Annotated in this window: 55 protein-coding genes (2 of these 55 cut by a window edge); 39 read left to right on the top strand and 16 right to left on the bottom strand. The window is 72.0% G+C overall.

Going from position 1 to position 56,502, the window contains the following annotated elements; translation table 11 throughout:
- The 3 genes from IE242_RS32655 to IE242_RS32665 all read left to right on the top strand — a co-directional run.
- Positions 1-286, top strand: partial view of a DUF5998 family protein gene (locus tag IE242_RS32655; protein ID WP_189865864.1) — the 3' portion only. 302 nt of this gene lie to the left of the window's left edge; the window shows 286 of its 588 coding nt (coding positions 303-588); the start codon falls outside the window, past its left edge; it ends in the stop codon at positions 284-286.
- Positions 286-1,473: an alkaline phosphatase family protein gene (locus IE242_RS32660; protein WP_189865866.1), complete on the top strand. Its 1,188-nt coding sequence runs from the start codon at positions 286-288 to the stop codon at positions 1,471-1,473. The genes IE242_RS32655 and IE242_RS32660 overlap by 1 nt, the downstream gene beginning before the upstream one ends.
- Before the next feature lie 133 nt (positions 1,474-1,606).
- On the top strand, positions 1,607-2,290 hold the full coding sequence (locus tag IE242_RS32665; RefSeq protein ID WP_189865868.1) for a thymidine kinase: 684 nt from the start codon (positions 1,607-1,609) through the stop codon (positions 2,288-2,290).
- Here the strand turns inward: IE242_RS32665 and IE242_RS32670 are convergent.
- On the bottom strand, positions 2,267-3,061 hold the full coding sequence (locus tag IE242_RS32670) for a VOC family protein (protein WP_189865870.1): 795 nt from the start codon (positions 3,059-3,061) through the stop codon (positions 2,267-2,269). The two genes, IE242_RS32665 and IE242_RS32670, sit on opposite strands and share 24 nt — an antisense overlap.
- Before the next feature lie 354 nt (positions 3,062-3,415).
- Between IE242_RS32670 and IE242_RS32675 the strand changes: the two genes are divergently transcribed.
- Positions 3,416-4,243, top strand: coding sequence for a sulfurtransferase (locus tag IE242_RS32675; RefSeq protein WP_189865872.1), 828 nt, complete (start codon positions 3,416-3,418; stop codon positions 4,241-4,243).
- A 145-nt stretch (positions 4,244-4,388) separates the two neighbouring features.
- Here IE242_RS32675 and sepH read toward each other — a convergent pair whose 3' ends face one another.
- Positions 4,389-5,420, bottom strand: a complete 1,032-nt coding sequence (gene sepH, locus IE242_RS32680; RefSeq protein WP_189865874.1) for a septation protein SepH — start codon at positions 5,418-5,420, stop codon at positions 4,389-4,391.
- A gap of 472 nt (positions 5,421-5,892) precedes the next feature.
- On the opposite strand from sepH, the gene IE242_RS32685 reads away from it, so the two are divergent.
- Entirely contained in the window at positions 5,893-6,756 is an 864-nt protein-coding gene (locus IE242_RS32685) for a hypothetical protein (protein ID WP_229859741.1), read from the top strand.
- On the opposite strand, the gene IE242_RS32690 is transcribed toward IE242_RS32685, so the two are convergent.
- Positions 6,680-8,008 (bottom strand): D-arabinono-1,4-lactone oxidase, encoded by a 1,329-nt coding sequence (locus tag IE242_RS32690; protein WP_189865875.1) that lies wholly within the window; start codon positions 8,006-8,008, stop codon positions 6,680-6,682. The two genes, IE242_RS32685 and IE242_RS32690, sit on opposite strands and share 77 nt — an antisense overlap.
- Entirely contained in the window at positions 7,959-9,209 is a 1,251-nt protein-coding gene (locus tag IE242_RS32695) for an MFS transporter (protein WP_189865877.1), read from the bottom strand. The genes IE242_RS32690 and IE242_RS32695 overlap by 50 nt, the downstream gene beginning before the upstream one ends.
- 158 nt (positions 9,210-9,367) lie before the next feature.
- On the opposite strand from IE242_RS32695, the gene IE242_RS32700 reads away from it, so the two are divergent.
- Entirely contained in the window at positions 9,368-10,495 is a 1,128-nt protein-coding gene (locus IE242_RS32700) for a ferrochelatase (protein ID WP_189865879.1), read from the top strand.
- Between the two features lie 8 nt (positions 10,496-10,503).
- Positions 10,504-11,331 (top strand): inositol monophosphatase family protein, encoded by an 828-nt coding sequence (locus tag IE242_RS32705; protein ID WP_189865881.1) that lies wholly within the window; start codon positions 10,504-10,506, stop codon positions 11,329-11,331.
- Between the two features lie 141 nt (positions 11,332-11,472).
- Here IE242_RS32705 and IE242_RS32710 read toward each other — a convergent pair whose 3' ends face one another.
- Positions 11,473-11,646 carry a hypothetical protein gene (locus tag IE242_RS32710; protein WP_189865883.1) on the bottom strand — a complete coding sequence of 58 codons (174 nt, stop codon included), beginning with the start codon at positions 11,644-11,646 and terminating at the stop codon, positions 11,473-11,475.
- 414 nt (positions 11,647-12,060) lie between these two features.
- Between IE242_RS32710 and IE242_RS32715 the strand changes: the two genes are divergently transcribed.
- The 4 genes from IE242_RS32715 (at position 12,061) to IE242_RS32730 (ending at position 15,767) form a co-directional block, all read left to right on the top strand.
- Complete coding sequence (locus IE242_RS32715) at positions 12,061-12,714, top strand: response regulator transcription factor (RefSeq protein ID WP_007387794.1); 654 nt, start codon at positions 12,061-12,063, stop codon at positions 12,712-12,714.
- 5 nt (positions 12,715-12,719) lie between these two features.
- On the top strand, positions 12,720-14,036 hold the full coding sequence (locus IE242_RS32720; protein ID WP_189865885.1) for a sensor histidine kinase: 1,317 nt from the start codon (positions 12,720-12,722) through the stop codon (positions 14,034-14,036).
- A gap of 419 nt (positions 14,037-14,455) precedes the next feature.
- Positions 14,456-14,752 carry a DUF4193 domain-containing protein gene (locus IE242_RS32725; protein ID WP_005481602.1) on the top strand — a complete coding sequence of 99 codons (297 nt, stop codon included), beginning with the start codon at positions 14,456-14,458 and terminating at the stop codon, positions 14,750-14,752.
- A gap of 13 nt (positions 14,753-14,765) precedes the next feature.
- Positions 14,766-15,767 (top strand): hypothetical protein, encoded by a 1,002-nt coding sequence (locus IE242_RS32730; RefSeq protein WP_189865887.1) that lies wholly within the window; start codon positions 14,766-14,768, stop codon positions 15,765-15,767.
- A 282-nt stretch (positions 15,768-16,049) separates the two neighbouring features.
- On the opposite strand, the gene IE242_RS32735 is transcribed toward IE242_RS32730, so the two are convergent.
- A complete protein-coding gene (locus tag IE242_RS32735; protein ID WP_189865889.1) occupies positions 16,050-16,511 on the bottom strand; it encodes a DUF3093 domain-containing protein in 462 nt (153 codons plus the stop codon).
- A 58-nt stretch (positions 16,512-16,569) separates the two neighbouring features.
- Here IE242_RS32735 and IE242_RS32740 point away from each other — a divergent pair, with 58 nt between their 5' ends.
- From IE242_RS32740 to IE242_RS32775, 8 genes are all read left to right on the top strand, one after another.
- Positions 16,570-17,154, top strand: a complete 585-nt coding sequence (locus tag IE242_RS32740) for a PaaI family thioesterase (protein ID WP_189865891.1) — start codon at positions 16,570-16,572, stop codon at positions 17,152-17,154.
- Positions 17,151-17,666 (top strand): dUTP diphosphatase, encoded by a 516-nt coding sequence (gene dut, locus IE242_RS32745; protein WP_189865893.1) that lies wholly within the window; start codon positions 17,151-17,153, stop codon positions 17,664-17,666. Before IE242_RS32740 ends, dut begins: the two co-directional genes overlap by 4 nt.
- A gap of 1 nt (position 17,667) precedes the next feature.
- Positions 17,668-18,435, top strand: coding sequence for a DUF3710 domain-containing protein (locus tag IE242_RS32750; RefSeq protein ID WP_189865896.1), 768 nt, complete (start codon positions 17,668-17,670; stop codon positions 18,433-18,435).
- A gap of 248 nt (positions 18,436-18,683) precedes the next feature.
- Entirely contained in the window at positions 18,684-19,895 is a 1,212-nt protein-coding gene (locus IE242_RS32755) for an alginate lyase family protein (RefSeq protein ID WP_189865898.1), read from the top strand.
- A gap of 140 nt (positions 19,896-20,035) precedes the next feature.
- On the top strand, positions 20,036-22,597 hold the full coding sequence (locus IE242_RS32760; protein WP_189865899.1) for a sensor histidine kinase: 2,562 nt from the start codon (positions 20,036-20,038) through the stop codon (positions 22,595-22,597).
- Positions 22,594-23,274 (top strand): response regulator, encoded by a 681-nt coding sequence (locus IE242_RS32765; RefSeq protein WP_189865900.1) that lies wholly within the window; start codon positions 22,594-22,596, stop codon positions 23,272-23,274. Before IE242_RS32760 ends, IE242_RS32765 begins: the two co-directional genes overlap by 4 nt.
- A 101-nt stretch (positions 23,275-23,375) precedes the next feature.
- Positions 23,376-23,774, top strand: a complete 399-nt coding sequence (locus IE242_RS32770) for an OB-fold nucleic acid binding domain-containing protein (protein WP_189865902.1) — start codon at positions 23,376-23,378, stop codon at positions 23,772-23,774.
- Positions 23,775-23,777: 3 nt separating this feature from the next.
- Positions 23,778-24,530, top strand: coding sequence for a DUF3159 domain-containing protein (locus tag IE242_RS32775; RefSeq protein ID WP_189865904.1), 753 nt, complete (start codon positions 23,778-23,780; stop codon positions 24,528-24,530).
- 75 nt (positions 24,531-24,605) lie between these two features.
- Here the strand turns inward: IE242_RS32775 and IE242_RS32780 are convergent, their stop codons facing one another.
- Both IE242_RS32780 and IE242_RS32785 read right to left on the bottom strand, forming a co-directional pair.
- A complete protein-coding gene (locus IE242_RS32780) occupies positions 24,606-25,283 on the bottom strand; it encodes a potassium channel family protein (RefSeq protein WP_189865906.1) in 678 nt (225 codons plus the stop codon).
- A complete protein-coding gene (locus tag IE242_RS32785) occupies positions 25,283-25,954 on the bottom strand; it encodes a potassium channel family protein (RefSeq protein WP_189865963.1) in 672 nt (223 codons plus the stop codon). The genes IE242_RS32780 and IE242_RS32785 overlap by 1 nt, the downstream gene beginning before the upstream one ends.
- Before the next feature lie 469 nt (positions 25,955-26,423).
- Here IE242_RS32785 and IE242_RS32790 point away from each other — a divergent pair, with 469 nt between their 5' ends.
- From IE242_RS32790 to IE242_RS32830, 9 genes are all read left to right on the top strand, one after another.
- Positions 26,424-28,472 (top strand): APC family permease, encoded by a 2,049-nt coding sequence (locus tag IE242_RS32790; RefSeq protein ID WP_189865907.1) that lies wholly within the window; start codon positions 26,424-26,426, stop codon positions 28,470-28,472.
- Between the two features lie 67 nt (positions 28,473-28,539).
- Complete coding sequence (locus IE242_RS32795) at positions 28,540-29,868, top strand: class I SAM-dependent RNA methyltransferase (RefSeq protein ID WP_189865909.1); 1,329 nt, start codon at positions 28,540-28,542, stop codon at positions 29,866-29,868.
- A gap of 157 nt (positions 29,869-30,025) precedes the next feature.
- On the top strand, positions 30,026-30,856 hold the full coding sequence (locus IE242_RS32800) for a helix-turn-helix domain-containing protein (RefSeq protein WP_229859742.1): 831 nt from the start codon (positions 30,026-30,028) through the stop codon (positions 30,854-30,856).
- Between the two features lie 244 nt (positions 30,857-31,100).
- On the top strand, positions 31,101-31,964 hold the full coding sequence (locus IE242_RS32805) for an ABC transporter ATP-binding protein (protein ID WP_189865910.1): 864 nt from the start codon (positions 31,101-31,103) through the stop codon (positions 31,962-31,964).
- A gap of 143 nt (positions 31,965-32,107) precedes the next feature.
- The gene (locus IE242_RS32810; RefSeq protein WP_189865912.1) at positions 32,108-33,175 is read left to right on the top strand and encodes an ABC transporter substrate-binding protein; all 1,068 of its coding nucleotides are present in this window, start codon (positions 32,108-32,110) and stop codon (positions 33,173-33,175) included.
- Between the two features lie 50 nt (positions 33,176-33,225).
- Entirely contained in the window at positions 33,226-35,328 is a 2,103-nt protein-coding gene (locus IE242_RS32815; RefSeq protein WP_189865968.1) for an iron ABC transporter permease, read from the top strand.
- A gap of 42 nt (positions 35,329-35,370) precedes the next feature.
- Entirely contained in the window at positions 35,371-36,498 is a 1,128-nt protein-coding gene (locus tag IE242_RS32820; protein ID WP_189865914.1) for a peptidase C39 family protein, read from the top strand.
- Between the two features lie 377 nt (positions 36,499-36,875).
- Complete coding sequence (locus tag IE242_RS32825) at positions 36,876-37,997, top strand: acetate/propionate family kinase (protein ID WP_189865915.1); 1,122 nt, start codon at positions 36,876-36,878, stop codon at positions 37,995-37,997.
- 13 nt (positions 37,998-38,010) lie between these two features.
- A complete protein-coding gene (locus tag IE242_RS32830; protein WP_189865917.1) occupies positions 38,011-38,937 on the top strand; it encodes an NAD(P)-dependent oxidoreductase in 927 nt (308 codons plus the stop codon).
- A gap of 3 nt (positions 38,938-38,940) precedes the next feature.
- On the opposite strand, the gene IE242_RS38715 is transcribed toward IE242_RS32830, so the two are convergent.
- Positions 38,941-39,063 (bottom strand): hypothetical protein, encoded by a 123-nt coding sequence (locus IE242_RS38715; RefSeq protein ID WP_268249519.1) that lies wholly within the window; start codon positions 39,061-39,063, stop codon positions 38,941-38,943.
- 376 nt (positions 39,064-39,439) lie between these two features.
- On the opposite strand from IE242_RS38715, the gene IE242_RS32840 reads away from it, so the two are divergent.
- A complete protein-coding gene (locus IE242_RS32840; protein ID WP_189865919.1) occupies positions 39,440-39,802 on the top strand; it encodes an STAS domain-containing protein in 363 nt (120 codons plus the stop codon).
- Between the two features lie 22 nt (positions 39,803-39,824).
- On the opposite strand, the gene IE242_RS32845 is transcribed toward IE242_RS32840, so the two are convergent.
- From IE242_RS32845 to IE242_RS32860, 4 genes are all read right to left on the bottom strand, one after another.
- Positions 39,825-40,019, bottom strand: a complete 195-nt coding sequence (locus tag IE242_RS32845) for a hypothetical protein (RefSeq protein WP_189865921.1) — start codon at positions 40,017-40,019, stop codon at positions 39,825-39,827.
- A gap of 171 nt (positions 40,020-40,190) precedes the next feature.
- On the bottom strand, positions 40,191-40,505 hold the full coding sequence (locus tag IE242_RS32850) for a hypothetical protein (protein WP_229859743.1): 315 nt from the start codon (positions 40,503-40,505) through the stop codon (positions 40,191-40,193).
- 385 nt (positions 40,506-40,890) lie between these two features.
- Positions 40,891-41,496, bottom strand: coding sequence for an NAD(P)H:quinone oxidoreductase (gene wrbA, locus IE242_RS32855; RefSeq protein ID WP_189865923.1), 606 nt, complete (start codon positions 41,494-41,496; stop codon positions 40,891-40,893).
- A gap of 525 nt (positions 41,497-42,021) precedes the next feature.
- Positions 42,022-42,471 (bottom strand): TetR/AcrR family transcriptional regulator, encoded by a 450-nt coding sequence (locus tag IE242_RS32860; RefSeq protein WP_229859744.1) that lies wholly within the window; start codon positions 42,469-42,471, stop codon positions 42,022-42,024.
- 299 nt (positions 42,472-42,770) lie between these two features.
- Here IE242_RS32860 and IE242_RS32865 point away from each other — a divergent pair, with 299 nt between their 5' ends.
- From IE242_RS32865 to IE242_RS32880, 4 genes are all read left to right on the top strand, one after another.
- Positions 42,771-43,160: a cell division protein SepF gene (locus IE242_RS32865; protein WP_189865925.1), complete on the top strand. Its 390-nt coding sequence runs from the start codon at positions 42,771-42,773 to the stop codon at positions 43,158-43,160.
- 311 nt (positions 43,161-43,471) lie between these two features.
- Positions 43,472-44,764 carry an AAA family ATPase gene (locus IE242_RS32870; protein ID WP_189865927.1) on the top strand — a complete coding sequence of 431 codons (1,293 nt, stop codon included), beginning with the start codon at positions 43,472-43,474 and terminating at the stop codon, positions 44,762-44,764.
- Positions 44,765-44,827: 63 nt separating this feature from the next.
- On the top strand, positions 44,828-45,157 hold the full coding sequence (locus tag IE242_RS32875; RefSeq protein ID WP_189865929.1) for a nucleotide pyrophosphohydrolase: 330 nt from the start codon (positions 44,828-44,830) through the stop codon (positions 45,155-45,157).
- A 247-nt stretch (positions 45,158-45,404) separates the two neighbouring features.
- Positions 45,405-45,875, top strand: coding sequence for a DUF6099 family protein (locus IE242_RS32880; protein ID WP_189865931.1), 471 nt, complete (start codon positions 45,405-45,407; stop codon positions 45,873-45,875).
- A 75-nt stretch (positions 45,876-45,950) separates the two neighbouring features.
- Here IE242_RS32880 and IE242_RS32885 read toward each other — a convergent pair whose 3' ends face one another.
- A complete protein-coding gene (locus IE242_RS32885) occupies positions 45,951-46,211 on the bottom strand; it encodes a hypothetical protein (RefSeq protein ID WP_189865972.1) in 261 nt (86 codons plus the stop codon).
- A gap of 245 nt (positions 46,212-46,456) precedes the next feature.
- Here IE242_RS32885 and IE242_RS32890 point away from each other — a divergent pair, with 245 nt between their 5' ends.
- The 5 genes from IE242_RS32890 to argF all read left to right on the top strand — a co-directional run bounded on the left by IE242_RS32890 (position 46,457) and on the right by argF (position 54,170).
- Positions 46,457-47,380: an LLM class F420-dependent oxidoreductase gene (locus IE242_RS32890; protein ID WP_189865933.1), complete on the top strand. Its 924-nt coding sequence runs from the start codon at positions 46,457-46,459 to the stop codon at positions 47,378-47,380.
- Positions 47,381-47,544: 164 nt separating this feature from the next.
- Positions 47,545-49,035: a 3' terminal RNA ribose 2'-O-methyltransferase Hen1 gene (locus tag IE242_RS32895; RefSeq protein ID WP_189865935.1), complete on the top strand. Its 1,491-nt coding sequence runs from the start codon at positions 47,545-47,547 to the stop codon at positions 49,033-49,035.
- Positions 49,032-51,608: a polynucleotide kinase-phosphatase gene (locus IE242_RS32900; protein ID WP_189865937.1), complete on the top strand. Its 2,577-nt coding sequence runs from the start codon at positions 49,032-49,034 to the stop codon at positions 51,606-51,608. The genes IE242_RS32895 and IE242_RS32900 overlap by 4 nt, the downstream gene beginning before the upstream one ends.
- A gap of 199 nt (positions 51,609-51,807) precedes the next feature.
- On the top strand, positions 51,808-53,034 hold the full coding sequence (locus IE242_RS32905) for an arginine deiminase (protein ID WP_189865939.1): 1,227 nt from the start codon (positions 51,808-51,810) through the stop codon (positions 53,032-53,034).
- Positions 53,035-53,159: 125 nt separating this feature from the next.
- The gene (gene argF / locus IE242_RS32910) at positions 53,160-54,170 is read left to right on the top strand and encodes an ornithine carbamoyltransferase (protein WP_189865941.1); all 1,011 of its coding nucleotides are present in this window, start codon (positions 53,160-53,162) and stop codon (positions 54,168-54,170) included.
- On the opposite strand, the gene IE242_RS32915 is transcribed toward argF, so the two are convergent.
- Positions 54,167-55,120 carry a C45 family autoproteolytic acyltransferase/hydrolase gene (locus tag IE242_RS32915; RefSeq protein WP_189865943.1) on the bottom strand — a complete coding sequence of 318 codons (954 nt, stop codon included), beginning with the start codon at positions 55,118-55,120 and terminating at the stop codon, positions 54,167-54,169. The two genes, argF and IE242_RS32915, sit on opposite strands and share 4 nt — an antisense overlap.
- Before the next feature lie 113 nt (positions 55,121-55,233).
- Complete coding sequence (locus IE242_RS32920) at positions 55,234-55,698, bottom strand: ATP-binding protein (RefSeq protein WP_189865945.1); 465 nt, start codon at positions 55,696-55,698, stop codon at positions 55,234-55,236.
- 273 nt (positions 55,699-55,971) lie between these two features.
- Here IE242_RS32920 and IE242_RS32925 point away from each other — a divergent pair, with 273 nt between their 5' ends.
- Positions 55,972-56,502: the 5' portion of an enoyl-CoA hydratase family protein gene (locus IE242_RS32925; RefSeq protein ID WP_189865946.1), read on the top strand. 297 nt of this gene lie beyond the right edge of the window; 531 of the gene's 828 nt are visible here — the first part of the coding sequence; its start codon is at positions 55,972-55,974; its stop codon lies beyond the right edge, outside the window.

Raw genomic sequence — 56,502 nt, forward strand, 5'->3', positions numbered from 1 at the left:
GGTCGTCGTCAGCCGCGTGGTCGCCAACCCGGAGTCGTACACGCCTGGCAACCTGCCCCGCGAGGTCGTCCTGACCATCGGCTGGGGCGCCGTCTCCCGCATCGACCTGGAGCCCGCCGCCTGCGGCGACCCCAACTGTGACGCGGACCACGGCTACACGGGCAACTCGACGGCGGACGACCTCAGCCTGCGCGTCAGCGAGGCCGGCGACGGCCCCGAGACGGTGCGCCAGGCCCTCGCCTTCGCCCAGGCCCTCTCCGAGGCGACCGCGGACGTCACCCGCTGATGGCGCTTCCTGCCTGGGACGACCCGGAACCCCTCGCCATCGGCTCCGCCCCCCTGCCCGAGTACGGCACCGGCTCGCTCGCCGATCTGCTGCCCACGCTCGCGGCGGGCCTGGGCGTCCCCGGCATGACCGCCGCGATACCGGAGCTGACCCCGGCCGACCGGAACTGCGTCTTCCTGATCGACGGGCTGGGCTGGGAGCAGCTGAAGGCCCACCCGGACGAGGCCCCGTACCTGACCTCGCTGCTCGCCACCTCGCGCGGCGGCACCGGACGCCCGATCACCGCGGGTTACCCGGCGACCACCGCCACCTCGCTGGCCTCCGTGGGCACCGGCCTGCCGCCGGGCGCACACGGCCTGCCCGGCTACACGGTCCGCAACCCGGACACCGGCGAGCTGATGAACCAGCTCCGCTGGAAGCCGTGGACCCCGCCGGCCGTCTGGCAGCCGTACCCCACCGTCTTCCAGCTGGCCGACCGCGCGGGCGTGCACACCGCGCAGGTCTCCTCGCCCACCTTCGAGCACACCCCGCTGACCCAGATCGCGCTCAGCGGCGGAACGTTTCACGGCCGTCTCTCCGGCGAGGAACGCATGGACCTCGCGGCCCGGCAACTGGCCGAGGGAGACCGCTCGCTGGTCTACACGTACTACGCCGAGGTCGACGGCAAGGGCCACCGCTTCGGCGTCGACTCGGACGCCTGGCGCGGCCAGCTCGGACATGTGGACCGCCTGGTCCAGCGCCTCGCGGAGCAGCTCCCGCCGCGTACGGCCCTGTACGTCACCGCCGACCACGGCATGATCGACATCCCCTTCGACGAACAGCACCGCATCGACTTCGACGAGGACTGGGAGCTGCGCGCCGGGGTCGCCCTGCTGGGCGGCGAGGGGCGCGCCCGCCATGTCTACGCGCTGCCCGGCGCCGCGAGGGACGTGCTGGCCGTCTGGCGCGAGGTGCTCGGCGAGCAGTTCTGGGTGGCTTCGCGCGACGAGGCGGTCGCGGCGGGCTGGTTCGGTCCGGCCGTCGAGGACCGGGTGTACGACCGGATCGGCGACGTGGTCGCGGCGGCCCATGACGACGTCCTGCTCATCGCCTCCGAGCGGGAACCGAACGAGTCCTCGATGACCGGTAACCACGGCTCGATGACCCCGGCGGAACAACTGGTCCCGCTTCTGGAAGTGCGCACCTGACCGTCATGCCCCGAGCGAGCCGAGCCCTCCGCGCACGCCCTTCGGCACCGCGCGCTCCGGAGCGCCGACGACGCCGACGCCCGCCCCACCGAATCCACCGAGCCCATTCCGCCCGAAAGGTCCCCGACGTCCCATGCCCGAGCTGGTGTTCTTCTCCGGAACGATGGACTGCGGGAAGTCGACCCTGGCCCTCCAGATCGAGCACAACCGCTCGGCACGCGGCCTCCAGGGCATGATCTTCAGCCGTGACGACCGCGCGGGCGAGGGCAAGCTGTCGTCGCGGCTCGGCCTGGTCACGGACGCCGTGGAGGTCGCGGACGGCCAGGATCTGTACGCCCACCTCGTGGACCACCTCTCCCAGGGCAACCGCGCGGACTACGTGATCGCGGACGAGGCGCAGTTCCTCGCCCCCGAGCAGATCGACCAGCTGGCCCGGGTGGTGGACGACCTGGGCATCGACGTCTACGCGTTCGGCATCACCACCGACTTCCGCTCCAAGCTGTTCCCCGGCTCCCAGCGCCTCGTGGAGCTCGCCGACCGGGTGGAGGTCCTCCAGGTCGAGGCCCTGTGCTGGTGCGGCGCCCGCGCCACCCACAACGCCCGCACGATCGGCGGGCGCATGGTCGTCGAGGGGGCCCAGGTGGTCGTCGGCGACGTCAACCAGTCCGGTGCCATCGGCTACGAGGTCCTCTGCCGCCGCCACCACCGGCGCCGTATGACGGCGGCCACGGCACGGGCGGGCGCCCTGTCGCCGGACGTGCTGCCGGTGGACGCGGAGCCGGCGGCGCAGCCGTCAGCCCACCCCGTCCACCAGTGAGAACACCGCCCCCTCCGGATCGGCCACCGTCGCGACCCGCCCGTGGGCGGTGTCGTGGGCCGGTTCGAGGAGCCGGCCGCCGAGATCGCACGCACGGGTGAGCGCCTCGTCGGTGTCGGTGACCTGGAAATAGGTGAGCCAGTGCGGGCCGCGGTCATGGCTCAGGGCGCTCCCGACGCCGCGGATGCCGGCCACGGGGTGTCCCTTGAGATGGAGGGCGACGTGGTCGGGGCCGGCGGGAGCGGCCGGCTCGTCCTCGTAGCCGAAGACGGTCCGGTAGAACTTCGCGACGACGGACGTGTCGCGGACGAGGAGTTCGTGCCAGGCGGGGGCGCCGGGTTCGCACGTCACGGTGGTGCCGAGGTGCACCGACGCCTGCCAGATGCCGAAGACGGCGCCCGAGGGGTCCGAGGCGATGGCCAGCCGGCCCGCCTCGGCGGCGTCCAGGGGACCCACCCCGACCGTGCCCCCGCAGTGCCGCACCAGCTCGGCCGTCGCATCCGCGTCCTCCGAGGCCAGATAGGGCGTCCACGCGACGGGCAGATGGCGGTCGGGCGGCAGCTGACCGATCCCGGCCACCTCGCGGCCGTCCAGCAGGGCCCGTACGTACGGCCCCAGTTGCCGCGGCCCCGGCCGGAACTCCCAGCCGAACAGCGCACCGTAGAACTCCTGGGTCGCGGCCACCCGGTGCACCATCAGGCTCACCCAGCAGGGTGTGCCGGGCGGGTGCGCCGCATCGTCCGGGACGGCCGGTCCCCGTGCCTCGGTCATCGTCACTCTCTTCCCGGCCCCTCGCGGCGGCCGTGTCACATCCGCTCGGATACGCGCGTGCCGCGGTGGTGCGCGTTCACGTCCCGTTCGTGCTGTGCCCTGCCCCGTGCGCACCACGTGTTGCTCGCGCGACGTCCGGTACAGCGGGTTCCAGCCGCGCTGCTGCCGTACGGCGGCAGCAGCGGAAGGATGCCTGGATTATCGCTTCTCTTCCCGTTCCGCACGCCAGGCGCGCGGCGTCGCTCAGAGGTGCGACATGTACTTCGCCCCGCAGGGGTCGTGATCGGACCGGTCCGGCGGGCAGAGTAATCGGACCCGCAGAAGGCGGCCACCCTGTGCGCGAGGATGAGGGCCATGAATCCCATCATCTCCGCGTCCGAACTGGCCGGGGCCCTCGCGGGCCCGAAGGCGCCGGTCCTGCTCGACGTCCGCTGGCAGCTGGGCGGCCCGAATCTGCGGCCCGAGTACGAGAAGGCGCACATCCCGGGAGCCGTCTTCGTCGATCTGGACACCGAACTCGCCGGTCCCGCGGGATCCGGCGGCCGGCATCCGCTGCCCGGCCTGGACGTCTTCGGTGCCGCGATGCGGGCGGCCGGTGTCTCGCCGGGCCGGGAGGTCGTCGTGTACGACGGCGGGCTCGGCTGGGCCGCCGCGCGCGCGTGGTGGCTGCTGCGCTGGACGGGGCACCCTTCGGTACGGGTCCTGGACGGCGGTCTGGCCGCCTGGGACGGCCCGTTGACCTCGGAGGTTCCCCGGCCGGACCCGGGGACCTTCACACCCGAGCCGGGCGCCCTGCCGCTCCTGGACGCCGACGGGGCGGCCGCGGTGGCGCGCACCGGGCTGCTGCTGGACGCGCGGGCGGCCGAGCGTTACCGCGGCGACGTCGAGCCCATCGACCCGGTCGGCGGCCACATCCCGGGCGCGGTCTCCGCGCCCACCAGCGAGAACGTGGACGACGCGGGCCGCTTCCTGCCCGCCGGCCGACTCGCCGACCGCTTCGGGGCGCTGGGCGCGGCCGGGGCGTCCGAGGTGGGCGTCTACTGCGGGTCGGGCGTGTCCGCCGCCCACCAGGTCCTCGCCCTGGCCGCCGCGGGCATCCCGGCCGCCCTGTACGTGGGCTCGTGGTCGGAGTGGAGCCGGGACGGCGACCGCCCGGTGGCGAAGGGCCCGGACCCCCGGTGACCGGACCGGTGACCGGACCGGTGACCGGACTTCCGGTGACCGGTCCCCGGTGACGCCGACGGCCGCGTGAGGCCTGCCGGAGAAGGCGCTCGCAGGGAAAGGGGCCCGCATCTGAACGATGCGGGCCCCTGGCGCGTACGAGTGACTAGTCCTGCTTCTTCCGCCGCGTACCGAACACGATCTCGTCCCAGCTCGGCACCGCCGCACGGCGCCCGGGACGGACGCCGTCCGCCTCGGCCTGGCGGTCGGTGGCCCCGATGAGCCGGTCCCGGTGGCTGGTGACCGAGCGCGGCATGAGGACGTCCGCGTAGGCCGAACCGGCCGAGGCCGCGGGCGCCGGGGGCTCCTCGGCCTCCGGCTCGGGCGCGCCCTCCTCCGGTGTCTCGGCGGGCAGTTCGGGCACGACCAGGTCGCCCCGGTAGCTGGGGACGGCCTCCAGGATGCTCGTGAGCGAGTCGCGGTCGCCGGCGCTCTCCTCGATCGGCTCGGGCGACGACGGGGCCTGCGGGACGGGACGTTCCGCCTGGCGGTCCAGGGGGCGGTCCCGTGGCAGCCGTGCGATGCGGGGCACGAACGGGAAGCTGGGCTCGGCGGTCCCGAGGTCGTCGGACTCGCCGATCAGGGAGCGCGCCTCGTCGTCGACGGCCTGTACGAGCCGCCGGGGCGGGTCGTACGTCCAGCTCGCGGAGTGGGGTTCACCGGCGACCCGGTAGACGAGCAGCACCTCCCAGGTGCCGTCGTCGCGCCGCCACGAGTCCCACTGGACGGTGTCCTTCTCGGCGCCCCGCAGCAGCAGCCGCTCCTGGACGGCCTCGCCGAGCTGCGGACCCGCGGCGTTCTCCCCGGGCCTGCGGACCGGCGTCTTGCGGGCCCGCTCGGCCATGAAGGCGCGCTCGGCGAGCACGGGGCCCTCGAAGCGTCGTACCCGGTCGACGGGGATGCCGGCGAGCTGCGCGACCTCCTCGGCCGACGCGCCGGCACGTATACGGGCCTGGATGTCGCGGGGGCGGAGATGGCTCTCCACCTCGATCTCGATCTGACCGAGGCGGGGACGGTCGCCGCGCACCGCGGCGCGCAGCCGTTCGTCGATCGGAAGCGTGTACTCCGTGGCGTCGGCAGCCTTCAGCACCAGCCGTGTGCCGTCATTGGAGACGGCCACGACACGCAGTTCGGGCATGGGGACCTCCCGGGTGGTGCCTGCCGACGTCACGTGCGTCGCTGCTTCCGCTAGTCGAGTGTGGCCTGCCCGGGTGCAGCCTGCCACAACCTTGCCGAGTTGCCCGGCGTGTCGGGCGTGGGCCCTGGGCCGCCGTTATGGCACGGTAACCAATTCGCAACGCTAAGTGACGAATCTCATCACCCTGTGCAAAGCTCCCCCTCCCGGCGGTCCTCAAAGGCCCCGGACACCCTGGCGGGAGTCCGGACCCAGGGATCGCAACAGTACTCCATTCGGGCCACTTGCGTGGATCGGCACGCCGCCGAACTTTCCCCGAAGGGCGGGAGTTGGCCGTCCGAAGCATCACTTTCGTGTGGGTAAGGCGTGGCGCACTTCACGGAATCTCCAGAAACGGAACCAATGGTTTCGCTCGTACGTCCCCCTCTCGTGCAATCGGACGACCAAGTACGGGAAAGGTAGGCAAGCCCCGGGAATGCGCGCCAAAGCGGACGACGGCGAGGAAAAGGCGGACGACGGTGAGGAAAGGGAGGGCGGTGGGGGCCGCGGGAACAAGCTCGACCTGAGCCTTCCCCAGGTCGCCGGGAGTGCGGTGGCCGCTGTGGTGGCCGCCAGACTCGCGTCGTACTTCGGCGTCTACGGGACGATCCTCGGCGCCGGTGTGGTGAGCGTCATCGCCACCTGCGGAGGCACGGTCCTCCAGCACTTCCTGCGGCGCACCGGCGAACAGCTGCGCGACGCCGCGGCGCAGACCAGGCCCGCGGAGCAACCGGTCCGGGCACCCGGGGAATTCGGCGCGGCGACCGTCCACCGCGCGCGGGCCAGGGGCCGGCGGCGGCCCGTGATCGCCGCCGCTGTGGTCTTCGGTGTCACGATGGCCGGAATCACCACGTACGAACTGGTCTCCGGCACCGGCCTCGGCGGCGGGAACAGCACCACCGTCGGCGATGCCCTGTCCGGGCACAACAAGCCGTCGTCCTCGGACGATCCGGGTTCCTCCGGCTCCTCGGACTCGACGGACTCCACCGATCCCACCGACTCGACCGGCTCCACGGACGACTCCGGTTCCCCGGACTCCCCGGGTGCCGTGGAGGACGGCGGGCCGTCCTCCACGACGCCGTCCGCGACGAGCGGCGGTACGCCCACGGACGGCGCCTCCGCGGAGGACGGCGGCAGCGGTACGGAGGGGAGCCCGGCACCGGACGCCACCGAGAGTTCCGCCGGCGAGGAGCCGGGCGCGGACCCGGCCCCGAGCGCGTCGGCTACGAGCCCAGCACCCTCCGCAGATAGTCGTTCTGGAACCGCCGATCCGGATCGAGCCGGTTCCGCAGCGCCGTGAACTCGGCGAACCGGGGGTACGTCTCGGCGAGGTAATCGGCGTCGCGCGTGTGCACCTTGCCCCAGTGCGGCCGCCCGTCGTGCGCGGTGAAGATCCGCTCGGCGGCGGTGAAGTACGCCCGGTGCGGGGTGCCTTTGAACATGTGGACGGCGATGTAGGCGCTGTCGCGGCCGGACGCGGTGGAGAGCGTGATGTCGTCGGCCGGGGCCGTGCGGACCTCCACGGGGAAGCTGACGCGCAGCGGCGAGCGGTCGACCATCGCCTTCAGCTCACGCAGCGTGTCCACCAGGGCGGCGCGCGGGACGGCGTACTCCATCTCCACGAAGCGCACCCGGCGCGGGGACGTGAAGACCTTGTAGGGAATGTCGGTGTACGCGCGCGCGGACAGAGCGCGGCTGGATATTCGCGCGATCGAGGGGACCGTGGCGGGCACGGCGCGACCCACCCAGTTGGCCACCTGGAAGACGCCGTTGGAGAGGAACTCGTCCTCCAGCCAGCCGCGCACCTGGCTCACCGGTCGCTTCGGGCCCGCGCTGCGGTTGTTGCGCTTGGTGTTGGTGTTGCCGGTGTGCGGGAACCAGTAGAACTCGAAGTGCTCGTTCTCGGCCCAGAGCTGGTCGAACTCGGCGAGGACCCGGTCGAGGGGCATCGGTTCCTCGCGTGCCGCGAGCAGGAAGACCGGTTCCACGGCGAACGTGACCGCGGTGACGATCCCCAGGGCGCCGAGGCCGACGCGGGCCGCCGCGAAGACGTCCGCGTTCTCCTCGCGGGAGCAGGTGAGGACCGAGCCGTCGGCGGTGACCAGTTCGAGTGCCGTGACCTGGGCGGCGAGCGAGCCCGACTCGCGGCCGGTGCCGTGGGTGCCGGTGCTGATCGCGCCGGACACCGTCTGCTCCATGATGTCGCCCATGTTCGTGAGCGAGAGGCCCTCGCGCGCGAGCGCCACGTTGAGCCGCTTGAGCGGGGTACCGGCCTCGACGGTGACCGTCATGGCGTCCCGGTCGATCCCGCGGATACCGGTCAGCAGATCGGGGCGGATCATGACGCCGTCGGTCGCGGCGGCGGCCGTGAAGGAGTGCCCGGTGCCGACCGCCTTCACCCGCAGGCCGTCCTCGGCGGCTTCCCGTACGGCCGCAGAGAGCTCCTCGACCGAGGCGGGCACGACCTCCCGTACCGGCCGGGCGGTGATGTTGCCCGCCCAGTTATGCCACGCCCGGCCGCTCGTGGTCGTCCCGCTCCCCGTGCCGCTCATGGGTCCCCTCCCGCTGCGCAGCCGGCCTGCGCAGCCGGCGGTACCCGAGGAAACCGACCGCGACCGCGACGGCCCCGGCGACCGCCGGCACCCCGTACCCGGCCTCCGCCCCGGCGGCGGCGATCACCCAGCCGGACACGGAGGAACCGAGCGCGACCCCGACCGCCAGACCTGTGCTCACCCAGGTCATCCCCTCGGTCAGTTGCGCGCGTGGTACGTGCTCCTCGACGAGGGCCATCGTCGTGATCATCGTCGGTGCGATGGCGAGGCCCGCCACGAAGAGCGCCACGGCCAGAAACGGCAGGTTCCCGACCAGTTGGAGGGGGATCATACTCACGGCCATGGCGCACACACCCAGCAGCCACCGGCGCTCGGCGGCCCCGGCGAAGCGCAGCAGCCCGAAGACGATGCCCGCGACGCAGGAACCCGCGGCGTACAGGGCGAGGACGACGCTCGCGGCGCCCTTGTGCCCCTGTTCCTCGGCGAAGGCCACGGTGACCACGTCGACCGCTCCGAAGATCGTGCCGGTCGCCACGAACGTGAGCACGAGGACCTGCAGGCCGGGCGAGCGCAGGGCCGAGCCGCCCACCCCGTGCTGTTCACGCGGATGCGGCTCCGGCTCGGTGGCGCGCTGGGAGGTCAGCCAGAGGACGCCGGCCGCGAGGAAGCAGGCGGCGAGGAGAGGACCGGCCTCCGGGAACCACGCGGTCGACAGGCCGATGGAGATGATCGGCCCGAAGATGAAGCAGACCTCGTCGATCACGGACTCGAAGGAGTACGCGGTGTGCAGCTGCGGGGTGCCCCGGTAGATGGCCGCCCAGCGCGCGCGGGTCATCGCTCCGAGGCTGGGCGTGCAGCCGACGCCCGCCGAGCACACGAAGAGCACCCAGTCCGGCCACTGGTAGTGCGCGGCGAGCAGCAGCCCGGCCGCCGCGGCCAGGGTGAGCAGCATGGCCGGGCGCAGCACCCGGCGCTGCCCGTACTGGTCCACCAGACGCGAGACCTGAGGGCCGGCCACCGCGGCGGACAGCGCGATGGTGCCCGACAGTGTCCCGGCGAGGCCGTAGCGGCCGGTGAGCTGGGAGACCATCGTCACCACGCCGATGCCCATCATCGACAGCGGCATCCGGCCGAGGAGACCCGCGGCGGTGAAGGCCTTGGTGCCGGGAGCGGCGAACAGGGCGAAGTAGGGGCTGGGCACGGGGTCTCCGGGAGTCTGCCGTGGAATCCGGTAAGCCCGGACGAGGATAAGTAAGGCGTGACTTTCGTCGATACAGCTTACGAGTTAGGTAACCCTAATGCATGGCGGAACGCGGGCCGCGAGCCCGGCTGTCGGTGGTGGGTGGCAGGATCGTAGACATGCCCGACGCAACTGACCCGACCCCGTACGACGCACTGCTGCTCCTCTCCTTCGGAGGCCCGGAGGGACCGGACGACGTGGTCCCGTTCCTGGAGAACGTGACCCGTGGCCGCGGCATCCCCAAGGAACGCCTCAAGGAGGTGGGCCAGCATTACTTCCTGTTCGGCGGGGTCAGCCCCATCAACGACCAGAACCGAGCCCTGCTCGACGCGCTGCGCAAGGACTTCGCGGAGCACGGCCTGAACCTGCCGGTCTACTGGGGCAACCGCAACTGGGCGCCGTACCTGACGGACACCCTGCGCGAGATGGTCGCCGACGGCCGCCGCCGCATCCTCGTCCTCGCCACCAGCGCGTACGCCTCGTACTCGGGCTGCCGCCAGTACCGGGAGAACCTCGCCGACGCCCTGGCGACCCTGGAGGCGGAGGGCCTGGAGCTGCCGCGGATCGACAAGCTGCGGCACTACTTCAACCACCCGGGCTTCATCGAGCCCATGATCGAGGGCGTGCTGGAGTCCCTCGCCGACCTCCCCGCGGATGTGCGGGACGGCGCCCACATCGCCTTCACGACCCACTCGATCCCCGACTCGGCCGCGGACGCCTCCGGACCGGTGGAGGAGCACGGGGACGGCGGCGCGTACGTGAAGCAGCACCTGGACGTCGCCCAGGTGATCGCCGACGCCGTGCGCGAGCGGACCGGTGTCGACCGCCCCTGGAAGCTCGTCTACCAGTCCCGCTCCGGCGCCCCGCACATTCCGTGGCTGGAGCCGGACATCTGCGACCACCTGGAGGAGCAGCACGGCGCCGGGGTCCCGGCCGTCGTCATGGCCCCCATCGGGTTCGTCTCGGACCACATGGAGGTCCTGTACGACCTCGACACGGAGGCCAAGGCCAAGGCCGAGGAGCTGGGCCTGCCGGTGCGCCGCTCGGCCACCGTGGGCGCCGACCCCCGGTTCGCCGCCGCGATCCGCGACCTGGTCCTGGAGCGCGCCGCGGCCGAGAGCGCCCGCCCGGTGACCCCGTGCGCCCTGGGCGCGCTCGGCCCGAGCCACAACGTGTGCCCGGTGGGCTGCTGCCCGTCCCGTAACCCGCTGCCCGCCGCCGCGGGCGCCGACAGCCCCTACGCGTGAGGAGCACCGTGACCGACCAGCCCGAGCCGGCCCCGTACCCGGACGCCCTCAAGGCGGAACTGCTGGAGATCGCGCTAGACGCGGCCGCCCGCGCGGGGGCCTTCCTGCGCGACGGCCGGCCCGAGGACCTGGGCGTGGCCGCCACCAAGAGCAGCGCCGTCGACGTCGTCACGGAGATGGACATCGCCTCCGAGAAGATGATCACCGGCCTGCTGGCCGACCGCAGGCCGGACGACGGCGTGCTCGGCGAGGAGGGCGCCAGCGTCGAGGGCAGCAGCGGTGTCCAGTGGGTCATCGACCCGATCGACGGCACCGTGAACTACCTCTACGGGCTGCCCAGCTGGGCGGTGTCCATCGCGGCCCGGGTGCACGGCGAGACGGTCGTCGGGGTCGTGTACGCCCCGGTGCGCGGCGAGACGTGGCGTGCGGTCCTGGGGGACGGGGCGTTCCTGAACGACCGCCCCCTGCACGTGCGGCCCGCACCCGCCCTGGGCCTGGCCCTCGTGGGCACGGGTTTCGGCTATCTGGCCGAACGGCGCGCCCGGCAGGCCGAGGTGGTCCGTGAACTGATCCCGCAGGTGCGCGACATCCGGCGCGGGGGCTCGGCCGCGATCGACCTGTGCGACGTGGCCACGGGCCGCCTCGACGCGTACTACGAGCGCGGGCTGAACCCCTGGGACTACGCGGCGGGCGACCTCATAGCCCGGGAGGCGGGTGCCCTGACGGGTGGCCGCCCCGGAGAGCGGCTCTCACCCGACCTGACGGTCGCGGCCCCGTCCGGCCTGTTCGAGCTCCTCCAGGGCCGTCTGGAGGAGCTGGGGGCCTGGCACGACTGACGCGCTCACACGCTCACCTGACGAAGGGGTGCCCTACGGCGAGTGAGCCGAAGGGGCGCGCCGGAGGCGAACCGAGCCCAGGAAAAAGCGGAGCCCCGTCTGGATCTGCCGGGGCTCCGCTCACTCGGTGCTTCGTGCCGGTCAGGCGTGAGACGCGCTTACCTCCACACCGTGTTCGGCGGCGAGGCGGTGCAGATCGTCCAGCTCCGCCTCCTCGACCTCCGCGAGGAAGTCGTCGCCCGTCTCGCGAGCCCGCGTGAGGTCGGACTCGGTCGTCCTTATGCGCTGCAGAAGTCCTGCGGTGAAAGCGTCCATGCTGCGCCCCCTCGTCCAGGGTCGTGGGTCGGTGGCACGGGGGTGTGCCATTTTCGGGAGGGGCGATCACGTCTCCGGTAGGTGCCCAGCGCTGCCCTGCTGGGCGGCGACGGTGCCGGACACCCACGCCCGCTCTGCGGAAGCGGATCGCAGCGGGCCACGTGATGGTGCGGCACAGGCAGAGCGTGATCGCGGGGTGTAAACCGTCCTCCCCCCGCCGACTTCCGGGGAAACCTCGCCCGGATGAGAATTTCTCGGTTCCCCACCTCGGCCGATCCCTCCCACCCGCTCCCCTCCCCCCGGCTTACAGCCGACTTATGACCGAAAAGGGCAGGATGGAGGCACAGACCCACGAACATCCTGCCCGCGCGCCGAGGACGTGGCGCGCGGGTGGACACAGGAAGGACTAGGGACGTGCGCGTACTCGTCGTCGAGGACGAGCAGCTGCTCGCCGATGCGGTGGCCACCGGACTGCGCCGGGAGGCCATGGCCGTCGACGTCGTGTACGACGGTGCGGCCGCCCTGGAACGTATCGGCGTCAACGACTACGACGTCGTCGTCCTCGACCGCGACCTCCCGCTCGTGCACGGCGACGACGTCTGCCGGCGGATCGTCGAGCTGGGCATGCCCACGCGTGTGCTGATGCTCACCGCGTCCGGCGACGTCAGCGACCGGGTCGAGGGCCTGGAGATCGGCGCCGACGACTATCTGCCCAAACCGTTCGCCTTCAGCGAGCTCATCGCGCGCGTGCGGGCCCTCGGGCGGCGTACGAGCGTGCCGCTGCCGCCGGTCCTGGAGCGCGCGGGCATCAAGCTCGACCCCAACCGCCGCGAGGTCTTCCGCGACGGGAAGGAGGTCCAGCTCGCGCCCAAGGAGTTCGCCGTGCTGGAGGTGCTGATGCGGAGCGAGGGCGCCGTCGTCTCCGCCGAGCAGCTCCTGGAGAAGGCCTGGGACGAGAACACGGACCCCTTCACCAACGTCGTGCGGGTCACCGTCATGACCCTGCGCCGCAAACTGGGCGAGCCTCCCGTCATCGTCACCGTGCCCGGCTCCGGCTACCGGATCTGATCCCGGTGGTCGCGACACCCGCGCCCCCGGCGGCGCCCCCGAAGCCCACCTGGGACCCCAGGAAGCCGGAACCCCCGTTCCCCTGGCTGCGCCCCACCATCCGCATAAGGCTCACGCTGCTCTACGGCGGCATGTTCCTGATCGCCGGCATCCTGCTGCTGTCGATCATCTACCTGCTGGCGGCGCAGGCCATCCACGAGGGCAGCAGCCAGAACCTCCGCATCAGCGGCTCCAACATCAAGATCAGCAGCGAGACGTGTCCGGCCCTCGACGACGCGCCCCTGAGCAGCGACGCGCTCAGCGCCGCGTTCAAGGCGTGCAACGACGCCATGCGGCAGCACGCCCTGGACGAGCTGCTGAGCCGTTCGCTGCTGGCGCTGCTCGGCCTCGCCGTCATCGCGTTCGCCTTCGGCTACGCGATGGCCGGACGGGTGCTGTCCCCGCTCGGCCGGATCACCCGCACCGCGCGCGCGGTGGCGGGTTCGGACCTGTCCCGGCGGATCGAGCTGGACGGCCCGGACGACGAGCTGAAGGAGCTGGCGGACACCTTCGACGAGATGCTGGAGCGGCTGCAGCGGGCCTTCACGGCCCAGCAGCGCTTCGTCGGCAACGCCTCGCACGAGCTGCGCACGCCGCTCGCCATCAACCGGACCCTCCTCGAGGTGCAGCTGTCCGATCCGGGCGCGCCCATGGAGCTGCAGCAGCTCGGCAAGACCCTGCTGGCCACCAACGAGCGCAGCGAGCAGCTCGTGGAGGGCCTGCTGCTGCTCGCCCGCAGCGACAACCAGATAGTGGAGCGCAAGCCCGTGGACCTCGCGGAGGTGGCCTCCCAGGCCATCGACCAGGTGCGCAGCGAGGCGGACGCCAAGGGCGTGGAGTTCCGCGTCCAGCTGGCTCCGGCGGTTGTCCAAGGCAACGGTGTCCTGCTGGAGCGCATCGCGCTGAACCTGGTCCAGAACGCCGTCCGGTACAACGTGCCGGCCGGGGGCGGCAACGGCACGCGCGAGGCACCGTCCGGCAGGGGCACCGGCGACGGCACCGGTGAGGTCCGGGAGGGCGGCTGGGTGGAGGTCACGACCCAGCTCCAGCACGGCCAGGCGGTCCTGGTGGTCGTGAACACGGGACCCGTGGTGCCCGCGTACGAGATCGACAACCTCTTCGAGCCGTTCCGGAGGCTCCGTACGGAGCGCACGGGCAGCGACAAGGGCGTGGGTCTCGGCCTGTCGATCGTCCGGTCGGTGGCCCGGGCGCACGGCGGCCACATCGCCGCTCAGCCACGTGAGGGAGGGGGTCTCGTGATGCGTGTCACGCTGCCGACCTGAGATGCGCGGGGCCGTGCCGATCTGAGATCATGCCCGCCGACACCGGACCATGTTCGCTTTGCGCGGAATTCTCCGGTAGGCGCACGTTGAAAAGCGTGTGTGATCGATCACAAGGGCGAATTTCCGGCCATCTACTCTCTGTGATCACCTGACCTGTCGGAAAGTCGGGAAAATCCGGGTTTTCGGGGGTCTTGATCACGGGAAGTACACGGTGAGACGCCTTTGAAGTGCGGCCACCGGACCGTGTACGGTCCCCTTCGCCATCCAAGCCGATCACTCTTGAGGAGTCCGGTTGGGTGTCGATTGAGTAACAGACCTTGATGTGAGGCAAAATCTCCGCCTCGGGTCGGGCACAAGTCCGGCCTCTCACGCGTTACGTGCGCTGGAGACACCGCAGACACCCAGAGGGGGAGAGCGACATGGCAACGGATTACGACACCCCACGCAAGACCGACGACGACGTCGACTCGGACAGCCTTGAAGAACTCAAGGCCCGCCGGAACGACAAGTCCACCTCGGCCGTCGACGTCGACGAGTTCGAGGCCGCAGAAGGCCTCGAGCTGCCCGGCGCCGACCTCTCGAACGAGGAACTGGCCGTCCGGGTGCTGCCCAAGCAGCAGGACGAGTTCACCTGCATGAGCTGCTTCCTGGTGCACCACCGCAGCCAGCTGGCCCGCGAGAAGAACGGCCAGCCGATCTGCCGCGACTGCGACTGAGGCAGGGTCGGCCGTGACTGGCTCGACCCCTCCTTGGAAGCGCCGCTTCCGCAAGGGAGCGGACGAAGGGCCGCACGACGGCTCTCACGGTGTGCGTGACGACGAGCGAGGCTCCTCCGATCCGGGGGCGGCCTCGCTCGAACGTACGGACGGTGCGGCGTCGGGGGGCGCGCACGGCACGCACGGTCAGGAGGCGCAGCCGGGCCTTCCGGTCCCGGCGGCGTCTTCGGCTCCGGAGCCCGTCCCCGGGCGCCGACGCCGCGCCGCGGTCGTCCGGAACGGGCTGAGACAAGGACTGAAGGCCGGTGCCCGCGCGGGTGGCAGCCGGGCCAGAGCCGGCCTGGCGTACCTCGCCGACCGGCTGATCGAGACGGCCCCACGCATCCCCGTACGGGATCTCGCGACCCTGCGCCGTCAGTTCCCGGGTCTCGGTCCCGAGGAGCTCGCGGACAAGCTGGTGGCCGGTGCGGCGGGCGGCACGTCCGCGGTCGGCGCCGGAATCGGGGCCGCGGCCATGCTGCCGGTACCGCCCGCGATGCCCACGGAGCTGGCCACCGAGATCACCGGCGTCGCCGCGATCGAGCTCAAGATGATCGCCGAGCTGTACGAGGTGTACGGGCAGCGGCCGCCGGGAACCCTGAGGCAGCGCAGCTCCGCCTACCTGAGCTCGTGGGCCGGGGAGCGCGGGATCGACGTGACCAGGCCGGCGACGATCAACGACGCGCTGGGCGGTCAGATGAAACGGCAGCTGCGGCAGCAGATCATGAAGCGCATGGTGCGCAACCTCCCGAACCTGACGCCCTTCCTGGTGGGGGCCGCGGTCGGCGCGGTGATGAACCGGCGTGACACCAAGCACCTCGCCGAGCGCATCCGCAAGGACCTGCGCACCCGGCAGGTCCCCTGGGAGGCACTGCGCGATCTCCCGCCGCTGGAGGAGCCGGCCGACGCACTGGACGTGGGCGAGCCGCCGAAGGGGCTCGGCCGCGGGGGAGGATTCCGCGCGGCCTCCGAGTGAGAGTTCTGCGCGGCCTCCGGCCGAGCGCTTGGCGCGGTCTCCAGGTGAGCGCTCCGCGCCGCCTCCGACGCTGACGCACAAGCACAGGCCAGGCACGAACACCAGGGGCTCTGTGCTCGGCTCGCGTAGAGGGACTGAGTGCTCCGGTGCGCTGTCGCGGGCGCCTCGTGGCCTGCCCCGCCCACGCGAGCGGGGGAGCCGCACAAGCCCCACCCGCACATCGCGGTACGGTCCCGCGCCCCTCGGGGCGCCGCCGTACCGCCCGGACTGTGCCGAGGCCGCTCAGGCCTTGGCGCGCGCGGCCTCCAGGGCCGCCGCCAGGCGCTCCGGCTCCCTCGTCGACAGGTACAGGTACGGAGTCGGGTCCTGGGGGTCGGTGACCGGGACGCGCAGGGCCGTCGGGATGTAGGCGCGCAGCAGCATGTACGCGCGCGGGTCGGCCTTGTGCGTACGCCACGCACGGGTCTCCTCGGCGTCCAGCACCTCGGCGTCCCCCAGCGCCGACACCGGGAGCTTCGCCTCGCCGGCGATCAGGGCGTCGCCGACCACACGGATGCGCACGGAGCCGTACGAGCTGGCCGCGACCGCCGCGACCGCGGTGCCGCCGGCCAGGCCGCCCAGCATGGGAAGCACGCCGAACGGCAGCAGGATCAGCGCCATGGAGACGCCGACCAGGAGGGAGATCAGCCACCAGGTGCGGGGGGCGGTGAGACGTTCTTCGTACGGCGACGCGGAGGGCTGCATGACGTCAAGCTTGGCACGGTGTCGGACAACCGCCCGCGCGCGGGTAAGGTCTGCGCCTGTGAGTGGTACTTCCGCAGCCCTGACCCCGCCGGCCGACGCCCAGGCGCCGGTGCGGCACCCCGACGCGCCCGCGCCCGGTGAGCCGCTCGGCGCACACTACGACCAGTGCTTCGGCTGCGGGGGCGGACAGCCCCACGGACTGCATCTGGAGGCCCGGGCCGGAGAAGGCGTCTCCCTCACCGCCGAGTTCACCGTGCAGCCCGCCCACCAGGGCGCTCCCGGCCTCGCCCACGGCGGTGTCCTCGCGAGCGCGCTCGACGAGACCCTCGGCTCGCTCAACTGGCTGCTGCGCATCATCGCCGTGACCGGACGGCTGGAGACCGACTTCCTGCTGCCGGTGCCGGTCGGCACGACCCTGTATCTGGAGGCCGAGGTCACCGCGGTGGCCGGACGGAAGATCTACTCGACCGCCACCGGGCGCATCGGCGGCCCCGACGGACCGGTCGCCGTGCGCGCCGACGCCCTCTTCGTCGAGGTGAAGGTCGACCACTTCGTCGAGAACGGCCGCCCGGCGGAGATCCAGGCGGCCATGAGCGACCCGGACCAGGTCCGCCGTACCCGCGCCTTCGAGGTGAACCCGTGAGCCGTCCGCCCGTGGAGGTACTGGTCCGGCGCCTCGACCCCGACGTGCCGCTCCCGGAGTACGCGCACCCCGGGGACGCGGGAGCCGATCTGCGCACCACCGAGAGCTGCGAGCTGGCGCCCGGTGAGCGTGCGGTGCTGCCCACCGGGGTGGCGATCGCCCTCCCCGAGGGGTACGCGGCCTTCGTGCACCCGCGGTCCGGTCTCGCCGCCCGCTGCGGTGTCGCCCTCGTGAACTCCCCGGGGACGGTTGATGCCGGGTACCGTGGGGAGATCAAGGTGATCGTGGTGAACCTCGATCCGCGCGAACCGGTCCGGTTCGAGCGCTTCGACCGGATCGCCCAGCTGGTCGTCCAGCAGGTCGAGAAGGTGCGCTTCCAGGAGGCGGCGGAGCTTCCCGGCTCGGCGCGGGCCGAAGGGGGCTTCGGGTCCACCGGCGGTCATGCCGCGGTGGGCGGCACAGCGGGTGGGAATCGATACGCTTCGGTCGTATCCGACCGGGAAGGACAGTGACGTGTTCGGACGTCGCAAGAAGAAGGGCTCCGCTGAGGACGCGGCGGACGCGGCGAGCGAGGCCGAGCAGGTCGTCGACGGCGTCGACACTGAGGCGGACGAGGTCGGGCGGGAGCGCGTACGGCTGGAGCCCGAACCGCGCCCCGACGGGCCCTGGGACAGCACCGAGGTGCGCGAGCCCGCCGAGGGCCGCGTGGACCTGGGCGGCCTCTTCGTGCCCGGGGTCGACGGCATGGAGCTGCGGGTGGAGGTCGCCGGCGACGCGATCGTCGCGGCGACCGTCGTGCTGCGGGAGAGCGCCATCCAGCTGCAGGCCTTCGCCGCCCCCAAGCGCGAGGGCATCTGGGGCGAGGTGCGCGAGGAGATCGCCACCGGCATCACCCAGCAGGGCGGTGTCATCGAGGAGGTCGAGGGTCCCCTCGGCTGGGAGCTGCGGGCCCAGGTGCCGGTGCAGCTGCCGGACGGCACGGGCGGGTTCCAGGTCGTACGGTTCGTCGGCGTGGACGGGCCGCGCTGGTTCCTGCGCGGTGTGATCTCCGGCCGGGGCGCCGTGGAGCCGCAGACCGCCGGGCTGCTCGAGCAGATCTTCCGCGACACGGTCGTGGTCCGCGGTGAGGGCCCGATGGCCCCTCGCGACCCGATCGTCCTGAAGTTGCCGAACGACGCGCAGATGGTCCCCGAGGGCGTCCAGCAGGAGGAGCAGGGCTCCCGCTTCGCCGGAGGAATGGGCCAGCTGCAGCGTGGACCGGAGATCACCGAGGTCCGGTAGCCGGACGGCACGCGCAGGAACGCGAGGCGACGCAGAGGTACGCGGAGGGCCGTACCCCTTACGGGGTGCGGCCCTCGCGCCTGTCCGCGCACACTGTGAACTGTGCACCGTCGACTGTGAACGGCGACGGGGAGACCGCGCTTTCTTCACCCCTTGACGGAAGTCTGGTCCAGACCTATCGTCACCGGCCATCGCGAGTGTTCATGACAGAACTCATCGTTCACGTACGAGAACGGATGGCCCCCCACATGTCCGCTGCTCCCGCACGTCACCGCCGCAGAACCCGCGCCCTGCTGTTCGCCGGGCTGACCACCGCGCTGGTCGGCACCCTGATACTCCGTCCCGGCGCTCACCGTGCCGACGCCGCCCCCGCCGCCTTCGTCCACCCCGGAGTCACCGTCTCCCAGGGGCAGTTGGACTTCGTCCGCAACAAGGTCAACGCGGGCGCCCAGCCCTGGAAGGGCGCCTTCGACAAGATGATGGCGAGCAGGTACGCCGACCTGAACCGCACGCCCGAGCCGCGCGCCACCGTCGAGTGCGGCTCGTACTCGAACCCGAACAACGGCTGCACCGACGAGCGCGAGGACGCGATCGCCGCGTACACCGACGCCCTCGCCTGGTACATCACCCGCGACGAGCGGTACGCGAAGAAGGCCATCGAGCTGATGGACGCCTGGTCGGCGACGATCAAGGACCACACCAACAGCAACGCGCCCCTGCAGACCGGCTGGGCGGGCTCCTCCTGGCCCAGGGCCGCCGAGATCATCAAGTACACGTACACCGGAGACTGGCCCGACTCCGGCCGCTTCGCGACCATGCTCCGCACCGTCTATCTGCCCGAGATCATCAACGGCTCGAACTCCAACGGCAACTGGGAGCTGTCCATGATGGAGGCCGCCGTCGGCATCTCCGTCTTCCTCGAGGACAAGGCGTCGTACGACAAGGCCATGGCCAAGTTCCGCACCCGCACCGCCGCCTACGTGTATCTCTCCTCCGACGGTGAGCTGCCGAAGACGGTGCCGAGCCAGAACCTCGACACCCGGGAGAAGGTCGTCAAGTACTGGCAGGGCCAGTCAACCTTCGTCACCGGCCTCACCCAGGAGACCTGTCGCGACCTCACGCACACCGGCTACGGCATCTCCGCGATCTCGCACGTCGCCGAGACCAGCCGGATCCAGGGGCAGGACCTCTACGGCACCAATGTGGGCGAGCGGCTGCGCCAGGCGCTCGGGTTCCAGGCGAAGTACGAGCTGGGTACGGCCGTGCCGAGCTGGCTGTGCGGCGGGTCGCTGCACCTCGGGCTCGGCCCGGTCACCGAGGTCGGCTACAACGCGCTGCACAACCGGCTCGGTCACGCCATGACCAACACCCAGACCCTCACCGAGCGCAACCGTCCGGCCGGCAGCAACAACCTCTTCGTCGCCTGGGAGACGCTCACGCACGGGGACAATCCGAGCTGACCCGCTTCCGCCGTCCCGCGCGGCACGCATCAGGGTTCCGTCAAAGACGCCTCCTGCCGTGCTTCCGGCTCTGTTCGTCCACATCGTTGGCCGTAAGGTCGACGCTGCGTATGCAGCAGGAACGGGAAGACAATAGGGCCATGGCACGCGGCAAGCTCCGGATCTACCTCGGCGCGGCACCCGGCGTCGGCAAGACCTACGCGATGCTGTCCGAGGCGCACCGCCGTGTGGAGCGGGGCACCGACTGCGTGGTCGGATTCGTGGAACACCACGGCCGGCCGCGTACGGAGGTGCTGCTGCACGGCCTGGAGCAGATCCCGCGCGCGGAGCTGCAGCACCGGGGCGGCACCTTCACCGAGATGGACGTCGACGCCGTCCTGCGCCGCGCCCCCGCCGTGGCCCTGGTGGACGAGCTAGCGCACACCAACGTCCCCGGCTCCCGCAACGCCAAGCGCTGGCAGGACGTGGAGGAACTGCTCGCCGCCGGGATCGACGTGATCTCCAGCGTCAACATCCAGCACCTGGAGTCCCTCGGTGACGTGGTGAAGTCGATAACGGGGGTACGGCAGCGGGAGACCGTCCCGGACGAGGTGGTGCGGCGGGCCGACCAGATCGAGCTGGTCGACATGTCGCCGGAAGCGCTGCGCCGGCGCATGGCGCACGGCAACGTCTACCAGCCCGACAAGGTCGACGCGGCCCTGTCCAACTACTTCCGCCCCGGCAACCTCACCGCGCTGCGCGAGCTGGCGCTGCTGTGGGTGGCCGACCGGGTCGACGAGTACCTGAACGAGTACCGCAGCCGGCACCAGGTGTCGAAGATCTGGGGCTCGCGGGAACGGATCGTGGTCGGGCTGACCGGCGGGCCGGAGGGAAGGACCCTGATACGGCGGGCCGCACGGCTGGCGGAGAAGGGCGCCGGCGGCGAGGTCCTTGCCGTGTACATCGCCCGCAGCGACGGGCTGACCTCGGCCTCGCCCAAGGAACTGGCCGTCCAGCGCACCCTGGTCGAGAACCTCGGCGGCACCTTCCACCATGTGGTCGGCGACGACATACCGGCCGCGCTGCTCGACTTCGCGCGCGGCGCCAACGCCACCCAGATCGTCCTCGGCTCCTCGCGCCGCAAGGCCTGGCAGTACGTGTTCGGGCCGGGCGTCGGCGCCACGGTCGCCCGCGAGTCCGGGCCCGACCTCGACGTCCACATCGTCACCCACGACGAGGTCGCGAAGGGACGCGGACTGCCCGTCGCCCGGGGCGCACGGCTCGGCCGGGCCCGCATCGTCTCGGGCTGGCTCGTCGGGGTGCTGGGCCCGGTGCTGCTCGCGCTGCTGCTGAACACGGTCGACCTGGGCCTCGCCAACGACATGCTGCTGTTCCTGGCGCTGACCGTGGCGGCGGCCCTGCTCGGCGGACTCCTGCCGGCCCTCGCCTCGGCGGCGCTCGGCACCTTCCTGCTGAACTACTACTACACGCCGCCCCTGCACCGGATCACCATCGCCGACCCCAAGAACATCGTCGCCCTCGCGATCTTCGTGGGTGTCGCGGTGTCGGTCGCCTCGGTGGTGGACCTGGCGGCCCGGCGTACCCACCAGGCCGCCCGGCTGCGGGCCGAGGCGGAGATCCTCTCCTTCCTCGCGGGCAGCGTGCTGCGCGGCGAAAGCAGCCTGGAAGCGCTGCTGGAGCGGGTGCGCGAGACCTTCGGCATGGACTCGGTGGCCCTGCTGGAACGGACGGGCGACCACGACCCGTGGACCTGCGCGGGCCGGGCGGGCACCGGGCTGTCGCCGGCGCGGCCCGAGGACGCGGACGTGGACGTACCGGTCGGCGACCACATGGCGCTCGCCCTGTCCGGGCGCGTGCTGCCCGCGTCCGACCGCCGGGTGCTGGGCGCGTTCGCCGCCCAGGCCGCCGTCGTCCTGGACCGGCAGCGCCTCGAGCAGGAGGCAGAGCGGGCCCGCGCGCTCGACGAGGGCAACCGCATCCGCACCGCCCTGCTCGCCGCGGTCAGCCACGACCTGCGCACCCCGCTGGCCGCGATCAAGGCAGCGGTGTCCTCGCTGCGCGCCGAGGACGTCTCCTGGTCGGAGGAGGACCAGGCCGAACTGCTGGAGGCCATCGAGGACGGCGCCGACCGGCTCGACCACCTCGTGGGCAACCTCCTGGACATGTCCCGGCTCCAGACCGGCACGGTCACCCCGCTGATCCGCGCGACCGATCTCGACGAGGTGGTGCCGATGGCGCTCGGCGGCGTCCCCGAGGACAGCGTGCGCCTGGACGTCCCCGAGAGCCTGCCCATGGTCGCCGTGGACGCGGGGCTGCTGGAGCGGGCGGTCGCCAACGTCGTCGAGAACGCCGTCAAGTACAGCCCCGCCGGGCGGCGCGTGCTGGTGGCCGCGAGCGCCCACGCCGGGCGCGTGGAACTGCGCGTGGTCGACCGCGGCCCCGGCGTCCCCGACGAGGCCAAGGGCCGTATCTTCGCGCCCTTCCAGCGCCACGGCGACGCCCCGCGCGGCGCGGGTGTCGGCCTCGGCCTCGCGGTGGCGCGCGGCTTCGCCGAGGCGATGGGCGGCACCCTCAACGCCGAGGACACCCCCGGCGGCGGCCTCACCATGGTGCTCACCCTCCGCGCGGAGGGCGGCTCCGGCACCGACCCCCGACCCGCAGACCCCGCAGAAGAAGAACCGGAAAGGCAGGCAGCCCCATGACCAGGGTGCTCGTGGTCGACGACGAGCCGCAGATCGTACGTGCCCTCGTGATCAACCTGAAGGCACGCGCGTACGAGGTCGACTCGGCGCCCGACGGCGCCACCGCGTTGCGGCTCGCCGCCGCCCGCCACCCCGACGTCGTCGTCCTCGACCTCGGGCTGCCCGACATGGACGGCGTCGAGGTGATCAGAGGGCTGCGCGGCTGGACCCGGGTGCCGATCCTCGTCCTGTCCGCCCGTCACTCCTCCGACGAGAAGGTCCAGGCCCTCGACGCGGGCGCCGACGACTACGTCACCAAGCCCTTCGGCATGGACGAGCTGCTCGCCCGGCTCCGCGCCGCGGTGCGCCGGGCGGAGCCCGCCGGGGGCGGCGAGGACGATGTGGTGGAGACCGAGGGCTTCACCGTCGACCTCGCCGCGAAGAAGGTCAACCGGGGCGGCAGGGATGTACGGCTCACCCCCACGGAGTGGCATCTGCTGGAGGTCCTGGTGCGCAACACCGGCCGCCTGGTCAGCCAGAAGCAGCTGCTCCAGGAGGTGTGGGGGCCGTCGTACGGGACGGAGACCAACTATCTGCGGGTCTACATGGCCCAGCTGCGCCGGAAGCTGGAGAGCGATCCGTCGCACCCGAGGCACTTCATCACCGAACCCGGCATGGGGTACCGGTTCGAGAAGTAGCGAGGATCACTCGTCCATGCGTACGAGGAGCCCTGCTCGGGCGAGCGCGGCCCAGCGCACTCGCTCAACCGGTGTCGGCGACCCCCCGGTACGCTTTCGGTATGAGTCCTGTTCCTCGTCCCGAAAAGCCGGCGGGCCGGTTCCGTCGCATGCTCGACCGGCTCTCGTCCTCCCAGGAGGACCTGGAGTCGGAGGAACTGCGGGAGGACGCGGAGACGGCGGGATGCACCCGTATCGGTGACTGCCGGGACCGTGAGATCGTGACGGTCACCGGCACCCTGCGCACGGTCACGCTCCGCCCGCGGGCCGGAGTCCCGGCGCTGGAGGCCGAGCTCTTCGACGGTACGGCCGCCCTCGACGTGGTGTGGCTCGGCAGGCGCTCCATCGTCGGTATAGAACCGGGACGCAAGCTGATCGCCTCCGGCCGGATCTCGATGAGCCGGGGCCGTAGGGTGCTGTTCAATCCGAAGTACGAACTCAGACCGCTCGGACGGGAGTAGCCCGTGACGTCCCTCGACAAGCCGACCGAAGCCGCAGCCGAGGAGCAGCAGGACCGGCACGACGCCAAGGCGGTGACGGAGGCCGCGCTGTTCGAGGCGTTCGGCGGCGTCCGCGGCATGGTCGAGACCGTGCTGCCCGGCCTGCTCTTCGTCACGATCTACACGATCAACAAGGATCTGCACGCGTCGGCCATCGCGGCCCTCGCCGTGTCGCTGGTCATGGTCGCGGTGCGCCTCGCGATGAAGGACACCGTCAAGCACGCCTTCAGCGGTGTCTTCGGCGTCGCCTTCGGTGTGGTCTTCGCGATGATGACCGGCAACGCCAAGGACTTCTATCTGCCGGGCATGCTGTACACGCTCGGCCTCGCCCTCGCGTACATCATCACGACGCTCGCCGGTGTGCCGCTGCTTGGCCTGATCCTCGGCCCGGTCTTCAAGGAGAACCTCTCCTGGCGCACCCGCAACCCCGGCCGCAAGAAGGCGTACGCGAAGGCCAGCTACGCCTGGGGCCTGATCCTGCTCGCCAAGTGCGCGATCCTCTTCCCGCTGTACTGGTGGGCCGACACCACCCAGCTCGGCTGGGTCCTCGTCGCGCTGAAGATCCCGCCCTTCCTGCTGGCGGTCTGGCTGACCTGGGTGTTCCTGGCGAAGGCGCCCGCGCCGATCGACGTCTTCGCCGAGATGGAGGCGGAGGAGCGCGCGGAGAAGGAGCGCGAGCGCGCGGAGAGGGAGCGCCGGGCCGCGGAGCAGCCGTAAGCGAGAAGCGGAGTACGTGAGTGGGGGCGCCCCGGTTCGACCGGGGCGCCCCCACTCACGTACAACGGGCGCGGCTCAGCCGACCGCGTCCTCGCGCCGCACCGACAGCAGGTCCTCCAGCTGCTCCTCGCGCGCCTGGGCCGCCACGAAGAGGAGCTCGTCGCCCGCCTCCAGGGAGTCCTCCTGGGAGGGGGTGAGCACCCGGGTGCCGCGGATGATGGTGACCAGGGAGGTGTCCTCGGGCCACTCCACGTCGCCGACCTGGGTGCCGGCCAGGGCCGACTCCTCCGGCAGGGTCAGCTCGACGAGGTTGGCGTCGCCGTGGCTGAAGCGGAGCAGCCGGACCAGGTCGCCGACGCTCACCGCCTCCTCGACCAGGGCCGACATCAGACGCGGGGTGGAGACGGCCACGTCCACGCCCCAGGCCTCGTTGAACAGCCACTCGTTCTTGGGGTTGTTGACGCGGGCGACGACGCGCGGAACGCCGTACTCCGTCTTGGCCAGCAGGGACACGACCAGGTTGACCTTGTCGTCGCCCGTGGCGGCGATCACGACGTTGCAGCGCTGGAGCGCCGCCTCGTCGAGGGAGGTGATCTCACAGGCGTCGGCGAGCAGCCACTCCGCCTGCGGGACGCGTTCGACCGAGATGGCCGTCGGCGCCTTGTCGACGAGCAGGACCTCGTGGCCGTTCTCCAGCAGCTCGCCCGCGATCGAGCGGCCGACCGCCCCGGCTCCGGCAATGGCGACCCTCATCAGTGACCGCCCTCCTCGGAAGGACCCTCGGCGAAGGCCGCCTCGACCTTCTCGATGTCGTCCGTGCGCATCATCACGTGCACCAGGTCACCCTCCTGCAGCACCGTCTGCGAGGTGGGCAGGATGGCCTCGCCCAGCCGGGTCAGGAACGCGACCCGGATGCCGGTCTCCTCCTGCAGCTTGCTGATCTTGTGGCCCACCCAGGCCGGGGACGCGTGCACCTCGGCGAGCTGCACCCCTCCGGTGGGGTCGCGCCACAGCGGCTCGGCCCCCGAGGGCAGCAGCCGGCGCAGCATCTGGTCGGCGGTCCAGCGGACGGTGGCGACCGTCGGGATGCCGAGGCGCTGGTAGACCTCGGCACGGCGGGGGTCGTAGATCCGCGCCGCCACGTTCTCGATGCCGAACATCTCGCGGGCCACGCGGGCGGCGATGATGTTGGAGTTGTCACCGCTGGAGACCGCGGCGAACGCGCCCGCCTCCTCGATGCCCGCCTCGCGCAGGGTGTCCTGGTCGAAACCGATGCCGGTGACACGACGGCCGCCGAACCCGGAGCCCAGTCGTCGGAAGGCGGTGGGGTCCTGGTCGATCACGGCGACCGTGTGCCCCTGTTGCTCCAGGGTCTGGGCAAGAGCGGAGCCCACTCTTCCGCAGCCCATGATGACGATGTGCACGACCGTCCTTCCGGTGTCAATGGTCACGGCTCGGCCGTGACGTCGAAACGCAGACAACAGGGTCTCAGACCGACGCCCAAGCTACACACGCGCGGTCGGCCCGGGGCACCCCCGTGCACAAAGCCCGCCGGTCAGCGGCGGCTGATGCTGCGGACGCTGAGCAGGGTCAGGACGCCGAGTCCGACGAGTGCGGCGGCGGCGCCGATGAGTTCCGCGGTGGCGTGCGTCATGGAATCTCCAGGGGAAGGGAGGGGGGAGAGGGAGGGAAGAGGCGGAAGAAAAGGTTTCGCCATGCGCAAGGAAAGGTTTTGTCATATAGACACGTCCGTACGGTGCGCGACGGAATCCGCAGCTCGCCCGGTGCCCCAATTCACCCGGAGGGCAGACGGGTGCGCCGCAGCGCCCGGACGGCGAACCACGCCCGGGCGAGGGTGGGCGCTCCGCGCCCCGACGGCTTACGATCCTCTGCGTGTCCAAACTGACCGACGTGCCCAAACGGATCCTGATCGGGCGCGCACTGCGCAGTGACCGGCTCGGGGAGACCCTGCTGCCGAAGCGCATCGCACTCCCCGTCTTCGCCTCCGACCCGCTCTCCTCCGTGGCCTACGCCCCGGGGGAGGTGTTGCTGGTCCTGTCCATCGCGGGCGTGTCGGCGTACAGCTTCAGCCCCTGGATCGCGGTCGCGGTCGTCGTGCTGATGTTCACCGTGGTGGCCTCCTACCGGCAGAACGTGCACGCCTACCCCAGCGGCGGCGGCGACTACGAGGTGGCGAACACCAACCTCGGCCCCCGGGCCGGCCTCACCGTCGCGAGCGCCCTGCTCGTGGACTACGTCCTGACCGTCGCCGTGTCGATCTCCTCCGGCGTGGAGAACCTCGGCTCGGCCATCCCCTTCGTCGTCGAGCACAAGGTGCTCTGCGCGGTCGGCATCATCGTGCTGCTCACGCTGATGAACCTGCGCGGGGTGAAGGAGTCCGGGAAGCTCTTCGCGATCCCGACGTACGTGTTCGTCGTCGGCGTCTTCGCCATGATCGCCTGGGGTGCCTTCCGCGGTCTCGTCCTCGACGACACCATGCGCGCCCCGACCGCCGATCTGCACATCGAGCCCGAGCACCAGGGACTCGCCGGCTTCGCCCTGGTCTTCCTGCTGCTGCGGGCCTTCTCCTCCGGCTGTGCCGCGCTCACCGGCGTCGAGGCGATCTCCAACGGCGTGCCCGCCTTCCGCAAGCCCAAGTCGCGCAACGCGGCGACGACGCTGGCGCTGATGGGCGGCCTCGCCGTCACCATGTTCTGCGGCATCATCGGCCTGGCCATGGCGACCGACGTCCGCATGGCCGAGAACCCCGCGCACGACCTGCTCCGCGACGGCGTCCCGGTCGGTGACGGCTATGTCCAGAACCCGGTGATCTCGCAGGTCGCGGCCGCGGTCTTCGGTGACGGCACGTTCTTCTTCGTCGTCCTGGCCGCCGCCACCGCGCTGGTCCTGTTCCTCGCGGCCAACACCGCGTACAACGGCTTCCCGCTGCTCGGCTCGATCCTCGCCCAGGACCGCTATCTGCCGCGCCAGCTGCACACCCGCGGCGACCGGCTCGCCTTCTCCAACGGCATCGTGCTGCTCGCGGGCGCGGCCGTACTGCTGGTGTGGATCTACGGCGCCGACTCCACGCGCCTGATCCAGCTCTACATCGTGGGCGTCTTCGTCTCCTTCACCCTCAGCCAGACCGGCATGGTGCGGCACTGGAACCGCCACCTGGCCGTCGAGAAGGACCCGGCCAAGCGGCGCCACATGGTCCGCTCCCGCGCCATCAACGCCTTCGGCGCCTTCTTCACGGCGCTGGTCCTGGTCGTCGTCCTCGTCACCAAGTTCACGCACGGCGCGTGGGTGGCCCTGCTCGGCATGGTGATCTTCTACGCGACGATGTCGGCGATCCGCCGGCACTACGACCGGGTGGCCGACGAGATCGCGGCGCCGGAGGAGGCGGAGGACGACGTCGTACGGCCCTCGCGCGTGCACTCGGTGGTCCTGATCTCCAAGATCCACCGCCCCACCCTGCGCGCCCTGTCCTACGCCAAGCTGATGCGCTCGCACACCCTGGAGGCGCTCAGCGTCAACGTCGACCCGGCCGAGACCAAGGCGCTCCGGGAGGAGTGGAACCGGCGCGGCATCGACGTACCGCTGAAGGTCCTCGACTCGCCGTACCGCGAGATCACGCGGCCCGTCATCGAATACGTCAAGAGCCTGCGCCGGGAGTCCCCGCGCGACGTGGTGTCCGTGATCATCCCCGAGTATGTGGTCGGCCACTGGTACGAGCACCTGCTGCACAACCAGAGCGCGCTGCGCCTCAAGGGCCGGCTGCTGTTCACCCCGGGTGTGATGGTCACCTCGGTGCCGTACCAGCTGGAGTCCTCCGAGGCGGCGAAGCGCCGGGCGCGCAGGCGGCAGGAGTGGAGCGCACCGGGCGCGGTGCGGCGCGGTCCGGCTCCCCGCCGGGACAAGGAGTCCTCCTCGGCCCCGTAGACTGGTGGGCTGTTGTCCGGCCGCTCGGCATCTCGCACCCCACGATCACCCCACGGAGTCACCCACCATGCAGGCAGAACCGAAGAAATCGCTGGTGGGGGAGGAGTACGAGGTCGAGATCGGCCCCGTCGCCCACGGCGGCCACTGCATCGCCCGCACGGACGAGGGACAGGTCCTGTTCGTCCGGCACGCGCTGCCCGGTGAGCGGGTCGTCGCACGGGTGACGGAGGGCGAGGAGGGCGCACGGTTCCTGCGCGCCGACGCGGTCGAGATCCTGGACGCCTCCAAGGACCGCATCGAGGCACCCTGCCCGTTCGCCGGGCCGGGCCGCTGCGGCGGCTGCGACTGGCAGCACGCCAAGCCGGGCGCCCAGCGGCGGCTCAAGGGCGAGGTCGTCGCCGAGCAGCTGAAGCGGCTCGCGGGCCTCACGCCCGAGGAGGCCGGCTGGGACGGCACGGTGATGCCGGCCGAGGGCGACAAGGTCCCGGCGGGCCAGGTCCCGTCCTGGCGCACGCGCGTGCAGTACGCGATCACCCCCGACGGCCGTGCGGGCCTGCGCCGCCACCGCTCGCACGAGGTCGAGCCGATCGACCACTGCATGATCGCCGCCGAGGGCGTCAGCGAGCTGGGCATCGAGACCCGCGACTGGACCGGCATGGAGTCGGTCGAGGCGATCGCGGCGACGGGTTCGCAGGACCGCCAGGTGATCCTGACCCCGAGGCCGGGTGCGCGCCTGCCGATCGTGGAGCTGGACCGTCCGGTCTCGGTGATGCGCGTCGGCGAGAAGGACGGCGGGGTCCACCGCGTCCACGGCCGCCCCTTCGTCCGCGAGCGCGCGGACGACCGTACGTACCGTGTCGGCTCCGGCGGCTTCTGGCAGGTCCACCCGAAGGCGGCGGACACGCTGGTGAAGGCGGTCATGCAGGGCCTGCTGCCGCGCAAGGGCGAGACGGCCCTCGACCTGTACTGCGGCGTGGGCCTCTTCGCGGGCGCCCTCGCCGACCGCGTCGGCGACAAGGGCGCGGTCCTCGGCATCGAGTCCGGCAAGCGCGCGGTGGAGGACGCCCGGCACAACCTCGCCGGCTTCGAGCGGATCCGTATCGAGCAGGGCAAGGTCGAGGCCGTGCTGCCGCGGACGGGTATCACCGAGGTGGACCTGGTGGTGCTGGACCCGCCGCGCGCGGGCGCGGGGCGGAAGACAGTGGAGCACCTGTCGTCGCTGGGCGCGCGGCGGATCGCGTACGTGGCCTGCGACCCGGCGGCGCTGGCGCGGGATCTGGGGTACTTCCGGGACGGGGGGTACCGGGTGCGGACGCTGCGGGTGTTCGATCTGTTCCCGATGACGCATCACGTGGAATGTGTGGCGATCCTGGAGCCGCTCGCCAAGGGCGCCTGAGCCGCTGTTCCTTTGACTCTCCTCGCACATCGGCCCCGTTCAGGGCCATGTGACGCCTTCCTGGTGGCGCCTTCCTCGCCGCACCGCTCGCCGGTTCCTCGCGGACGAGGGGCCCGGGCGGCCGGTGCGGGTCCCGGCCCTGGATAGACTCGTCCGCATGGTCCGATCGTCCCCCGGTGAGGCGACCCCCGGGATGTGGCGGCGCGAGGCGGGCACCGTGGTGCGCCGGGCCGTGGCGCTCCCGGAGCAGGCGGTGGGCCCTTCCGCCATCGTCGCCGGGTTCCGGATCCCCAGCGTTCCCACGGAGTGGGCACCGCACTCGCACCCCTCGCACGAGCTCGTCTGGGTACGCGGGGGAACGCTGACGTCCCGGGTGGCGGACCGCGTCTTCACCGTGTCCGAGGGGCACGGGCTGTGGATGCCCGCCGGAGTGGTGCACGGGGGCCGGGTGACGGCGGGTGCGGAATTCCACGACGCCTTCTTCGCTCCCGACCGCACGTCGTTCGCGTTCGCGTCAGGGGAACCGACAGCGATCGCGATGACGCCGTTGCTCGAGTCGCTGTTGACCCATCTGTCCCGCACGGATCTCGACGCGGCGGCCAGGGCACGGGCGGAGTCGGTCGTGTTCGACGTGCTCCAGCCGTCGGAACGCCAGTTCGCGTTGCCGTTGCCCAGTGACGTCCGGATCGACGCGATCGTCGAAGCCCTGCTGGCCGACCCCGCCGACTCCCGCTCGCTGGAGGAGTGGGCCCGGTGGCTGGGGATCAGCGACCGCACGATCACCCGCGCGTTCCGTCACGCGACAGGTCTCTCCTTCGCACAGTGGCGGCAGATGCTGCGCGTGCACCGGGCGCTGACGCTCCTCTCCGAGGGCTTCGACGTGACGACGGTCTCCGAGACGCTCGGCTACGCACAGCCCAGCACCTTCATCACCGCCTTCCGGCGGGTCATGGGAACCACCCCGGGCGCGTTCTTCGACGCGGCCTGACGGCGCCCGCGGGGCTGTCCGACGGCTCCCCGGTGCTGTCCGGAATCCCGTATCGCGTGTCCAGAACTCCTGATTGTCGACATGGCGAGCGGAATATAACCTTCTCGGAGTTAGGTAACCCTTCCCTTAGTTGGTGCTTGCCGCGAAGCGTGCTTCCCGTGCGTGGGAGAGCTCGCGGCCCGGCCGGTGAAGGCCGGACGGAGGGTGCCGCAGTCCTTGCCCCTCCGACCACCCGGACCCATCGATGTTCACAAGCCCCTTCCGGCGCACCGGCCACCCGGTGGCCGGCCCCGCCGTGCCGGTGGCCGCCCTCAACGGGCACGACCTGGTACTGCGGTACGGCGGCAAGCCGGTCGTCCACGGCGTCTCGCTCGGCCTTGAACCCGGCCGCGCGACCGCCCTGGTGGGGCCGAACGGCAGCGGCAAGTCCACGCTGCTGCGTGCGCTCTCCCGACTGCACCGGGTGGACGGCGGCCGGGTGACGCTCGGCGCCCCCGACGGACAGCCAGAGCGTGACGCGGCCCTGCTCAGCGCCCGTCAGTTCGCCCGCGAGGTCACGCTGTTCTCCCAGTCGAGGCCGGCGCCCCAAGGCCTGACGGTCTCGGAGGTCGTGGCGTTCGGACGCCACCCCTACCGGCGTGGCTTCGCGGGACCGACCGCCGAGGACCGGGCCGCCGTCGACCACGCCATGGGCGTCACCGGTGTGCGGGACATGGCCGGCCGGCCGGTCGGGGAACTCTCCGGCGGGGAGATGCAGCGTGTCTGGCTCGCGGCCTGCCTGGCCCAGGACACCGGCGTCGTACTGCTTGACGAACCGACCAACCACCTGGACCTGCGCTACCAGATCGAGACGCTCGACCTGGTGCGCGATCTCGTCGAGGAGCACGGCATCGCGGTCGGGATCGTGCTGCACGACCTCGACCAGGCATCCCGCGTCGCGGACACGATCGTCCTGATGTGCTCCGGCCGCGTGCACGCGGCCGGAGCGCCCGCCGACGTCCTCACCGCCGAGAACATCGGCGAGGTCTACGACATCCGTGTCGAGGTCAGCGTCGATCCGCGCACGGGCCGTCTCCGTATCGACCCACTCGGGCGGCACCCCGCCTGAAGCGGCACATCCGCCGCTCCGGCACATCGGCCGCTCCAACGCATCGCGAGCGCGTCGCACGTGCGTCGCAAGCACAGCACAGCACAGCACAGCACAGCACAGCACATCGCAAGCACAGCACATCGCAAGAAAGAGGACCCTTCATGAACCGTGCCCGTCGTCTGGCGGCCTCAGCCTCCACAGGGCTCGTCCTCCTCGCCGCAACGGCCTGCGGCACGACCGACGTCGACAAGGCCGAGGCCAGCAGCAGCAGTGCCAGTGCGTCGCCCGCGTCGAAGGACTGCGCCCAGGACACCACGGCCACCTCGACGAAGCCGGTCTCCTTCAAGGACGGCGTCGGCCGGCAGGTGAAGCTCGACAAGCCCGCCGAACGGATCGCGGTCCTGGAGTGGCAGCAGATCGAGGACGCGCTGACCCTGTGCGTCACCCCCACCGCGGTCGCCGACCCGAAGGGATACCGCACCTGGGTCAGCGCCGAGAAGCTGCCCGACGGGGTGACCGACATCGGCACCCGTGAGGAGCCCGACCTCGACACCCTCTACGCGGCCAAGCCCGACCTCGTCATCGTGGAGGCGTTCGACGCCGATGACGAGATGATCGCGAAGCTGGAGAAGAGGGGCGTCCCCGTGATGGCCACGCGGGGCGCGGACCCGAAGGACCCGATCGGGAACATGCGGGACGTCTTCAGCATGATCGGCGAGGCGACGGGGCGCACCGAGCGGGCCGACCAGGTGCTCAAGGAGTTCGACGAGCACCTCGCGACGGCGAAGCAGAAGGTCACCGACGCCGATCTGCCGACGAAGGACTTCCTGTTCTTCGACGGATGGCTGCAGGGAGGCAACCTCACCGTCCGCCCCTACAGCGACGGCGCCCTGTTCACCGAGATCGGCAAGGAACTCGGCATGAACCCCGCGTGGACCGACGACGTCAACAAGGACCACGGGGACGGGGGCGTCGACCCCTCCTACGGCCTCGCGCAGACCGACGTCGAGGGCCTCACCGCGGTGGGGGACGCCAACCTCTTCTACGCCAACGACGAAGGGGCCGGCGGGTACGTCGCGGCGCTGGAGAAGAACCCGATCTGGAAGTCCCTCCCGGCCGTGAAGGAAGGCCGCGCGCACTCGTTCCCCGCGCGGGTGTGGGGCGCCGGCGGTCCGCGCTCCTGCGAGCAGGCGATCGACGCGTACGTCGACGTACTCGACAAGAAGTGAGCACAGCGCAGGACGTGAGCACAGCGCAGGACGTGAGCACAGGGCAGGACGTGAGCACAGTGCGGACATCGGCGCCCGGAGGGGAAACGCCGCCGCGCGCCGAGCGCGGCGGTGGCCCCACCGGGGTGGCCGTCCTGGCACTCCTCCTCGTCGTGACCGCCCTGGTGGGCATGTGGCACCTGACGCAGGGGACGTCGGGCGTCGGCGTCGGCGACCTGGTGCGGTATCTCGCCGGGGAACGGGAGAGCACGAACGGTGCGCCGGTCGGTGAGATCCTCACCGGCTCGCGCCTGCCGCGTCTGCTCGCGGGCGTGGCGGTGGGCTTCGCCCTCGGCTGTGCCGGAACGCTGCTCCAGTCCGTCACGCACAACGCGCTCGCCTCCCCCGACACCCTCGCGGTCACGGCCGGGTCCTACTTCACCCTCACGCTCGTCGCGGCCTTCGGCCTCACCGTCCCGCTGTGGGCGTCGGGCGCCGTCGCCTTCGCCGGTGGCCTGGTCGCGGCGGCGCTCGTGCTGCTCCTCGCGGGCCGGTCCGCGGGCACCGCGGGCACCCGCCTCATCCTCGCCGGATCGGCGACGGCGATGGCCCTGGACGCGGCGACCAGCACGCTCCTCATCCTGTTCAACCAGAACACGACCGGCCTCTACGCCTGGGGGAGCGGCTCGCTCGCGCAGCTCAACATCGACGCGTCGGTACGCGCCTACCCCGTCATGGCCGTGGTGCTGTGCGTCGCTCTGGCACTGTCCCGGCGGCTGGACGTGATGAACCTCGGCGACGACGCCGCGTCCACCCTGGGCGTGCCGATCCGGGCCACCCGCGTGACCGCCGTGCTCTGCGCGGTGCTCCTGACCAGCACGGCGGTGACCCTCGCGGGGCCGATCGCCTTCGTCGGCCTCGGCGCCCCCGTCCTGGCCCGCCTGATCGCGGGACGGGTCCGGGCGCTGCGCCGGCACCTCGTCCTGGTGCCCGCGGCCGGGCTGCTCGGCGCGCTGCTCATCCTGCTCGCGGACGCGGTCCTGCGCGCGGTGCAGGGTGCGGACGGGGCCGCCTCCATCCCCACCGGCGTGCCGACCGCGCTGCTCGGATCCGTCGTGATCGTGGTCCTCGCGCTGCGCCTCCGCGACACCGGCCAGGTCCGGCAACCACCGCGCGCGCGGGTCGCCGTACGGTCGCGCCGCGCGTTCCTCCTCGTCGTGCTCGGCGCGGTGACACTCCTGGCCGTGGCGGTCCTCGTGGCGGTCCTGGCGGGCAGCCTCTGGCTGCGGACAGGGGACATCGCGCTCTGGATCCAGGGCGCCGCCCCGGACCTGATCGGCCAGGCGCTCGACGACCGGGTCCCACGCGTGACCGCCGCGGTCCTCGCCGGCGCGGCGCTCGGACTGGCCGGATGCGTCGTGCAGAGCTCGGTCCGCAACCCGCTGGCGGAGCCGGGCGTGCTCGGCATCACGGCGGGCGCCGGGCTGGGCGCGGCGAGCGTCGTCACGTCGGGCCTGTCCGGCGGACAGCCCGTGCTCGTCGCGGTCGCGGTCGCGGCGGCGCTCGCCACGTTCGCGGTGATCGCCCTGCTGGCCTGGCGCGGCGGCTTCCTGCCCGACCGGTTCGTACTGATCGGCATCGGCTGCGGGTACGGCCTCACCTCCGTCACCACCTTCCTCCTGCTGCGCGCCGACCCGTACAACACACCCCGGATCTTCACCTGGCTCTCCGGCACGACCTACGGCCGCACACTGCCCGACGTCGTACCGGTCGCGGTGGCCCTGGCACTCGCGCTCCCCGTGCTGCTCGCGATGCGGGGCCGGCTCGACCTGCTCGCCGTCGACGAGGACACCCCCCGCATCGTCGGCGTCAGGGTGGAACGTACCCGCTTCGCCGCACTGGCGATCGCCGCGGTGCTCGCGGCGCTCAGCGTGGTCGCCGTCGGCGTCGTCGGCTTCGTGGGACTCGTCGCCCCGCACCTCGCCCGGTCACTGGTGGGCGCCCGGCACGCCCGCGCGATCCCGGTCGCGATGCTGCTCGGCGCACTGCTGGTCTGCGTGGCCGACGCCCTCGGCCGCACGGTCGTCGCACCCGCCCAGGTACCGGCGGGCCTCATGATCGCGCTGGTCGGCGCTCCGTACTTCGTGTGGGTGCTCCGGCAGTCCCGCGGGTGAATCACTGCCCCTCGTCCCCTCCGACCCGCCAGGAGCACCGAAATGCCGCCCCGACCGCCCCGACCGCCCCAACAGGAAACGCCCGTGAAGAGCATCGTCGTACCGTTCGAGTCCGCTACGTCGCCGACCCTGCTGAAGCGGCTCGGACACCTCGATGTGCCGGAGCGCTGGCACACGGCCGACCGCTCCGCCCACGTCCCGCACATCGTGGCCGTTCCGGGTGAGGAGGGGGACGACGGCGCGGACTGGACCGCCGCCGCTCTCGTGTCGGCACGCCCGCACACGGCCTATCTGAAGATCGTCGACGCCGTCGGTGACGTGCAGGCAGCCGTCGCGGCCGTCGTCGCCCACGCGCGCCGCCAGGGGCTCGCGCAGGTCAAGTGGGAAGGATGGACGGCGAGCCCCGAGGACGCCGCTGCCGCCGGCTTCACCTCGCTGTGTCCTCCGCTCGCGCAGGCGGAGGACGCGGCCGGGCCCGCGGCCGGGTACGTCCGCTGGCTGCACGACGAGGCGGTGACCGCGGTGACCGAACCCCCGTACTACGGGCAGACCACCCACTTCACCTGCGGCGCCGTCACGGCCCTGGTCGCGCAGGCGCACGCGGGGACGCTGCCGTGGGAGGCGCTCGACCGCGAGGCGGAGCTGACGCTGTGGCGGGACGCGACCAACTTCCTCGCGTGCGAGCCCGTCGGGCTGGGCGTCGCCGTGCGGCGAGCGTGGCCGTCGTCCCCCGTCACGGTCCACCTCGACGTGGACCGGCCCGTCCTGCTCGACCACCTCCCGGAGAACGAGCAGGAGTGGCGTGCCGTGCTCCAGCGCGCGTCGCGTACGGAGGCCGGACGGACCGGCGTCCCGATCGACCCGGACCACCTCCCGATGACCGCGATCCGGAGCGCGATCGGCCGAGGGGAGCACGTGCTGCTCCTGGTCTCGCTCGCCGGGATGCAGGGGTTCGACGTGCCGCACTGGGTGCTCTGCCACGGCACCGTACCCGGCGCCGTCGTGATCGAGGACCCGTGGGCCAACGCGGCCACGGGGGACACCTGGGTCGACGCCCATCTGCTGCCTGTCCCCGACCCGTCGCTCGACACGATGGCGACCGTCTCGGCGGATCCCTTCCGCGGTGCCGTGATCATCGGCCGCCCGCAGCGGGGCGGTGCGTCCCGGTAGTCGTGCTGGTGGTCGTGACGCTCGTATGACGCTCTACCGCTTGTTCCGCTCCTGCGGGGAGCCGGCACCGAGGGTCGCGCCGGGGGAAGGTCTTCGTACGCGTCCGGCCGGCTCAGTCCCCTGTGCAGGGTGACGCTCATGCCGATCAGCGGCCCGTGCCCGCCGGTGAGGAAGCGTATGCCTCCGTCGCGCGTGATCAACGGCGGCGGGGGATGACCGGCGTTCGGCCGGAGCAGCGAAGCGACCCGTACCACGAACGGCCGTTCACCTCGCGCCGCTGCTCCCTCGACACACGAGCATGGGTCCGTACCCACCGGCTGACCCACCCTTCGGAACGATTCCCACGGGGCGGCCCCGGACCGCCGGAGAGGAGCGACGTGTCGGCGGAGAGCAACGGCCCGGTCCTGGTGGCCGACGCGGGATCGTCGAGCCTGCGCCTGACCGTGTTCGGTGACGACGGGAAGGTCCTCGCCGAACACCGCGGCGACTCCCCGCCCGGTGACGACACCTCAGGCCGGCTGCGGGGGCTGCTGGACGAAGCGCCCACTGTCGCGGCCGTCGGTCACCGCATCGTCCACGGCGGACCGGAGCTGCTCCGGCACACGGTGGTCGACGACGAGGTCCGCGCCCGGCTGGACCGGGTGGCCGGCCTGGCACCGCTGCACGTTCCGCCGGCGCTCACCGTCCTGGACGCGGCCCGGGACCTGCTGCCCGGCGTACCGCACGTCGCCTGCTTCGACACCGTCTTCCACACCGGCCTGCCCGCCGCCGCCCGGGAGTACGCGGTGCCGGCCGCGTGGCGCGAGGAGTACGGGCTGCGCCGCTACGGCTTCCACGGGCTGTCGTACGCCTGGGCGCTCGGGCGGACAGCCGAGCTCCTCGGCCGCCCGCCCGGCCGACTTCACCTCGTCATCGCCCACCTCGGTGGCGGTTGCTCCGCCTGCGCCGTGCGCGACGGGCGCAGTGTCGACACGACGATGGGACTGACGCCGCTGGAGGGGCTGGTGATGAGCCACCGCAGCGGCACCGTCGACCCCGGCGCCCTGACGTGGCTGCAGACCAGGCACGGCCTGTCCGCGCACGACATCGAGGAGGCGCTGAACCACGAGGCGGGACTGCTCGCCCTGTCCGGCACCTCGGACGACACGCGTGACCTCGTCCGCGGCCGGGGCGCGGGGGACGAGCGTGCCGCGCTCGCCCTGGACGTCTTCACCCATCACTGCCGTCGGGGCATCGGCGCGATGGCCGCGTCCCTCGACCGGCTCGACGCCCTGGTCTTCACCGGGGAGATCGGCGAGGACCAGCCCGAGGTGCGCGAGGAGGTGTGCGCCCGGCTGCCCGCCCTCGGCCTCGCGGGCGGCCTGCGTGCGATCGTCGCCGACCGTCCTGAGATCGTCAGCGAGCCCGGGGCGCGGGTACCGGTCGTCGTCGTACCCACCGGAGAGGCTCAGCAGGTCGACCGTGAGACGCGGGCCCTCCTCGTCCGCCGCCGCACTTGAATAGGGTGACGTCATGACCGACAAGTTGACCGTGAGTGTTCTCGGCACCGGCATCATGGGCGCCGCCATGGCCCGCAATCTCGCCCGTGCCGGACACGCCGTCCGTGTCTGGAACCGCAGCCGGGACAAGGCGGAGCCGCTGGCCGCCGACGGCGTGCGGGTCGCCGGTACGCCCGCCGAGGCCGTCGAGGACGCCGACGTCGTCCTGACGATGCTGTACGACGGCCCGGCGGCCCTGGACGTGATGCGGCAGGCCGCCCCCGCCCTGCGCCCCGGTACCGCCTGGGTGCAGTCCACCACCGCCGGCACCGAGGCGATCGTCGACCTGGCCGCCTTCGCCCGCGAACACGGACTCGTCTTCTACGACGCCCCGGTGCTCGGCACCCGCGAGCCCGCGGAGGCCGGACAGCTGCTGGTGCTGGCCGCCGGTCCCGAGGAGGGCCGGAAGGCGGTCCGCCCCGTGTTCGACGCGGTCGGTGCGCGCACCGTCTGGACCGGCGAGGACGGTGCGGCAGGCAGCGCGACCCGGCTGAAGCTGGTCGCCAACAGCTGGGTCCTCGCGGCCACCGCGGCGACCGGTGAGGTCCTGGCGCTGGCCCGGGCGCTCGGTGTGGACCCGCGGCACTTCTTCGACGCCATCGCGGGCGGCCCGCTGGACATGGGCTATCTGCGCGCCAAGTCCGGGTTGGTTCTGGAGGACCGGCTCACTCCGCCCCAGTTCGCGGTGGCGACCGCCGCGAAGGACGCCCGGCTGATCGTGGAGGCGGGCGAGGAGAACGGGGTCCGCCTGGACGTGGCCGCCGCGACTGCCGAGCGCATGGAGCGCGCCGCCGCCCAGGGCCACGGCGACGAGGACATGGTCGCGGCGTACTTCGCGAGCTTCGACTCCGGCTCGGATGCCGGCTCCGGTTCCGGCTCCGGGTCCGGGTCCGGCGAGTAGTCGTCAGCCGGGAGAGCTGCCTCCGGTGCCCGCGTCGGGGGCGGTGCCCGCGTCGGCGAGTGCGTCGAGGACCAGGGGACCGGACGTGCCGTCGAGGGCCTCGGTGAGGCTGCCGATGTTGCTCATGTCTATCTCGCCGACGGCCGTCGGCCATCACCCGTGCCGATGACGCGCGTGGCCGTACCACGACGCGCGTGCCGCGATCCGCGCCCCCGACGACTCGCCCGCCCGGACCCGCTTGTGCGGTCCCCGTGAAGATGAGGCTCCGCTGCTTGAGAAGTGCCGGTGCCGTTACTTACGAGCTGTTGCGACTTCGTAGGACAAGTCAGCAGCTTGGGGAACCCGGCAGGCAGGGCAGGAAGGCGGACCGCACGGCGACGGCGTGCGCACTCCGGACCGCGCAGCGTCAAGGCCGAGCGCCCCGGGGGCCGTTGGACGACACCGCTGCCGCGACGCGTCCCGCGTGCTCCGCCCCGTACCGGCCCGCCGCACAGGAGTCACGGTGACCGAGGTAGAGGGCGCTCCGGCCATTGCACGACAGCCCCACCCCACGGGGCCCGTCGTACTGCGCGTGGCGGGAGAGCTGGACCACTGCACCGCCCCCGGTCTCACCCGGGCCGTCGACGGGCTCCCGTTCGGCCCGGACACGCCTGTCGTCCTCGACCTGTCGGCACTGGACCACTGCGACTCCACGGGCCTGACCGTGATCATCACCGCGTACCACCGCGTGGAGGCCGTGGGTTCGTCGTTCTCCGTCGCGGGGCTCAACTCCGCTCTGGAGCGCATCCTCCGGGTCGTGGGGCTGGACCAGATCTTCACCCTGTACGCCAGTGCGGAGGAGGACGTCGACGCCTTGAACGGGTGACCGCATGTCCGGCCGTGAGAGCTCAGCTGCCCGGGCCCACGGCCGCACCGTCCGCTTGCTGCGGTTCCACCGCCCTCCCCGGTACCAGGACGGCCAGGGTGCTGCGCGCTTCGCGCCGCAGTGCGCGGTGCCGGGCGAAGGTCGCGGTCAGAGCGAGGATCGAGACCGTACCCCCGTAGAACACGGCAGCGATCGCGGAGAGGAGCCCGACCATCATCGGGCACGCACCTTTCTTCCCCCGTCCGGCCCGCCCGGCTCATGGCCCGGCGCGGGCGTTGATGCGTTTCCTCTTCACGATACGTACGCCGTCAACCCCCAACTTCCGAAGGGCGGCCCCACCAGCACCACCAGCACCACCGGCATCGGACACCACCTGCCGAGCCTCGCGTCAGGCGGCGGTGTCCCAGGTGGGCGTCGGTTCCTCGTCGGCGGCCCGGCGCAGGAGGCGCTTCTCGCGGATCCGCAGGGCCGCCCAGGTCAGGGCCCACACCGGGACGAGACACCAGGGGAGCGGCCACAGAACGCGCCACCAGGTGACGTCGGGGGCCAGCAGGGCTTCGGCGGCGGCGGTGAGCATGGCTCCGGCGAGGGTCCAGCACAGCAGGCGGCCTGCCCAGGCGGTGTACTGGCCGGCTCTTCGGACGCCTCCGCGATCCCCGTCGGCGCCACGGGCCTTCGGTGTGCGTCTGCGCGAACGCTTCATGGCTTCCATCCCCCATGGAACGGGCGGCGGCCGCGGGCTGCGGACACGCTCGCCGGACGTCAGAAGTGTGCATGGCGTGAAGGCATCGGCCCAGCGTGCCCGCGAGGGCGGCGTAGGTGAATGGTCAGCCTTCCGTGGTCACAGAGCGCACCAAAGGGCACAGAAACCGGCAGGATGTGCCCGGCAAGAGGTGCGTTTCGTATATTCCGGTCCGGCTGGAAATCGCCGACCAGAAGTCACGGAAGTCACGGAAGTCCCGGAAATTGCGGAAGTCACGGAATCAGGAATCACGGAAGCCACGGCTGAGTCTCGAGCGGATGCGGCACCGGACGGCCTCACCCCCAGCTTCCGCCGACGGGTGAGGCCGTCGTCACGGGGCGCCCGCTCAGCTGACCCGCAGCCGCTCCGCGATGTCCGCCAGATGTCGCCCCTGGTAGCGGGCCGCCTCCAGGGTGGGCCCGTCCGGGCCCTCCCCGCCGCCGCTGGGCCAGCTCGTGCCGTACGGGTTGCCGCCGGCGGCGTACAGGAGGGGGTCGGTGTAGCCGGGCGGGACGATCAGGCAGCCCCAGTGGTAGAAGACGTTGTTCAGGGCCAGCAGGGTGGACTCCTGGCCGCCGTGGCGGTTCATGGCGGAGGTGAAGCTCGTCGCGGGCTTGCTGCCGAAGACGCCCGCCTGCCAGAGTCCGCCGGCCTGGTCGATGAACTGCTTGAGCTGGGAGCTCACGTTGCCGAACCGGGTGGGCGTGCCGAACGCGTACGCCGTCGCCCACTCCAGATCCTCCAGAGTCGCCTCGGGCACCTGGTTCTTGGTGGCGTCCACGTGCGCGCGCCAGGCCGGATTGGCATCGATGGCGGAGTCCGGGGCCAGTTCCGGCACCCGGCGGAGCCGGACGTCCGCGTTGCGGGCGGAGGCGCCGGCCGCGACGGCCTCGGCCAGTTGGTGGACATTGCCGGTGGCGCTGTAGTAGATCACGGCGACACGAACACCCATGAGGGGCTCCCAGCTTCGGTGACGTTCGAGCTCCCACTGTTCCCAGGAACACCGCGGTCATGTCGTGTCGCACCGCCGTACGGTCGCACCGCCTCCCTCGGAGGCACCAACGTCCCACGGACGCCCGGCGCCGCCTGGGTGTTCGGGGGCAGCCGGCCGTCGGGTCCGGGACCCACGAGCCGTGGATCATCGCCGGAACCCGGCGCGGCAGGTGGACCGTGAGGGCCGGGGAGCGACAGGTCCGAGGCGCCGAGGACGAGCAGTCTCGAAGCGCGAGCAGACAGCCGCTGCCGATGCCGGGCGGTCTCGGTGAAAACCCGTGGACGGCCGGGGCGGCGGAGCAGCCGGGCCGGTCGGGGCGGCCGGACCGGTCGGGGCGGCCGGGGCGTCAGGCGGAACGGCGATGGGTTTCGTGAGACCTCCTGCACTCCCAAGTGCTAGATGTGATCGATCACTCACTCTCGCGCCCGGGAGAAGGGCGGCCATCGATCGTGAGTCGTCCGGCCGCCCTTCCCGGCGGGCTGGTCAGTAGTGCGTGATCCCCGCCGTGAGTGTGCGGGTCCAAGGGGCGGCCTCGCCGACCGCGTCGAGGGAGCTGAGCAGGTGGCACAGCAGGCCGACGGCGAAGAACTGTTGGACCTGCTCGTCGCTGCCGCCCGACGCGCCGCGGACGTACTCCACCGTGCGTGCGTACCCCGCCCGTACGGCCTCCCGGATCGCGGGCTCGGAGACCGCCGCGGCCTGGGCGTGCAGTTGGATCGGCATGAGGTCGTCGTCGCTGATCAGGCGGGCGTAGGCGGCGCCCATGGAATCGAGGACCTGCTGCGGTTCGCTCCCCGTCGCGTCGGCCGCCCCCTCCTCCAGCGCCGCTCCGACCCTGGTGAAGCAGTGCTCGACCACCGCGGTGGACAGTGCCTCCTTGTTCGGGAAGGGCCGGTAGGCGTACGCCTGCGAGATGCCGGCCGCTTTTGCCACCTCGGTGGTCGTCGTGCCGTAGTGGCCCCGCGCCGATGGACGCGCCGATGGCGGTGTGGAGCACCGTCGCCCGGCGTTGGCCCGCCGTGGGGAGCCGGCGTTGCCGTTCCTTCTATATATGAGTAATCAATCACTCACATCCTCCGGCTGCCAACGACCGGTCCCGCGCGCGTGGGGGCGTGTTCCGGTCGTTGTGCCGAGTGGGGGCGTAGCGGTCCGTGTCGCTGTTGGGCCGGACGGGTGACCTAGCGTAAGAATTGGCTGGTGCAGACTTTCAGTGCGACCCAGGGGGAGGGCCGGTGAACAGCCACGATGTCACCGACGAACAGTGGGAGGGGCTCGCCCAGGTCGTGCCGTTGCGGGGCCGGGACGCATGGCCGTCCGCGGTCGGCCACCGCTCGATCCCCGAGGCGGAGACCGCGTCGCGGCGCCGCTTCGTGGTCCTGCGGGTCAACGTGTTCGCCGACGCCCGCGATGTCGCCGAGACCCTGATGGCCGGGATACCGGTGTTGCTGGACCTGACGGGCGCCGAGGTCGAGGTGGCCAAGCGGGTGCTGGACTTCAGCACCGGCGTCGTCTTCGGCCTGGCGAGCGGGATGCATCGCGTCGACCGGAACGTGTTCCTGCTCACGCCGCCCGGCACCGAGGTGCGGGGGCTGATGGAGGAGGCCGGGGTGCCCGGCCTGTGACGCCGCGCGCGCTCGCTGGCGCGGCGCGCACGGCCGTCGTGCACACCGGCGGCCGTGCGTACGGCGATGGCGTGCGTACGGCGACGGCGTGTGCGTACGGCGATGGCGTGCGGCCGGTCCCAGGGGCGCGAAGCGTGACGGGTGTGCGGGTGGCGTGACCGTTGCGCGGGTGGGGTGACGGAAGCTGACGCTTCCGGGCCTTGGCGCGCCCGGATCCGACGCTCACCGGCTGCTCCGGACGATCCCCCGATCGTAGGAAGAGCGGGAGGGTGGAACGGTTCGTCCGGAGGACCGGCGCCTACCGTCCGCCCATGACCGTGTCGTCCCCGTCAACGTCCCACCCGAGTACCGCTGGTGGCCCCCGCCCTCGCCCCGGCTCCGGCCCCGGCCCCGACGCCGCCCCCCGTACGGATCCCGCACCCGGCTCCGCGGCACCGGCCACCGCGGCGCATCCGGACCGGCCCCGCCTCGTCGAACTGAGGCTCTCCGCCTTCGCCGGGCACCGCGGCGCGGTCTTCCCGCTGGAACCGCTGACCTTCTTCGCCGGGCGCAGCGGCAGCGGCAAGTCCACGGCGCTGTGGGCCTGCGAGGCGCTGGCCCGGCTCGGCGGCGGTGAGGAACTGGGGGAGGTCTTCCCGGAGCCGCTCGCGTGCGTGCCCCAGTGGGCCCGGCCCGACGCCCAGCGGCGCCGCGGCTTCCGTATCGGCTGTACGGCCGACGGCCCCGAGGGGCCGGTACGGCTCGACGTCGCCGTCCAGGCCGAGCCCGAACTGCGCGTCGTGGGCGAGCGGCTGTCCGGAAGCGGACGCGTCCTGCTGGAGACCGCCCTGCGCGACCCGAGCCGCCCCGTCGTCCAGGCGGCCTGGCACACCGCGGGGTCGTCGCCCGTCACCCGCGGCCCCCTCCCCGACGACCGGCTCGGCACGGCGTTGATGCCGCTGAGGGTGTCGGGCAGGACCGACGGCCAGCGCCGGGTGCTCGCCGCGGCCGAGCAGATGGTGGTCGCCCTGCGGTCCCTCTTCCCGTGCGACCCGCGGCCCGGGCGGATGCGCGCCCCGGCGCCGCTCGGTACCGGGCGGCTGCTGCGCGGCTGCGACAACCTCGCCGAGGTGCTGTGGCGTACGCGTACGGAGTGCGGCCGGCGGCACGCGCAGCTCGTCGCAGCGGTCCACGCCGGTTGCGCGGGCCCGGTCGCGGACGTTCTGGCCGAGCCGCTGGGTGACGGTACGGTGCGGGCCGTGCTGGACCGGGGCGACGGGATGCGCACGCCGCTGGCGATGCTCGGCGACGGCGAACTGCGGTACCTGGCCCTCGCCCTGGTGCTGCTGACCGGGCCGGGAGTGCTGGAGGTGGATGCGGTGGACGAGGTGCCGGCGGCGCTCCAGGGGCTGACCGTCCTGGCCGACGGTTTCGACTGCGCCCTGGACGCACGGCAGACGGGCGAACTGGTGCGGCTCGCGGCCCGTATGGGGCGGCGCGGGCACATCCGGCTGGTGGGCGCGGTGAGCGACGCGTCCGCCGCCGCAGGGCTGCGCGAGGTGCCCGGGGTGAGCGTGGTGGACCTGGGCGGACGCCGAGGCGGTTCCCGGCGGCCTCTGTCCTGAGCGGCCTCTGTCCTGAGCGGCCCCTGTCCTGACTGTCCGAGGCGGGTGGTACATCTGGGTCCCGTGACAGAACTGGACGTGGCGGCCCTGCAGCGACGGCTCGCCGACTTCGCGACGGCCCGCGACTGGCAGCGGTACCACACCCCCAAGAACCTCGTCGCCGCGCTGAGCGTCGAGGCGTCCGAACTCATGGAGATCTTCCAGTGGCTGACGCCGGAGGAGTCGGCGCGCGTCATGGAGGAGGCGGAGACGGCCCACCGTGTGACCGACGAAGTCGCCGATGTGCTCGCGTACTTGCTCCAGCTGTGCGAGGTGCTCGGCATCGACCCTCTCGCCGCGCTGGACGCCAAGATCGACCGCAACGAGCGCAGATTCCCCCGGCACATGCCCTGAGCAGGTGCCCGGGGGTGCTCGGCGGATGCCGGGCAGGTGCCCGGCAGGCGCGGAATGTCCGGGTTCTGGAAGCGGGCGCTTCGCTGTTCGTCACTCTCCGGAGTCACGAAGTTGTCCGCACCCAACTTGTTGTCCACAGATTTCGGTCTTCCTCTGGCTTTTCGTCCCACCTGCCTTCACTCTGGGTAGTGGTAGCGGAGTTCGGGCGGACGTGCGAAAAAGCGCGTCGGACAGACGGGGACAGCGCATGGACGCGGTGCGGCTCATCGTGGCGAGCAGGCGTGCCCTGGCGGGAAGCGGAGAACAGCGCGACGTCATGACGGAGGCCTGGCAGGCCCAGGCCCTGGCCCAGGCGATAGGCAGCCGTCTGGCGGTGTCGGGCCCGCCCGAACTGCGGGGCGAGGCCCTGGGGCTGACCGAGCTGTCGGGCAGAGGATGCGGTGTTCTCGACACTCCGCAGCTCCCGGTCGAGGCCCTGCGTGCCGCCCAGCTCACCGAGTTGGGCGACGCGCGCCAGGCCCTCCTCTGTCTCGGCGGACTCCTCGGCGAGGTCGGCATAGCGCTCGTCGGCATAGCCTGCGCGGCCGCCGACGAGGCCATGTACTGGCAGTGCATGGAGGCCATCGACGCGGCCGACGAGTCCCGGGACCGGGTGCTGGAGATGCTGCGCCGCCTCGCGGCCCGGGACCAGGCGCTCCCGGAGCGGGAGGCCGGGTGACGGCCGCTCCCACGGAGAACGCCCGGCCGTTCGGCCGGGCGCTGTGCCTGGTGGGGCGAGGGGAAGTGGGGTGACTCACGAGGAGTCGGCCCGGTCTGCCGTGATGTCTGCCGTGATGTCCGCCGAAGTGCCCGCCGCGACGCCTGTCGGAGCCCCCGCCGTGATGTCCGCCGATGCGTCCGACAGGGCGGGCCGGGAGCCCGAGAGATCCGCGTCGAGCCGGGACAGGTCGGCGGTGAGGGCCGCCATCAGCTCCTCCATCTGCTGCAGCAGCCCCTTGGGCTGCGCCGGCGCGGTCTGTTCCGGCACGGCTTCGGCTTCGGCTTCCTGGGACATCACGGCCTCCTGTGGGCCTTCGGCCCCGGAGAAGGGGCCCGTGAGCAAACGTCCCGGCAGAGCGGCCGCCGGCGACGGGTGCCGGGCGGTCCGGCTCCGCCCACGCAAACGACGGCCGTTCGGCCGGGTCACTGGCCCCGGAGGGAGCCCGGCGCCGTATTGACGTGATTTCACCCGACCGGGGTGGAGGCGACACCGTGGGACCGATGCGGTTGACCCGCCTCCGAGCGTGCAGGATGGGAGGCATGGATCTTCGCATCTTCACCGAGCCCCAGCAGGGGGCGAGCTACGACACTCTTCTCACCGTCGCCAAGGCGACCGAGGATCTCGAATTCGACGCTTTTTTCCGTTCTGACCACTATATGAAGATGGGCTCGGTGGACGGCCTCCCCGGCCCCACCGACGCCTGGATCACGCTCGCCGGCCTCGCCCGCGAGACCAAGCGCATCCGGCTCGGCACGCTGATGACCGCCGGCACCTTCCGGCTGCCCGGCGTCCTCGCCATCCAGGTCGCCCAGGTCGACCAGATGTCCGGCGGCCGGGTCGAGCTCGGTCTGGGCGCGGGCTGGTTCGAGGAGGAGCACAAGGCGTACGGCATCCCCTTCCCCAAGGAGAAGTTCGCCCGCCTCGAGGAACAGCTGGAGGTCGTCACGGGCCTGTGGAGCACGAAGCTCGGCGAGACCTTCGACTTCCACGGCACCTACTACGACCTCACGGACTCGCCCGCGCTGCCCAAGCCCGCCCAGGAGAAGATCCCGGTGCTGATCGGCGGCCACGGCGCGACCCGTACCCCGCGGCTGGCCGCGAAGTACGCCGACGAGTTCAACATCCCGTTCGCCTCGATCGAGGACAGTGAGCGGCAGTTCGGCCGGGTGCGGGCCGCCGCGCAGGAGGCCGGCCGCGGGGCCGACGCGCTGACGTACTCCAACGCGCTGGTCGTCTGCGTGGGCAAGGACGACGCGGAGGTCGCCCGCCGGGCCGCCGCCATCGGCCGCGAGGTCGAGGAGCTCAAGGCCAACGGCCTGGCCGGCTCCCCGGCCGAGGTCGTCGACAAGATCGGCCGCTACGCCGCGATCGGCTCGCAGCGGATCTACCTCCAGATGCTGGACCTGCACGACCTCGACCACCTGGAGCTGATCTCCGCCCAGGTCCAGTCGCAGCTGTCGTAGTCGCCAGGACAGCGGACGCAGCCAGAGGCGATAAACGAAGGCGCCGGTCAGCCACGCTGTGCAACAGTGAGGGCGTCGTCCTGAAGGCCCCCAGGATCACCACCCCTGGGGGCCTTCACGCGTACGGCACCGCAGTCGACCGTCCAGCCGGAGAGGCCCTCCGCATGTTCCTGACCATCAGTACCACCGGCACGCCCGGACGCCCCGCGACCGACCTCGGGTTCCTGCTGCACAAGCATCCCGACAAAACGCAGGCGTTCCCCACCTCCTACGGCACGGCGCACGTCCTCTACCCCGAGGCGGACGCCGAACGCTGCACGGCGGCGCTGCTGCTGGAGGTGGACGCGGTGGCACTGGTCCGCAGGGGGAAGGGCAAGGGCCGCGGCGGCGCCCCCGACGCGGCGCTCGCCCAGTACGTCAACGACCGCCCGTACGCTGCCTCCTCCCTGCTCGCCGTCGCGCTGAGCAGCGTCTTCTCCAGTGCGATGCGCGGTGTCTGCAAGGCGCTGCCCGAGCGCGCCGGGCAGCCGCTGCCGCTGCGCATCGAGGTGCCCGCGCTGCCCGCGCGCGGCGGCCCGGACCTCGTACGGCGGCTGTTCGAGCCGCTCGGATGGACGGTCACCGCCGAGCCCGTGCCGCTGGACGTCCGCTTCCCGGAGTGGGGCGACTCCCGTTACGTACGGCTGGTCCTGGAGGGGGAGACGCTCACCCTCGCCGCCGCCCTGCGCCACCTCTACGTCCTGCTCCCGGTCCTCGACGACGCCAAGCACTACTGGGTCGCCTCCGACGAGGTCGACAAGCTGCTGCGCGCCGGTGAGGGCTGGCTGCCCGCGCACCCGGAGCAGCAGCTGATCACCAGCCGCTATCTGTCCCGCCGCTGGTCGCTGACCCGGGAGGCGAGGGAGCGGCTGGAGCTGGTGCGGCTGGCCGAGACCGACGACAGCGAGGTCGAGGAGATCGACAACGCGGTCGAGGCGGACACCGGTGACGGCGAGGCCGAGGAGAAGCCCGCCCCGCTGGCCGAGCAGCGGCGTGCCGCCATCATGACCGTGCTCCGGGAGTCCGCCGCCGCACGGGTGCTCGACCTCGGCTGCGGGCAGGGACAGTTGGTGCAGGCCCTGCTGAAGGAGCCGCGGTTCACCGAGATCGTCGGCGTGGACGTGTCGGTGCGCGCGCTGGCCATCGCCTCCCGGCGGCTGAAGCTGGACCGCATGGGCGAGCGGCAGGCGGCCCGCGTGCGGCTCTTCCAGGGCTCGCTCGCGTACACCGACAGCCGGCTCAAGGGGTACGACGCCGCGGTGCTGAGCGAGGTCGTCGAGCACGTCGACCTGCCCCGGCTGCCCGCCCTGGAGTACGCGGTGTTCGGTTCGGCCCGTCCCCGCACCGTCGTCGTCACCACGCCGAACGTGGAGTACAACGTCCGCTGGGAGACCCTCCCCGCCGGGCACGTCCGGCACGGCGACCACCGCTTCGAGTGGACGCGCGAGGAGTTCCGCGCCTGGGCGGGCGCGGTGGGCGAACGGCACGGCTATGACGTGGAGTTCCGGCCGGTCGGCCCGGACGACCTCGAGGTCGGGCCGCCCACCCAGATGGCCGTGTTCCGGAAGAAGGACGACGTGAACGACGTGAAGGACAAGGAGGCGAAGGCGGCATGAGCAACGAGACAGCGAAGACCCTGAAGCAGGGGCGGGCCCTCCCCGTCACCGACCTCTCCCTGGTCGTCCTCGTCGGCGCCTCCGGCTCGGGCAAGTCCACCTTCGCCCGCCGCCACTTCAGGCCCACCGAGGTCATCTCCTCCGACTTCTGCCGCGGGCTCGTCTCCGACGACGAGAACGACCAGAGCGCGACCAAGGACGCCTTCGACGTCCTGCACTACATAGCGGGCAAGCGGCTCGCCGCCGGCCGCCGCACCGTCGTCGACGCCACCAGCGTGCAGCCCGACGCCCGCCGCCAGCTGATCGACCTGGCGAAGCGGCACGACGTGCTGCCGATAGCCATCGTGCTCGACGTGCCCGAGGAGGTGTGCGCCGAGCGCAACGCCGCCCGCGCCGACCGCGCGGACATGCCACGCCGCGTCGTCCAGCGCCACACCCGCGAACTCCGCCGCTCCCTGAGGCACCTGGAGCGGGAGGGCTTCCGCAAGGTGCACGTACTGCGCGGCGTGGAGGAGGTCGAGAATGCCACCGTCGTCACCGAGAAGCGGTTCAACGACCTCACCCACCTCACCGGACCCTTCGACATCATCGGCGACGTCCACGGCTGCTCCGCCGAACTGGAGGCGCTCCTCGGCAAGCTGGGCTACGTCGACGGCGTCCACCCCGAGGGCCGTACGGCCGTCTTCGTCGGCGACCTGGTGGACCGCGGCCCGGACACCCCGGGCGTGCTCCGCCGGGTGATGGCGATGGTGCGGTCGGGCGACGCGCTGTGCGTGCCCGGCAACCACGAGAACAAGTACGGCCGCCACCTCAAGGGCCGCAAGGTGCAGCACACCCACGGCCTCGCCGAGACGATCGAGCAGATGGAGGGCGAGAGCGAGGAGTTCCGCGCCGAGGTGCGGGAGTTCATCGACGGGCTGGTCAGCCACTACGTCCTCGACGGCGGCCGGCTGGTGGTCTGCCACGCCGGTCTGCCGGAGAAGTACCACGGGCGGACCTCGGGCCGGGTGCGCTCGCACGCGCTGTACGGCGACACGACCGGGGAGACGGACGAGTTCGGGCTGCCGGTGCGCTACCCGTGGGCGGAGGAGTACCGGGGCCGGGCGGCGGTCGTCTACGGCCACACCCCGGTTCCGCAGGCCACCTGGCTGAACAACACGATCTGCCTGGACACGGGCGCCGTCTTCGGCGGGAGCCTCACCGCGCTGCGCTGGCCGGAGCGGGAACTGGTCGACGTACCGGCCGAGCGGGTCTGGTACGAGCCGGCGAAGCCCCTGGCCACCGAGGCGCCCGGCGGCCACGAGGGGCGCCCGCTCGACCTCGCCGACGTGCACGGCCGCCGGATCGTCGAGACCCGGCACAGCGGACGGATCTCGGTCCGGGAGGAGAACGCGGCGGCGGCCCTGGAGGTCATGAGCCGTTTCGCGGTGGACCCGCGGCTGCTGCCGTACCTGCCGCCGACCATGGCCCCGACCGCCACCTCGCGCGTCGACGGCTACCTCGAGCACCCGGCCGAGGCGTTCGCGCAGTACCGGGAGGACGGCGTCGCCCGGGTCGTGTGCGAGGAGAAGCACATGGGCTCGCGGGCGGTGGCGCTGGTCTGCCGGGACGCGGAGACGGCGCGCAGGCGGTTCGGCGTCGGGACCGGCGGCGACGTCGGCGAAGGGCCGACCGGGTCCCTCTACACCCGTACCGGCCGCCCCTTCTTCGACGACCGGAGCGTCACGGAGGAGATCCTCGGCCGGATCCGGGAGGCCGTCGCCGCCGCCGGGCTCTGGGACGAGCTGGCGACCGACTGGCTGCTGCTCGACGCCGAGCTGATGCCGTGGTCGCTGAAGGCGTCCGGGCTGCTGCGCACGCAGTACGCGGCGGTCGGGGCGGCCTCCGGCGCGGCGTTCCCGGGCGCGCTGGCCGCGCTGGAGGGCACGGCGGCGCGTGGCGTGGACGTGGGCGGACTGCTGGCGCGGCAGCGCGAGCGGGCGGCCGACGCGGCCGCGTTCACGGAGGCGTACCGGCGGTACTGCTGGCCGACGGACGGACTGGAGGGCGTACGCCTGGCCCCCTTCCAGATCCTCGCCGTCCAGGGCCGCAGCCTGGCCGGGCTGCCGCACGACGAGCAGCTGGCCCTGATCGACCGCATGGTCGAGCACGACGGGTCCGGACTGCTGCAGACGACACGACGGCTGTACGTCGACACCGGGGACGCGGAGTCGGTACGGGCGGGCGTCGACTGGTGGCTGGAGATGACCGGCCGCGGAGGCGAGGGCATGGTGGTCAAGCCGGTCGGGGCCGTCGTCCGCGACGAACAGGGGCGTCTGGTCCAGCCCGGCATCAAGTGCCGCGGCCGGGAGTACCTGCGGATCATCTACGGCCCGGAGTACACCCGCCCGGACAACCTGGCCCGGCTGCGCGGCCGCTTCCTGAACCACAAGCGGTCGCTGGCCATCAGGGAGTACGCCCTGGGTCTGGAGGCACTGGACCGGCTGGCCGAGGGCGAGCCGCTGTGGCGGGTGCACGAGGCGGTGTTCGGCGTGCTGGCGCTGGAGTCGGAGCCGGTGGACCCGCGGCTGTGAGGCAGGCGGCGACGGCCCGGTGTTCCGCACCGGGCCGTCGCCGGTCCGTGTGTCGTCCTGGTCCGTATGTCGTCCTGGTCCGTATGTCGTCCTGGTCCCTGTGTCGTCCCGGCCCGCGTGTCGCCCCGGCCGGTGCGGCGCCCCGGCCGATCAGGGCAACCGGAGGTGATTACGCGCTCGAACTGGTCAGGATGGAGACATGGGATTCCACGTCGACTCCGAAGCCGGGCGGCTGCGCCGGGTCATCCTGCACCGGCCCGATCTCGAGCTCAAAAGGCTCACCCCCAGCAACAAGCACGCCCTCCTCTTCGACGACGTGCTGTGGGTGCGCCGGGCGCGCCTGGAGCACGACGGGCTCGCGGACGTGCTGCGCGACCGCGGGGTGACCGTCCACCTCTTCGGTGACCTGCTCACCGACGTCCTGAGGATCCCGGCCGCGAAGGAACTGATCCTGGACCGGGTCTTCGACGAGAAGGAGTACGGGCCGCTCGCCACCGACCACCTGAGGGCGGCCTTCGAGGCCCTGCCCACGGGCGAGCTCGCCGAGGCCCTCGTCGGCGGGATGACCAAGCGGGAGTTCCTGGAGGCCCACGCCGAGCCGACCTCGGTGCGCTTCCACGTCATGGACCTCGACGACTTCCTGCTCGGGCCGCTGCCCAACCACCTGTTCACCCGCGACACCTCCGCCTGGATATACGACGGGGTCTCGATCAACGCCATGCGCTGGCCGGCGCGGCAGCGCGAGACCGTCCACTTCGAGGCGATCTACCGGCACCACCCGCTGTTCCGGGACGAGTCCTTCCACGTCTGGTCGGAGGGGCTGGCCGACTACCCGTCCACCATCGAGGGCGGTGACGTGCTGGTCATCGGCAACGGCGCCGTGCTCATCGGCATGAGCGAGCGGACCACGCCGCAGGCGGTGGAGATGCTCGCGCACAAGCTGTTCGCGGCGGGCTCGGCGCGCACCATCGTGGCGCTGGACATGCCGAAGCGGCGCGCGTTCATGCACCTCGACACGGTGATGACGATGATCGACGGCGATACGTTCACCCAGTACGCGGGGCTCGGCATGCTCCGCTCGTACACCATCGAACCGGGCGCCGGCGACGAGGAGCTCAAGGTCACCGACCATCCGCCGGAGCACATGCACCGTGCGATCGCCGCCGCGCTCGGGCTGACCGAGATCCGGGTCCTGACCGCCACGCAGGACGTGCACGCGGCGGAGCGGGAGCAGTGGGACGACGGCTGCAACGTCCTCGCGGTCGAACCGGGCGTCGTGATCGCCTACGAGCGGAACTCCACGACCAACACGCATCTGCGCAAGCAGGGCATCGAGGTGATCGAGATCCCGGGGAGCGAGCTGGGGCGGGGGCGGGGCGGGCCGCGGTGCATGAGCTGTCCGGTGGAGAGGGACGCCGTGAGCTGAGCCGGCTGAGCGAAAGACCCTGGTGCTGCGGGCCGGGGCCTTGCATATAAATGTTAGAGGTCGTATAGACTTCCAGTTCGTTCATTCATCGTCCCACCCCGCCCCCGCGTATTCAGGAGCGCCCCATGGCGACAGTCCCGACCGCCCTCGCCGGCCGCCACTTCCTCAAGGAGCTGGACTTCACCGAGGAGGAGTTCCGCGGCCTGATCGAGCTGGCCGCCGAGCTCAAGGCCGCCAAGAAGGCCGGGACCGAGACCCCGTACCTGCGCGGCCGGAACATCGCGCTGATCTTCGAGAAGACCTCGACCCGTACGCGGTGCGCCTTCGAGGTCGCCGCCGCCGACCAGGGCGCCTCGACGACCTACCTCGACCCGTCCGGCTCGCAGATCGGCCACAAGGAGTCCGTGAAGGACACCGCACGGGTGCTCGGCCGGATGTTCGACGCCATCGAGTACCGGGGGGACAGCCAGGGACACGTCGAGGAGCTCGCCGCGTACGCGGGCGTGCCCGTCTACAACGGCCTCACCGACGACTGGCACCCCACCCAGATGCTCGCCGACGTGCTCACCATGACCGAGCACTGCCCCAAGCCGCTGACGGAGACCGCCTTCGCGTACCTCGGCGACGCGCGCTTCAACATGGGCAACTCCTACCTGGTCACCGGTGCGCTCCTCGGCATGGACGTACGGATCGTCGCCCCCGAGGCCTACTGGCCCGCCGAGGACGTCGTCACCCACGCCCGCAAGCTCGCCGAGACCAGCGGCGCCCGCATCACCCTCACCGAGGACGTGGCCGAGGGCGTCCGCGACACCGACTTCGTCGCCACCGACGTGTGGGTCTCCATGGGCGAGCCCAAGGAGGTCTGGGCCGAGCGGATCGCCGCCCTCTCCCCGTACGCCGTGACCATGGACGTGCTGCGGGCCACCGGCAACCCGGACGTGAAGTTCCTGCACTGCCTGCCGGCCTTCCATGACCTCGGCACCAAGGTCGGCCGCGAGATCCACGAGACGTACGGCCTGGACTCGCTGGAGGTCACGGACGAGGTCTTCGAGTCGCCGCACTCCGTGGTCTTCGACGAGGCGGAGAACCGCCTGCACACGATCAAGGCGGTCCTGGTGGCGACGCTGGGCCGCTAGCCGGACCCGTCGGCCTGTCCGACGGTCACGGTGCGGGATCCCGGAGTGAAGGCGTCGAAGGACTGTTCCCAGGACACGGCGGGCCAGTGGTACGTCACACGGCCCTCGGAGGGCCGGTAATGGGCGGTGTAGACGGTTCCCAACCACTCGTCGTACGCGTACTGATACAGCGGTGGCTTCAGCATCGCCGCCACGTCCGTGCCCATCGCGCGTACGGTCCTCAACCGCTCCTGGGTACGGGAGAACCGTTCCTGCTCGTCGGGCACCGGCAGGTGCTGGTGGTTGGCGGCGCAGGCGTCCGGTGCCTCGGTCAGCGGGATGTCCGGCCCCACGAACACCGTCACCGCCCGGTCGGAGTCGACGAGGGTGACGTTCTGCGGGATCGCGATCGGCAGGGATCTGAGCCTGCCGATCGCCTCGTCGACGGTGTCGCAGGTCTCCAGCAGGTAGCGCAGCACGAGGGGAACCGCGAAGCCGGTGCCGTGGACGTATCGCCCGCCGAAGGTGAGCGAGATCGCGAGCCCGGCGTCGTTCATCCCGTCCAGCAGGCCCCAGCCCGCCTCCTGCATACCGATCACCGGGCGGAGGAAGTGCGAGGAGGCGATGGTGCTCTCGCACGCGTCGGGGTGGTAGTCGTAGTTGCGCAGCAAGGTGCCGTCGCGGCCGATCTGGGTGCAGCCCGAGAAGAACGGCCGCAGCGCCGTGAGGGTGAGGAAGGTGTCCCCTCCGGGCCGGTCCAGCTGACCGGCGAGCCGGTCCAGCACCGGAACCAGCTCCGGCATGTGCGTCTCGAACAGCTCCCGCGCGCGGTCCGCGCCCTCCGGGGTCCGGCCCTCCTCGGTCAGCCATCCCTCCGCGACCGGCCACAGGGGCTGTGCGTGGGCGGCCCAGCGTCCGTCGCCGCCGTCACCGACCTCGATGGCGCGGAAGGTCATCTGCTGCCGGCTCATGGCTGCTGCTCCTTTACGACGGACGTCGGGTGGGATGTCGGCAACCTAGCGACATCTCGAGGTGGTGCACCAGAGCGGCGGAGCGGAAGAGCAGGGGAGCGGCAGAGCACCCGCTAACGGTTCCGGTGCGCGTCCTCCCGCCGCCGTACCGGCGCCACCGGCAGCCGGAACCACACCGCCTTGCCCGACGGGGTGGGCCGGTGGCCGCAGGACGAGCTGAGGGCGCGGATGAGGAGCAGGCCGCGCCCGTGCTCCTCCCAGGGGTCGGGCTCCTCGGTGACCGGCTGGGTGAGGTCGCCGGGCGGGGCCGGGTCCGGGTCGTGGACCTCGACCCGGCAGCCGGTCGGCAGCAGCTCCACGACCAGCTCTATCGGCGCGCGGCCCGCCGTGTGCTCCACGGCGTTGGCGACGAGCTCGGCGGTCAGCAGCTCCGCCGTGTCGCTGTCGGCCGCGGGCTGCCGCTCGGTCAGCGCCGTGCGGACCAGCGCCCGGGCGACGGGCACGGCCGCGGTCGTGTGCGGCAGCGCGATGCGCCAGGAGGCGGGTGTCGGGGGTTCGTGCAAGGCGGGTCCGTTCATCAGCAGGCTGTCCTGCTTTCAACTTCAGGAATGGTACGGGTCGGCTCACCTCTACCGACGCACGGCCCCGGGCCAGCGCGCCCGCCGTTACGGGGCTGTCGCGCAGGCGTGACCGTGTGACGGGCGCCGGCCGCACCGGAGCAGGGTTGTCGCGGCCTCATGACGACAGTCACAGACGGGTGATAGCTTCATGAGGTAGCCCGGCAGGCACGGCATCCGGCAGGCACGGCAACTGCCCCGTGGCCTGTCCCGTGTCGGAGGAGGCCACCCCTCATGAGTCCCTTCACCGGCTCCGCCGCCCGCACCTCCGACTGGCGCCATCTGCGGTGCGCCGTCGCCGACGGCGTCGCCACGGTCACCCTCGCCCGCCCCGGGAAACTCAACGCGCTCACCTTCGGCGCCTACGCCGACCTGCGCGACCTGCTCGCCGAGCTGTCCCGGGAGCGGACCGTGCGCGCCCTGGTGCTGGCCGGGGAGGGGCGCGGCTTCTGCTCCGGCGGCGACGTCGACGAGATCATCGGCGCCACCCTCGCCATGGACACCGCGTCGCTCCTCGACTTCAACCGGATGACCGGCCAGGTCGTCCGCGCGATCCGGGAGTGCCCGTTCCCGGTGGTCGCCGCCGTGCACGGAGTGGCCGCGGGCGCGGGCGCGGTCCTGGCGCTGGCCGCCGACTTCCGGGTCGCCGATCCCAGCGCCCGGTTCGCCTTCCTCTTCACCCGGGTCGGCCTGTCCGGCGGCGACATGGGCGCCGCCTATCTGCTGCCCCGGGTCGTCGGCCTCGGGCACGCCACCCGGCTGCTC

The sequence above is a fragment of the Streptomyces poonensis genome (genome assembly GCF_014650915.1).
GTDB lineage: Bacteria > Actinomycetota > Actinomycetes > Streptomycetales > Streptomycetaceae > Streptomyces > Streptomyces poonensis.

Excerpts from the sequence above, each read along its gene's own strand:
- IE242_RS32660 (WP_189865866.1), top strand. The coding sequence starts at position 286 with ATGGCGCTTCCTGCCTGGGACGACCCGGAACCCCTCGCCATCGGCTCC.
- IE242_RS32665 (WP_189865868.1), top strand. The coding sequence starts at position 1,607 with ATGCCCGAGCTGGTGTTCTTCTCCGGAACGATGGACTGCGGGAAGTCG.
- IE242_RS32670 (WP_189865870.1), bottom strand. The coding sequence starts at position 3,061 with ATGACCGAGGCACGGGGACCGGCCGTCCCGGACGATGCGGCGCACCCG.
- IE242_RS32675 (WP_189865872.1), top strand. The coding sequence starts at position 3,416 with ATGAATCCCATCATCTCCGCGTCCGAACTGGCCGGGGCCCTCGCGGGC.
- sepH (WP_189865874.1), bottom strand. The coding sequence starts at position 5,420 with ATGCCCGAACTGCGTGTCGTGGCCGTCTCCAATGACGGCACACGGCTG.
- IE242_RS32685 (WP_229859741.1), top strand. The coding sequence starts at position 5,893 with ATGCGCGCCAAAGCGGACGACGGCGAGGAAAAGGCGGACGACGGTGAG.
- IE242_RS32690 (WP_189865875.1), bottom strand. The coding sequence starts at position 8,008 with ATGAGCGGCACGGGGAGCGGGACGACCACGAGCGGCCGGGCGTGGCAT.
- IE242_RS32700 (WP_189865879.1), top strand. The coding sequence starts at position 9,368 with ATGCCCGACGCAACTGACCCGACCCCGTACGACGCACTGCTGCTCCTC.
- IE242_RS32710 (WP_189865883.1), bottom strand. The coding sequence starts at position 11,646 with ATGGACGCTTTCACCGCAGGACTTCTGCAGCGCATAAGGACGACCGAG.
- IE242_RS32725 (WP_005481602.1), top strand. The coding sequence starts at position 14,456 with ATGGCAACGGATTACGACACCCCACGCAAGACCGACGACGACGTCGAC.
- IE242_RS32735 (WP_189865889.1), bottom strand. The coding sequence starts at position 16,511 with ATGCAGCCCTCCGCGTCGCCGTACGAAGAACGTCTCACCGCCCCCCGC.
- IE242_RS32755 (WP_189865898.1), top strand. The coding sequence starts at position 18,684 with ATGTCCGCTGCTCCCGCACGTCACCGCCGCAGAACCCGCGCCCTGCTG.
- IE242_RS32760 (WP_189865899.1), top strand. The coding sequence starts at position 20,036 with ATGGCACGCGGCAAGCTCCGGATCTACCTCGGCGCGGCACCCGGCGTC.
- IE242_RS32765 (WP_189865900.1), top strand. The coding sequence starts at position 22,594 with ATGACCAGGGTGCTCGTGGTCGACGACGAGCCGCAGATCGTACGTGCC.
- IE242_RS32770 (WP_189865902.1), top strand. The coding sequence starts at position 23,376 with ATGAGTCCTGTTCCTCGTCCCGAAAAGCCGGCGGGCCGGTTCCGTCGC.
- IE242_RS32780 (WP_189865906.1), bottom strand. The coding sequence starts at position 25,283 with ATGAGGGTCGCCATTGCCGGAGCCGGGGCGGTCGGCCGCTCGATCGCG.
- IE242_RS32795 (WP_189865909.1), top strand. The coding sequence starts at position 28,540 with ATGCAGGCAGAACCGAAGAAATCGCTGGTGGGGGAGGAGTACGAGGTC.
- IE242_RS32800 (WP_229859742.1), top strand. The coding sequence starts at position 30,026 with ATGGTCCGATCGTCCCCCGGTGAGGCGACCCCCGGGATGTGGCGGCGC.
- IE242_RS32805 (WP_189865910.1), top strand. The coding sequence starts at position 31,101 with ATGTTCACAAGCCCCTTCCGGCGCACCGGCCACCCGGTGGCCGGCCCC.
- IE242_RS32810 (WP_189865912.1), top strand. The coding sequence starts at position 32,108 with ATGAACCGTGCCCGTCGTCTGGCGGCCTCAGCCTCCACAGGGCTCGTC.
- IE242_RS32820 (WP_189865914.1), top strand. The coding sequence starts at position 35,371 with ATGCCGCCCCGACCGCCCCGACCGCCCCAACAGGAAACGCCCGTGAAG.
- IE242_RS32830 (WP_189865917.1), top strand. The coding sequence starts at position 38,011 with ATGACCGACAAGTTGACCGTGAGTGTTCTCGGCACCGGCATCATGGGC.
- IE242_RS38715 (WP_268249519.1), bottom strand. The coding sequence starts at position 39,063 with ATGAGCAACATCGGCAGCCTCACCGAGGCCCTCGACGGCACGTCCGGT.
- IE242_RS32845 (WP_189865921.1), bottom strand. The coding sequence starts at position 40,019 with ATGATGGTCGGGCTCCTCTCCGCGATCGCTGCCGTGTTCTACGGGGGT.
- IE242_RS32850 (WP_229859743.1), bottom strand. The coding sequence starts at position 40,505 with ATGAAGCGTTCGCGCAGACGCACACCGAAGGCCCGTGGCGCCGACGGG.
- wrbA (WP_189865923.1), bottom strand. The coding sequence starts at position 41,496 with ATGGGTGTTCGTGTCGCCGTGATCTACTACAGCGCCACCGGCAATGTC.
- IE242_RS32870 (WP_189865927.1), top strand. The coding sequence starts at position 43,472 with ATGACCGTGTCGTCCCCGTCAACGTCCCACCCGAGTACCGCTGGTGGC.
- IE242_RS32880 (WP_189865931.1), top strand. The coding sequence starts at position 45,405 with ATGGACGCGGTGCGGCTCATCGTGGCGAGCAGGCGTGCCCTGGCGGGA.
- IE242_RS32885 (WP_189865972.1), bottom strand. The coding sequence starts at position 46,211 with ATGTCCCAGGAAGCCGAAGCCGAAGCCGTGCCGGAACAGACCGCGCCG.
- IE242_RS32890 (WP_189865933.1), top strand. The coding sequence starts at position 46,457 with ATGGATCTTCGCATCTTCACCGAGCCCCAGCAGGGGGCGAGCTACGAC.
- IE242_RS32895 (WP_189865935.1), top strand. The coding sequence starts at position 47,545 with ATGTTCCTGACCATCAGTACCACCGGCACGCCCGGACGCCCCGCGACC.
- IE242_RS32900 (WP_189865937.1), top strand. The coding sequence starts at position 49,032 with ATGAGCAACGAGACAGCGAAGACCCTGAAGCAGGGGCGGGCCCTCCCC.
- IE242_RS32905 (WP_189865939.1), top strand. The coding sequence starts at position 51,808 with ATGGGATTCCACGTCGACTCCGAAGCCGGGCGGCTGCGCCGGGTCATC.
- argF (WP_189865941.1), top strand. The coding sequence starts at position 53,160 with ATGGCGACAGTCCCGACCGCCCTCGCCGGCCGCCACTTCCTCAAGGAG.
- IE242_RS32915 (WP_189865943.1), bottom strand. The coding sequence starts at position 55,120 with ATGAGCCGGCAGCAGATGACCTTCCGCGCCATCGAGGTCGGTGACGGC.
- IE242_RS32920 (WP_189865945.1), bottom strand. The coding sequence starts at position 55,698 with ATGAACGGACCCGCCTTGCACGAACCCCCGACACCCGCCTCCTGGCGC.